Source organism: Pseudomonas fluorescens (assembly GCF_002022275.1).
GTDB classification, from domain to species: Bacteria; Pseudomonadota; Gammaproteobacteria; order Pseudomonadales; family Pseudomonadaceae; genus Aquipseudomonas; species Aquipseudomonas fluorescens_AJ.
The window spans coordinates 285,889-342,502 of record NZ_MSDF01000052.1; the positions used below are offsets into that span (position 1 = coordinate 285,889).

The 56,614-nt window shown below is 60.6% G+C and carries 54 protein-coding genes, 1 tRNA gene and 1 pseudogene (2 of these 56 running past the window's edge); 31 read left to right on the forward strand and 25 right to left on the reverse strand.

Annotated features, from left to right (window positions below; translation table 11 throughout):
* The 3 genes from BFW87_RS26395 to BFW87_RS26405 all read left to right on the forward strand — a co-directional run.
* On the forward strand, positions 1–368 hold the end of the coding sequence (locus tag BFW87_RS26395) for an SDR family oxidoreductase (protein WP_078742635.1). Its footprint begins 373 nt before the window's first position; only the last 368 of its 741 coding nucleotides appear in the window; its start codon lies off the left edge, out of view; its stop codon occupies positions 366–368.
* Positions 369–536: 168 nt separating this feature from the next.
* Positions 537–965 carry a glycine zipper domain-containing protein gene (locus BFW87_RS26400; protein WP_078742636.1) on the forward strand — a complete coding sequence of 143 codons (429 nt, stop codon included), beginning with the start codon at positions 537–539 and terminating at the stop codon, positions 963–965.
* Positions 966–1,238: 273 nt separating this feature from the next.
* Positions 1,239–1,844 (forward strand): cysteine hydrolase, encoded by a 606-nt coding sequence (locus tag BFW87_RS26405; protein ID WP_078742637.1) that lies wholly within the window; start codon positions 1,239–1,241, stop codon positions 1,842–1,844.
* A 48-nt stretch (positions 1,845–1,892) separates the two neighbouring features.
* On the opposite strand, the gene BFW87_RS26410 is transcribed toward BFW87_RS26405, so the two are convergent.
* Positions 1,893–2,285 (reverse strand): tautomerase family protein, encoded by a 393-nt coding sequence (locus BFW87_RS26410; protein ID WP_078742638.1) that lies wholly within the window; start codon positions 2,283–2,285, stop codon positions 1,893–1,895.
* 117 nt (positions 2,286–2,402) lie between these two features.
* Between BFW87_RS26410 and BFW87_RS26415 the strand changes: the two genes are divergently transcribed.
* A complete protein-coding gene (locus BFW87_RS26415) occupies positions 2,403–3,293 on the forward strand; it encodes a LysR family transcriptional regulator (RefSeq protein ID WP_254865953.1) in 891 nt (296 codons plus the stop codon).
* Here BFW87_RS26415 and BFW87_RS26420 read toward each other — a convergent pair whose 3' ends face one another.
* Entirely contained in the window at positions 3,294–3,788 is a 495-nt protein-coding gene (locus BFW87_RS26420) for a winged helix-turn-helix transcriptional regulator (protein WP_078742640.1), read from the reverse strand.
* A gap of 89 nt (positions 3,789–3,877) precedes the next feature.
* Between BFW87_RS26420 and BFW87_RS26425 the strand changes: the two genes are divergently transcribed.
* The gene (locus BFW87_RS26425; RefSeq protein WP_078742641.1) at positions 3,878–4,516 is read left to right on the forward strand and encodes an isochorismatase family cysteine hydrolase; all 639 of its coding nucleotides are present in this window, start codon (positions 3,878–3,880) and stop codon (positions 4,514–4,516) included.
* A complete protein-coding gene (locus BFW87_RS26430) occupies positions 4,506–4,964 on the forward strand; it encodes a LysR substrate-binding domain-containing protein (protein ID WP_254865954.1) in 459 nt (152 codons plus the stop codon). The genes BFW87_RS26425 and BFW87_RS26430 overlap by 11 nt, the downstream gene beginning before the upstream one ends.
* On the opposite strand, the gene BFW87_RS26435 is transcribed toward BFW87_RS26430, so the two are convergent.
* A complete protein-coding gene (locus tag BFW87_RS26435) occupies positions 4,937–5,797 on the reverse strand; it encodes an intradiol ring-cleavage dioxygenase (protein ID WP_078742642.1) in 861 nt (286 codons plus the stop codon). The two genes, BFW87_RS26430 and BFW87_RS26435, sit on opposite strands and share 28 nt — an antisense overlap.
* A 73-nt stretch (positions 5,798–5,870) precedes the next feature.
* Positions 5,871–6,548 (reverse strand): nitroreductase, encoded by a 678-nt coding sequence (locus BFW87_RS26440; protein ID WP_078742643.1) that lies wholly within the window; start codon positions 6,546–6,548, stop codon positions 5,871–5,873.
* Between the two features lie 95 nt (positions 6,549–6,643).
* Between BFW87_RS26440 and BFW87_RS26445 the strand changes: the two genes are divergently transcribed.
* Positions 6,644–7,543 carry a LysR family transcriptional regulator gene (locus BFW87_RS26445; protein WP_078742644.1) on the forward strand — a complete coding sequence of 300 codons (900 nt, stop codon included), beginning with the start codon at positions 6,644–6,646 and terminating at the stop codon, positions 7,541–7,543.
* Between the two features lie 107 nt (positions 7,544–7,650).
* Here the strand turns inward: BFW87_RS26445 and BFW87_RS26450 are convergent, their stop codons facing one another.
* The 4 genes from BFW87_RS26450 to BFW87_RS26465 form a co-directional block, all read right to left on the reverse strand.
* Positions 7,651–8,967 (reverse strand): McrC family protein, encoded by a 1,317-nt coding sequence (locus BFW87_RS26450; RefSeq protein WP_078742645.1) that lies wholly within the window; start codon positions 8,965–8,967, stop codon positions 7,651–7,653.
* Positions 8,964–10,775, reverse strand: a complete 1,812-nt coding sequence (locus BFW87_RS26455) for an AAA family ATPase (protein WP_078742646.1) — start codon at positions 10,773–10,775, stop codon at positions 8,964–8,966. Before BFW87_RS26455 ends, BFW87_RS26450 begins: the two co-directional genes overlap by 4 nt.
* 193 nt (positions 10,776–10,968) lie before the next feature.
* Positions 10,969–13,035 (reverse strand): maltose alpha-D-glucosyltransferase, encoded by a 2,067-nt coding sequence (treS, locus tag BFW87_RS26460; protein ID WP_078742647.1) that lies wholly within the window; start codon positions 13,033–13,035, stop codon positions 10,969–10,971.
* Positions 13,036–13,119: 84 nt separating this feature from the next.
* The gene (locus BFW87_RS26465) at positions 13,120–14,007 is read right to left on the reverse strand and encodes a LysR family transcriptional regulator (RefSeq protein ID WP_078742648.1); all 888 of its coding nucleotides are present in this window, start codon (positions 14,005–14,007) and stop codon (positions 13,120–13,122) included.
* Between the two features lie 174 nt (positions 14,008–14,181).
* Between BFW87_RS26465 and BFW87_RS26470 the strand changes: the two genes are divergently transcribed.
* Genes BFW87_RS26470 through BFW87_RS26480 form a run of 3 tightly spaced genes read left to right on the forward strand, consistent with a single transcriptional unit; the run spans position 14,182 to position 16,417 of the window.
* On the forward strand, positions 14,182–15,081 hold the full coding sequence (locus tag BFW87_RS26470) for an NAD-dependent epimerase/dehydratase family protein (protein ID WP_078742649.1): 900 nt from the start codon (positions 14,182–14,184) through the stop codon (positions 15,079–15,081).
* On the forward strand, positions 15,078–15,935 hold the full coding sequence (locus BFW87_RS26475; RefSeq protein ID WP_078742650.1) for an SDR family NAD(P)-dependent oxidoreductase: 858 nt from the start codon (positions 15,078–15,080) through the stop codon (positions 15,933–15,935). Before BFW87_RS26470 ends, BFW87_RS26475 begins: the two co-directional genes overlap by 4 nt.
* On the forward strand, positions 15,932–16,417 hold the full coding sequence (locus tag BFW87_RS26480) for a nuclear transport factor 2 family protein (protein ID WP_078742651.1): 486 nt from the start codon (positions 15,932–15,934) through the stop codon (positions 16,415–16,417). The genes BFW87_RS26475 and BFW87_RS26480 overlap by 4 nt, the downstream gene beginning before the upstream one ends.
* Here the strand turns inward: BFW87_RS26480 and BFW87_RS26485 are convergent.
* Positions 16,350–17,153 (reverse strand): annotated as a pseudogene (locus tag BFW87_RS26485) (helix-turn-helix domain-containing protein). The gene BFW87_RS26480 and the pseudogene BFW87_RS26485 sit on opposite strands and share 68 nt — an antisense overlap.
* 177 nt (positions 17,154–17,330) lie before the next feature.
* Between BFW87_RS26485 and BFW87_RS26490 the strand changes: the two are divergent.
* From BFW87_RS26490 to cydB, 7 genes are all read left to right on the forward strand, one after another.
* Entirely contained in the window at positions 17,331–18,956 is a 1,626-nt protein-coding gene (locus tag BFW87_RS26490) for an APC family permease (RefSeq protein WP_078742652.1), read from the forward strand.
* An 11-nt stretch (positions 18,957–18,967) separates the two neighbouring features.
* Positions 18,968–19,894, forward strand: coding sequence for a 4-hydroxyproline epimerase (locus tag BFW87_RS26495; protein ID WP_078742653.1), 927 nt, complete (start codon positions 18,968–18,970; stop codon positions 19,892–19,894).
* Between the two features lie 34 nt (positions 19,895–19,928).
* On the forward strand, positions 19,929–20,876 hold the full coding sequence (locus BFW87_RS26500) for a dihydrodipicolinate synthase family protein (RefSeq protein WP_078742654.1): 948 nt from the start codon (positions 19,929–19,931) through the stop codon (positions 20,874–20,876).
* A 56-nt stretch (positions 20,877–20,932) separates the two neighbouring features.
* A complete protein-coding gene (locus BFW87_RS26505; protein ID WP_078742655.1) occupies positions 20,933–22,504 on the forward strand; it encodes an aldehyde dehydrogenase (NADP(+)) in 1,572 nt (523 codons plus the stop codon).
* Positions 22,505–22,507: 3 nt separating this feature from the next.
* Positions 22,508–23,767, forward strand: a complete 1,260-nt coding sequence (locus BFW87_RS26510) for an NAD(P)/FAD-dependent oxidoreductase (RefSeq protein WP_078742656.1) — start codon at positions 22,508–22,510, stop codon at positions 23,765–23,767.
* A gap of 189 nt (positions 23,768–23,956) precedes the next feature.
* Positions 23,957–25,369 (forward strand): cytochrome ubiquinol oxidase subunit I, encoded by a 1,413-nt coding sequence (locus tag BFW87_RS26515; protein WP_078742657.1) that lies wholly within the window; start codon positions 23,957–23,959, stop codon positions 25,367–25,369.
* Positions 25,370–26,386 (forward strand): cytochrome d ubiquinol oxidase subunit II, encoded by a 1,017-nt coding sequence (gene cydB / locus BFW87_RS26520; RefSeq protein ID WP_078742658.1) that lies wholly within the window; start codon positions 25,370–25,372, stop codon positions 26,384–26,386.
* Positions 26,387–26,489: 103 nt separating this feature from the next.
* On the opposite strand, the gene BFW87_RS26525 is transcribed toward cydB, so the two are convergent.
* The 6 genes from BFW87_RS26525 to BFW87_RS26550 all read right to left on the reverse strand — a co-directional run bounded on the left by BFW87_RS26525 (position 26,490) and on the right by BFW87_RS26550 (position 32,200).
* Positions 26,490–27,473 carry a GlxA family transcriptional regulator gene (locus tag BFW87_RS26525; protein ID WP_078742732.1) on the reverse strand — a complete coding sequence of 328 codons (984 nt, stop codon included), beginning with the start codon at positions 27,471–27,473 and terminating at the stop codon, positions 26,490–26,492.
* 70 nt (positions 27,474–27,543) lie between these two features.
* A complete protein-coding gene (lepB, locus tag BFW87_RS26530) occupies positions 27,544–28,212 on the reverse strand; it encodes a signal peptidase I (protein ID WP_078742659.1) in 669 nt (222 codons plus the stop codon).
* 350 nt (positions 28,213–28,562) lie between these two features.
* Positions 28,563–29,570 carry a hypothetical protein gene (locus tag BFW87_RS26535; RefSeq protein WP_078742660.1) on the reverse strand — a complete coding sequence of 336 codons (1,008 nt, stop codon included), beginning with the start codon at positions 29,568–29,570 and terminating at the stop codon, positions 28,563–28,565.
* Between the two features lie 188 nt (positions 29,571–29,758).
* Entirely contained in the window at positions 29,759–30,703 is a 945-nt protein-coding gene (locus BFW87_RS26540) for an alpha/beta fold hydrolase (RefSeq protein WP_078742661.1), read from the reverse strand.
* 187 nt (positions 30,704–30,890) lie between these two features.
* Positions 30,891–31,355 (reverse strand): hypothetical protein, encoded by a 465-nt coding sequence (locus BFW87_RS26545; RefSeq protein ID WP_078742662.1) that lies wholly within the window; start codon positions 31,353–31,355, stop codon positions 30,891–30,893.
* A 143-nt stretch (positions 31,356–31,498) separates the two neighbouring features.
* The gene (locus BFW87_RS26550) at positions 31,499–32,200 is read right to left on the reverse strand and encodes a CerR family C-terminal domain-containing protein (RefSeq protein WP_078742663.1); all 702 of its coding nucleotides are present in this window, start codon (positions 32,198–32,200) and stop codon (positions 31,499–31,501) included.
* A 110-nt stretch (positions 32,201–32,310) separates the two neighbouring features.
* Between BFW87_RS26550 and BFW87_RS26555 the strand changes: the two genes are divergently transcribed.
* The 8 genes from BFW87_RS26555 (at position 32,311) to BFW87_RS26590 (ending at position 39,874) form a co-directional block, all read left to right on the forward strand.
* Positions 32,311–33,420: an HlyD family secretion protein gene (locus BFW87_RS26555; RefSeq protein ID WP_078742664.1), complete on the forward strand. Its 1,110-nt coding sequence runs from the start codon at positions 32,311–32,313 to the stop codon at positions 33,418–33,420.
* Entirely contained in the window at positions 33,413–34,975 is a 1,563-nt protein-coding gene (locus tag BFW87_RS26560; protein WP_078742665.1) for a DHA2 family efflux MFS transporter permease subunit, read from the forward strand. Before BFW87_RS26555 ends, BFW87_RS26560 begins: the two co-directional genes overlap by 8 nt.
* A 2-nt stretch (positions 34,976–34,977) precedes the next feature.
* Entirely contained in the window at positions 34,978–36,399 is a 1,422-nt protein-coding gene (locus BFW87_RS26565; protein WP_078742666.1) for an efflux transporter outer membrane subunit, read from the forward strand.
* A gap of 54 nt (positions 36,400–36,453) precedes the next feature.
* Entirely contained in the window at positions 36,454–37,359 is a 906-nt protein-coding gene (gene gcvA / locus BFW87_RS26570) for a transcriptional regulator GcvA (protein ID WP_078742667.1), read from the forward strand.
* 74 nt (positions 37,360–37,433) lie between these two features.
* The gene (locus tag BFW87_RS26575; protein ID WP_078742668.1) at positions 37,434–38,261 is read left to right on the forward strand and encodes a DMT family transporter; all 828 of its coding nucleotides are present in this window, start codon (positions 37,434–37,436) and stop codon (positions 38,259–38,261) included.
* A gap of 36 nt (positions 38,262–38,297) precedes the next feature.
* Positions 38,298–39,047, forward strand: coding sequence for a glucose 1-dehydrogenase (locus BFW87_RS26580; RefSeq protein WP_078742669.1), 750 nt, complete (start codon positions 38,298–38,300; stop codon positions 39,045–39,047).
* 49 nt (positions 39,048–39,096) lie between these two features.
* Entirely contained in the window at positions 39,097–39,372 is a 276-nt protein-coding gene (locus BFW87_RS26585; protein WP_078742670.1) for a hypothetical protein, read from the forward strand.
* Positions 39,373–39,625: 253 nt separating this feature from the next.
* On the forward strand, positions 39,626–39,874 hold the full coding sequence (locus BFW87_RS26590) for a DUF6124 family protein (RefSeq protein WP_078742671.1): 249 nt from the start codon (positions 39,626–39,628) through the stop codon (positions 39,872–39,874).
* 85 nt (positions 39,875–39,959) lie between these two features.
* Here the strand turns inward: BFW87_RS26590 and BFW87_RS26595 are convergent, their stop codons facing one another.
* The 3 genes from BFW87_RS26595 to pvdQ all read right to left on the reverse strand — a co-directional run bounded on the left by BFW87_RS26595 (position 39,960) and on the right by pvdQ (position 43,264).
* Positions 39,960–40,448 (reverse strand): hypothetical protein, encoded by a 489-nt coding sequence (locus BFW87_RS26595; RefSeq protein WP_078742672.1) that lies wholly within the window; start codon positions 40,446–40,448, stop codon positions 39,960–39,962.
* 250 nt (positions 40,449–40,698) lie between these two features.
* A tRNA-Cys gene (locus BFW87_RS26600) sits at positions 40,699–40,772 on the reverse strand.
* A 212-nt stretch (positions 40,773–40,984) separates the two neighbouring features.
* A complete protein-coding gene (pvdQ, locus tag BFW87_RS26605) occupies positions 40,985–43,264 on the reverse strand; it encodes a bifunctional acylase PvdQ (protein ID WP_078742673.1) in 2,280 nt (759 codons plus the stop codon).
* A 238-nt stretch (positions 43,265–43,502) separates the two neighbouring features.
* Here pvdQ and BFW87_RS26610 point away from each other — a divergent pair, with 238 nt between their 5' ends.
* Positions 43,503–43,883, forward strand: coding sequence for a fe2+ zn2+ uptake regulation protein (locus BFW87_RS26610; RefSeq protein ID WP_078742674.1), 381 nt, complete (start codon positions 43,503–43,505; stop codon positions 43,881–43,883).
* A gap of 14 nt (positions 43,884–43,897) precedes the next feature.
* Here BFW87_RS26610 and BFW87_RS26615 read toward each other — a convergent pair whose 3' ends face one another.
* Positions 43,898–44,092: a hypothetical protein gene (locus tag BFW87_RS26615; protein ID WP_078742675.1), complete on the reverse strand. Its 195-nt coding sequence runs from the start codon at positions 44,090–44,092 to the stop codon at positions 43,898–43,900.
* Between the two features lie 172 nt (positions 44,093–44,264).
* On the opposite strand from BFW87_RS26615, the gene BFW87_RS32075 reads away from it, so the two are divergent.
* The gene (locus BFW87_RS32075) at positions 44,265–44,402 is read left to right on the forward strand and encodes a hypothetical protein (RefSeq protein ID WP_176159829.1); all 138 of its coding nucleotides are present in this window, start codon (positions 44,265–44,267) and stop codon (positions 44,400–44,402) included.
* Positions 44,403–44,618: 216 nt separating this feature from the next.
* On the forward strand, positions 44,619–48,110 hold the full coding sequence (locus BFW87_RS26620) for a membrane-targeted effector domain-containing toxin (protein ID WP_078742676.1): 3,492 nt from the start codon (positions 44,619–44,621) through the stop codon (positions 48,108–48,110).
* A gap of 50 nt (positions 48,111–48,160) precedes the next feature.
* Here the strand turns inward: BFW87_RS26620 and BFW87_RS26625 are convergent, their stop codons facing one another.
* The 5 genes from BFW87_RS26625 to BFW87_RS26645 are packed head-to-tail and all read right to left on the reverse strand — an operon-like array spanning position 48,161 to position 52,576.
* Complete coding sequence (locus BFW87_RS26625) at positions 48,161–48,931, reverse strand: ABC transporter permease (protein WP_078742677.1); 771 nt, start codon at positions 48,929–48,931, stop codon at positions 48,161–48,163.
* A complete protein-coding gene (locus tag BFW87_RS26630; RefSeq protein ID WP_078742678.1) occupies positions 48,928–50,127 on the reverse strand; it encodes an ABC transporter substrate-binding protein in 1,200 nt (399 codons plus the stop codon). The genes BFW87_RS26625 and BFW87_RS26630 overlap by 4 nt, the downstream gene beginning before the upstream one ends.
* A complete protein-coding gene (locus tag BFW87_RS26635; protein WP_078742679.1) occupies positions 50,114–50,917 on the reverse strand; it encodes an ABC transporter ATP-binding protein in 804 nt (267 codons plus the stop codon). The genes BFW87_RS26630 and BFW87_RS26635 overlap by 14 nt, the downstream gene beginning before the upstream one ends.
* Positions 50,914–51,975, reverse strand: coding sequence for an acyl-CoA dehydrogenase family protein (locus BFW87_RS26640; RefSeq protein ID WP_078742680.1), 1,062 nt, complete (start codon positions 51,973–51,975; stop codon positions 50,914–50,916). The genes BFW87_RS26635 and BFW87_RS26640 overlap by 4 nt, the downstream gene beginning before the upstream one ends.
* Before the next feature lie 40 nt (positions 51,976–52,015).
* Positions 52,016–52,576, reverse strand: coding sequence for a carboxymuconolactone decarboxylase family protein (locus BFW87_RS26645; protein ID WP_078742681.1), 561 nt, complete (start codon positions 52,574–52,576; stop codon positions 52,016–52,018).
* Positions 52,577–52,678: 102 nt separating this feature from the next.
* On the opposite strand from BFW87_RS26645, the gene BFW87_RS26650 reads away from it, so the two are divergent.
* Positions 52,679–53,584, forward strand: a complete 906-nt coding sequence (locus BFW87_RS26650; protein WP_078742682.1) for an AraC family transcriptional regulator — start codon at positions 52,679–52,681, stop codon at positions 53,582–53,584.
* Here BFW87_RS26650 and BFW87_RS26655 read toward each other — a convergent pair.
* Positions 53,581–54,492, reverse strand: a complete 912-nt coding sequence (locus BFW87_RS26655) for a LysR family transcriptional regulator (RefSeq protein WP_078742683.1) — start codon at positions 54,490–54,492, stop codon at positions 53,581–53,583. The two genes, BFW87_RS26650 and BFW87_RS26655, sit on opposite strands and share 4 nt — an antisense overlap.
* A 119-nt stretch (positions 54,493–54,611) precedes the next feature.
* Between BFW87_RS26655 and BFW87_RS26660 the strand changes: the two genes are divergently transcribed.
* Together BFW87_RS26660 and BFW87_RS26665 are read left to right on the forward strand one after the other, a co-directional pair.
* A complete protein-coding gene (locus BFW87_RS26660) occupies positions 54,612–55,607 on the forward strand; it encodes an aldo/keto reductase (protein WP_078742684.1) in 996 nt (331 codons plus the stop codon).
* Between the two features lie 140 nt (positions 55,608–55,747).
* Positions 55,748–56,614, forward strand: the beginning of a protein-coding gene (locus tag BFW87_RS26665; RefSeq protein WP_078742685.1) for a methyl-accepting chemotaxis protein. The gene runs 1,128 nt beyond the window's last position; the window shows 867 of its 1,995 coding nt (coding positions 1–867); the start codon lies at positions 55,748–55,750; its stop codon lies beyond the right edge, outside the window.

Genomic DNA, 56,614 nt, shown 5'->3' on the forward strand with positions numbered 1-56,614 from the left:
CGGCCCTGCCGCGCTTCCTGGCACAGGAAAGCGGTCACATCATCAATTTGAGTTCGGTGGCCGGGGTTAAAGTGTTCGCGCCCGGTGGCACGGTGTATTCGGGCACCAAGTTCGCCGTCAGCGCCATCTCCGAAGGGTTGCGTCAGGAAGTCGGCGACAAGGTGCGCGTGACATCCATCGCCCCCGGCGCAGTGGACAGCGACCTCAAGCACAGCACGTCCGGCACCGCCAAAGACACGGTATTGGACTTCTACAAACAGGCCATTCCCGCCGCCTCGGTGGCCCGCGCCATCGCCTTTGCAATCGAGCAACCTGACGATGTGGACATCAATGAAATCGTGATCCGCCCCACCCAGCAAGCCTTTTGAAAAAGCGCCCGGTCTGCTGCTCAAAAAGCAGCAGGCCGCGCTTTTATCCCTCTTTCCCCCCCGAAAACATCAAACTCGAACTGTTTGCGCCTCGATCTGTTCTAATCTGAAAGATGGGCGTGCTTCAAACCGTGAGCGCCTGCTGGCAACCTTCAGAGGCACATAAAAATGAAAATGACACTCCCCACCCTGGCGATTAGCATCCTGATTTCGCAAGGCGCGATGGCGGCCGGCGATGGAACAGCGGCATTAGGCGGCGGCGTCGGTGGCGCATTGGGCAACATCGTCGGCCAGCAGCTGGGCGGATCTACCGGGGCGGCTGTAGGCGCAGGGCTAGGCGGCGCGGCTGGGGGTGCGGTTGGCGCGCAGAAAGGCAATAAGACTGAGGCCGCCATCGGTGGCGGGCTGGGCTCTGCGGGCGGCTCACTGGTGGGCGGCCGCCTCGGAGGCGCAACAGGGTCGACGATCGGCGCAGGTGTCGGTGGTGCAGCGGGCGGCGCGTTGGGCAATAACCTGGCGGATGACGAAAGCGATCACCGCTCCAACGGTGGCAAACATAAAGGCAACAAGCACAAACACAAAAACAAACACCATTGATGCGTTGCTAGCCGTATGCCACAAGGCCCACCCCGCGTGGGCCTTTTCATGCCGCAAAGGCTAGGCTTTCGAGAAAAACCACATGACGAACGCAACGGCGGTGACCCAGCCGAGCGTCAGCAGAAATGAAAGACCCGCAAGCCGCTTATCCATGTTTACCTGTCGACAGATTAATTGATCGCACTACGATCATTTGGGTGCAAGAGTAGTTCAGCCGCGTCAGTCTTTCTCGACCAGACGCCTGAAGTCACCCGCCCTCTCCGGAGCATTGACATGAATCCGCACCACACTGCGATTGTCCTGATCGAATTTCAAAACGACTTCACCACGCCCGGCGGTGTGTTTCATGACGCCGTCAAAGACGTAATGCAAAAGTCTAATATGCTCGCCAACACCGCCGCCACCCTTGAAAAAGCGCGCGTGCTCGGTGTGAAAATCATCCATATGCCCATCCAGTTTGCCGAGGGCTACCCTGAGCTGACCACGCGTTCGTACGGAATTCTCAAAGGTGTCGCTGACGGCAGCGCATTCCGCGCGGGCTCCTGGGGCGCCGAGATCACCGACGCCCTGCCCCGCGACCCCGCCGACATCGTGGTCGAAGGCAAGCGCGGGCTCGATGCGTTTGCCACCACCGGCCTGGACCTGGTTCTGCGCAACAACGGCATCCAGAACCTGGTAGTCGCGGGCTTCCTGACCAACTGCTGCGTCGAAGGCACGGTTCGTTCAGGCTACGAAAAAGGCTACGACGTGGTCACCTTGACCGATTGCACCGCCACCTTCAGCGATGAACAACAGCAGGCCGCGGAAAACTTTACGCTGCCCATGTTTTCCCAAACGCTGAAACACACGCAGTTTCTTGAAGCGCTGACAGCCAAATAAAAAAAGGGGCGACTCAGAGATGAGTCGCCCCTTTTTTTAGTGGTTATGTCACTCGGTGGGCGCGTACTGCATTTCACCATTGCCGAACGACCAGTCCTCGCGTTTCACGTCCACCAGGCCGATCCACACGTCTTCCTTGCGCAGCCCGGTTTTGGCGTGGATACCGTCGGCGATGAATTTGTAAAACGCCTTTTTTACCTCAACGGTGCGCCCGGCATTCCAGGTGACCTGGATAAACACGATTTTAGGCGTGTAGGAGATGCCAAGATAACCCGCTGCCGGGTATACCAACTCATCTTTGGCATGGCGGTTGATGATCTGGAATTTGTCGTGCTCAGGCACATTGGCCACGGCCGTCATGGCGTTGTACACCACGTCGCCGATGGCGGCAGCGGTTTCAACCGATGTGTCGGCAGCAAGGTCAATTCGAACTAAAGGCATGGTGAAATCCTTCAAGGGTCAGTGGCCAATCCACGTCGGCGGCCGGTGATGTAACGCTAGTCTCGACGTGAAGATTCATCAAGCGCATAATTTTCGAAAAGATGATGAGTATTGCGCATGCTATTTCAAGACTTGAAAGCTTTTGTCACCGTCATAGACAGCGCGTCGCTGACCAAAGCCGCGCACACGTTGTGCCTGACCCAGTCAGCCGTGTCGCGGCGCATTCAACATCTGGAAGACACCCTCGGTGAAGCGCTGTTCGACCGCACCACGCGCCCACCTTTGCCCACCGCCCTGGGCCATCGCATCTATGAGAAAGCCGTAGCGTTGCTGAGGGACGCCGAATACCTGCTGAACATCTCCAAAGAGAACGCCCTGCCCAGCGGACGATTCCGTGTGGGGCTGACCCAGATCGTCGCGGACGCCGTGGTGTTCGAAGTGGTGACGCGGATGCGCGACCAGCTTCCCGGTGTTGAAATGCAGATCGTCACCGACTGGAGCACTGAACTTGAGCGCCTGATGCTGCTGGGCGAACTCGACGCGGCCACGCTGATGCTGCCTGCCGCCAACAGCCCACCGGCCGCCCTCGCGGCTCAGTTGATCACCACGCTCGAGATTCTTGTGGTGCAAAGCAAGCGCAACCCGCGGGTCACTGCGCCCGTTGCAATCAACAGCCTGGCGGCCTCTGAGTGGGTCTTGAACCCCAAGGGTTGCGGCTATCGGGCAGCGCTGGAAGCCGCGATGGGTAGCCAGGGGCAAACCCTGAAACTGGCCGTGGATACGCACGGCGCCTCGGTACAGATGCGCATGGTGGCTGCGGGAATGGGCCTTGGGCTGATTCCGGCAACCTTGCTGCCCGGCATCGCCCACGCTGATGAGCTGGCCATCGTCAACATCAGCGACTTCCAACTGAACATGGGCGTGTGGCTGACGCACTCACGCCAACCGGGCAATTTGCGCCTGGCCAATGAGCTGTTGGCTGCAGGTATTGCCGACGGCTTGCGCTGATCAAGCCGCTCCATCACGCCGCTGCTGGCGCTCCAGAGCATAGCCCGCGCCAAGTTCGCCGATCAGTTCGCCACGGCGTAGCGTCTCGCCGCAGTGCTCGCATAAAGGCCCTAACCCCGCAGGCTGGCCGCAGGTCTTGTGGATGAAGTTCACCGCCCGTTCTTCACCTTCGGCTTTGCACCAGGTTTCGCCCCACGCCCGCAGCGCAAGCACGACCGAGTAAAACCCCTCGCCCTTGTCGGTCAAAAAATACTCGTAGCGCAGCGGTCGTTCACGGTAAGGCCGGCGCGCAACCATCCCATCAGCCTCCAGACTTTTGAGGCGTGCAGCAATCATCTGCGGCGTGCCACCGCTCTGGGTCTGGATTTCGTCGAACCGGTGGTTGCCCATAAACAGTTCGCGCAGCACCAGCACAGTCCAACTGCTGCCCACAATCTCCTCGGCCCGGGAAATCGGGCACAGGGTTTCAGGCGCAATTTTCTTCTTCAACGACATACGGACGTTGCCTCTGGAAATTTACTATGATTATCATAGCATAACGCAGCCGCAGCCCCACGCTGTTTTATGCCCTTGGAGAGTTCACCATGACGACCTTCACCTACCCACTCGATCGCACGGCTTATCTGCTGGTGGATCCCTACAACGACTTTCTCGCGGAAGGCGGCAAAGTCTTCCCGCACATCAAGCCCATCGCCGAACAGGTTCACCTGCTCGACAACCTGCGCACGCTCGACAAAACCGTGCGTGGCTTAGGGCTGCAGGTCGCGATTGTACCGCACCGTCGTTGGGAGCAAGGCGACTACGACAACTGGAACCACCCCAGCCCTACCCAATGCAAAGTCCAACACATGCACCACTTCGCCCGCGGCGAATGGGGCGGCGAATGGCACCCCGACTTTGCGCCACAACCGGGCGATATCGTCGCCCAGGAACATTGGGGCTCCAGCGGTTTTGCCAACACCGACCTTGATTTTCGCCTCAAGCAACAAGGCGTCACTCACGTGATCATCGTCGGTTTGCTGGCCAATACCTGCATCGAAGCCACCGCGCGGTATGCCGTGGAACTGGGCTACCACGTGACGCTGGTGCGCGACGCCACCGCAGCGCTTAACCCCGAGTTGATGCACGCGGCCCACGACCTTAACGGCCCGACCTTCGCCCATTCGATTGTGACCACCGCCGAGCTGGTGAGCCTTCTCGCCCCCAAAGCCCATGCCGATTGATCTCGACCTGGAGGTGTTGCTCAGCGGCAAAGTGGCGGTCGAGGCGCAAATACTGGCGACGTTACCGATGGCCTGGATCGGCCGCCCCGGCGACACACTCAAGGCAGACAAACCGGTGCAATTGGCGCTGCTGGAGGCACCGTGCTTTTTCCGCACCGCCGCCATCAATGCATTGGATGACGCCGGCATCCCCTGGGAAATCGCCTTTACCACACCCAACGTTTCCGGGCTGTGGGCGGCTGTCAATGCAGGGTTGGGCATCACTGTGCGCACACCCGTCAGTGCCCCGGCGGGCTTGGGCGCGGTTGCCCTGAGTGAGGGGCTGGCGCCGCTACCGCCTGTGCATGTCTTTCTCAGCAGCGCGGGCCGCACGCTGACGCCCGCCGCGCAGTGCCTTAAGGAAGTGCTGCTGCAAACCCGTCACTCACTTACCAGCACAAATGTGTAATACGCCTGCTTGAACGGCAGCTCCATACCCACCTTTGCAGACACCGTGTCGTGCACGGTCCGGGCTTCATAAGCCACCTGCAACGACTGCTTCACACCAAACACCGCATCGGACTCCAGGTAGGGGTCATCCTGCGTAAACAGATGCGTGACCAGCTTGCGATACCCCGGCAACTCAAGCATGAAATGCACATGCCCCGGGCGCCATGGATGACGCTCGGCGGCTTCCAGCATGCGCCCCACCGGCCCGTCAGTCGGAATCGGGTAGCACACCGGCAAGATCGTGCGAATCGCAAAGTCGCCATTGGCATCGGTGCGGTAACGCCCGCGCAAATTGCCCACCGGCTGGTCAACATCCTGCCCCGAATACATCCCGTTGCCGGCGGTTTGCCAGACGTCCAGCAGCACACCAGCCAACGGCTTGCCCTCGGTATCCAGCACCCGCCCGTGGATCAGCGCGACCTCCCCCGGCGTCAGCGCCATGTTTTCGCCGTAGGCCCGCTCCGGCATGCCATCAATGTAGAACGGCCCGAACACCGTGGTCTCCGTGGCGTTGGCGACGTGCCGGTGATTGATCGCATCCACCAGCATCGACAGCCCAAGCGTGTCCGAGAGCAGAATGAATTCCTGGCGTACAAACCCGTCACACATATGCCCGGTGTCGGTCAGAAAACGAATGCCCTCGAACCACTCCTGCTCGGTCAGTTCGACTTCGCTGGCAAACGCGTGAAGATGGCGCACTAGGCTTTGCATGATCTGTTTGAAGCGCGGGTCCGGCGTGGCAGCAAAGCTCTTGAGGGCTTGCTCGGTGATCAGTGATTCGACAGGGTTCATGGATGCGGCGCTCCGGGGCGGCTGAAAGGCTTACGGTAGGAACGTCCTCGCAGCCGCGTTTATTCCGTGACGATCAGCTGTGCCGCACCACACTCTCCTCCAGCGCAACGCGCCCGACGTCGACGAAATTCGATGCAGAATGTTGATCGGCATACCCGAAGGAGATACCGAACATCAGTTTCATCTCGACACTCACTCCCAGCACGTCGCGCACAGTGTCGGCGTACATCCCCAACAAAGTTTGGGGAATCGCGCCGAACCCGCGAGCGTGCAATGACAGCAGGAATGTTTGCGCATACATGCCGATGTCGCCTGCCGCGCGAACGTAGTCGCTGATCTGCGGCATAAACAAGAAAGCCACATGCGGCGCATCGAAGAACTTCAAGTTGTGACGCAGGCACGCTTGGCGGGCGGCGTGGTCATCCCGACCAATATCAATCGCCTCGTAGCGCGCGCGACCGCTGGCTTGGGCGCGCTCGGCAAACACGCCGGTGTAGGCCGCCATGTCAAATTCGAAATCCGGGGTGAAGTGGTGGCGGTCGTCAGCTGCCAGCAGCGCCGCCGACAATCGATCACGAGTGTCACCGCTCACCAGGTGCACGTGCCACGGCTGGGTATTGCAGTTGGACGGGCTGTGCTGGGCGTCGAGCAATACACGGTTGATTTGGCGCTCGCTCAGGGGCGTTGGCAAGAACTGGCGGGTGACCCGGCGACTGCGGGCGATGTCTTGGAAGAGTTCTGGCTGGCTCATCGGAAGTCTCCTGGAAAAGGTGGTAGCTTATTCACCACTTCCACTGCGATAAATACACCGCCAATGAAGGCATTAACAACTTTGAGTGATGATTGATGGACAAATTTCGCGCCATGCAGGTGTTCGTCAACGCCACCGACGCCGGCTCGTTCGCCGCTGCCGGGGCGGCGCTGGAACTGTCGCCCCAGATGGTCGCGCGCTACATCGAACATTTGGAGGAGCAATTGCAAGTGCGCCTGCTCAACCGCACCACGCGCCGCCAGCAGTTGACCGAATTCGGCCGCGCCTACTACGAACGTTGCGTGCGGGTACTGGCCGACGTCGAGGCCGCCGACGCGCTGGCACTGGAGACCCACGCTCAACCCATGGGCGCCCTGAAGATCAGCGCGCCACAGAACTTCGGCGCCCAAAGCCTGATGCCGGTGATCAATCAGTTCCTGGCTCAGCATCCTTTGGTGGAAATTGACCTCGACCTCACCGACCGCTATGTCGACTTGATCTCCGAAGGTATTGAGGCGGCATTCCGTATCGGTGAGCCCGGCATCGCCGACAGCACCAGCTTGGTTGTTCGGCCGTTGCGGCCGTACCAATTGCTGGTGTGCGCGGCACCCGCGTATTTGCAGGCACACGGCACTCCGGTGCAGCCAAGCGACCTGGCCAGCCATTCGTGCCTGGGCTATGTCTTCGCAGACCGGGTGATCAACAAGGAGTGGGTATTTACCCGTCAAGGCAAAAGCTACCCGGTACAGGTCGGCAGCCGGTTGCGCGTCAACAGCGCCGATGCGCAGCTGAAAGCCGCCATCGCCGGCTTCGGCATCGTGATGGCAGCCCTCGACCTGCTCGCTCCTGCGCTGGCGAGCGGGCAACTGGTGCGCGTGCTGCCAAACTACGAAGGGCCGTCCAAACCCATGAGTCTGATCTACCCCGCCGACCGCCAGCGCACCGCCAAGCTGCGCAGCTTTATCGACGAATCGATTGCCGCTTTCGGGCGTTGAAACCGTTGCAAACCGCCCAGGCAACCGGCGAAACAGATACATGCGCTGTCTCGGGAAAGCTCATCAAAAAAAGCCTTGCGAGGTACGCGAGCGATGACTCCAAAGTCTTAACGCGAAACGCTTTCCTCGGCGGAAAATGATCCAGTGAAATCATCCCTCCACAAAGGAAGCGGTTCAGGTTCCCTATCGACCAGCATGCCCGACTCCAAGTCGAAGGGCACCACCCATAACCGTAGCTGTGACGAGAAGCGGAATTCCGGAAGCGGTTGATTAAAGCTGGCTTTGCGTGGATAAATCAGCAGCATTTCGCCCTGCGACTGATCGTTCAAATAGCGCTGGCCATAGGCGAATAATTGGTAGAAGTCCGATTGACTCAAGCCGTACCTGTTGGTGCTTTTATCCAAGCGCTTCCACTTAGTGTCCAGCACCCAACGTCGATCATTCTGCGCGATAAGCATGTCGGGTTTTAGTTGGAACATGCGCTCTTCGTTGTGCAGGCACAGGAACTCTTCGTTAACTTGGCGCTGCAAAGTCGCCGACGCAGGAAGCGTCGCTCGCAAACAGGTTTCGACATAACGCTCGAACAGCTTCTCCATGGGAAACAACAGACTGATTCCATGCCAACCACCCGACACAGCCGTTGGCATACCCTCTCCTAAAACCAGTTCGCACCAAGGCTTCACGGGCTGGTAGTGGGCCATCAAGCGATCATTGCGCCACAGTTTGAGGTCGGCGTTTACATCGCGACTGGCAGGTAACTCATGCAGCAAGCCCCTTAGTTCATGAGCCAGGCGCCAGCTGTCAGGTTGCTGCGTGGTTTTGCAGACTTTCTGAAGCGCAAGTATCAGCAAACGGTTCTCCGGACGGTCCGGAAGAAACACATCATGGCGTAGCTGAAACTGATGCTGGCGTCCCGGAGGCTGGCGTATTTGCCTGGCTATATCCAGTTGGCCACGCAGATAACGCTGCTCCTCTTCAACACGCTGGTAGTCAAAGCGCAAACCTCGCTTGACCAGATAATCCAACTCCACCAGGAACTGGAGCATCACCCATTCGCTCAATGGCGCGTCGAACAGCATCAAGTCTGCGGGGCCTACTCGACGGGTTTTCAGATTGAATGCAGTCTGAATCATCTTGCACAGCAATTTACGACTCTGCTTAATGCAATCATCTTTCTCAAAATGCTTGGGCAGTATCTCCAACCGCGTGCCGCAAGGGCTCTCGAGCACACCGACAAAATTATCCAACCTCAACCAGCACTGGCCCGCTATCTGCGCCAACGGCGTTCCCGCCTTGGTGAAGGAGTCGTTCAAGTCACATAGCCACGTAAAGGCCGAGGGAGGAATCTGTGCACGGTCCAGACTCGACTCGATCTCATCGGTGGTCAGCCGAGCATACTCACGGACGGTGATGGAGCGACTCAACGGATATTCCCGCTGATCGCAAAGTAAGTCTGGATGCGATCAAATGCGTTTTCATTCAACTTCCAGCGTTGTGCATGCGAATCGACAGGACCCTTTGCACCGAACAATTGCATGAAGTCAATTTTCACTTCCTGAACAAACTGATCGGCGTATTCCTTATTGTGATCATTCAGCACCCAGTGAATACGCTGCCAGTCCTCGAAAAAATACTCTTGCAGCAGCGGCAGGATTTGTTGTCGGAAGATAGAAGCCAACAGCGCCAGACTGGGCTCGTCCCGCAGCGGCAAAAAGTACGCATGTCCCAGGCTATGATCACGATCGAGCAAAACCTCAATACGCTCATTCAGTGAGGTCAACAGTTGCTTAATGTCTACACCGGCCTCAGAAGTTGCCTCGTCGCCATCGTTGACGAAAATACCTTCGAGCAGATCAGGCTTGGGTGGCATTTCAATGAAGTTGAAACGACGGCGCAATGCAATGTCCATTGAAGCCAAGGAGCGATCGGCGGTATTCATAGTGCCGATGAGGTAAACATTGTCAGGGACACTGAATGGCAGTTTCGAGTAGGGAAGCCTGACACTCAACCCTTCGCTCGACGCCGCATCCAGACGCTCCCGCTTGCTCGGTTCGATCAAACTGATCAGTTCGCCGAAAATGCGGGAAATGTTCCCCCGGTTGATTTCGTCGATTACCAGAACATGAGGTTTGCGTACGCCGTCCGCTTGCTCAAATGGCTTGATCGGCTTGGCATCCGACTTATGCAGGTAACTGAGCAAATCACTCCAGTTGAAACGGTCCAGTGGGTATACGGTTTTTTGGGTGAATGACTTTTCTCCATTCAGAGGCAGTACAGATAAATTGAGATCGCGATAAAGCCAGTTCACTGGCAACACGTGCGGATAAAGGCGCACGGTGCTGGGTGGGCTTGCCTCATGTCGATATTCACCGGTAACCACACCGATCGCAGATATCAGTTCTGCTGAATGAATACACACCAGAATATCGCCACTCTGAATCTCCTTTGCAAAGGAGCTCAAGGTACTTTTGTCATTGCTGCCGAGTTGGTCGTAAAAATCCGTGGTTTTTTCGGCCTTCATATCGCCTGCGCCCACCCAACCAATGCGCGCTTCACCGTGGTCAAGGCAATAGGTCAACTCGGGGCTGGCCCCAGTGCCTTTGATGGAAATTTTCCAGATTCGCGGATTGCCAGCGACGCCCGCATCGGCAGAACTTGTCCGCGCCTGGTCACACAGAAGTTTAAAGATTCCTGGTTCAATCGGGTAACTGAGCAGCCCCTTTTCATCGCTGACTGCGCGTAAACCTTCAATGAAGTCTTCATAGCTAAAGCTCTGGTGAAAGGTCACAAATCGAATGCGGCCTTCTCTATCCAGCTCATCGACACGTGCCTTCAACGCAATCCGCAGCTCATCTTCCGAAGCGCTGTCCCGGAGTTGTTTAGCCAGAAAAACCGGGTCTAGCACTTCCAGCGCGGCCTCAATTGTCGAGTAGGTTTTACCCGTACCTGGCGGACCGAACAGAATCCGGTTCAGCGCGACTTTATCAGCAGTTACCGGATGGGAAGCCTGATGGCTCGCAGAATTCGCGGACTGCACGCCGCCCCAAAAGATGCGACGCGGGTTCTGCCCTGAAGATTGCAACTCTGGGTAATTGTCTTGCCAGCGACCGCGGGAGCCATAAATCTCACGAGCTATCTGCGATACCAATTCATCGTCAGTGGTGATGGCCTTACTGCGCGCTTTTTTTTCCTGGCACTCAACTGGATATAGCCGAAAGAGTTCTAACGCCAAATCACTAGGTGTCCATTGCTTTCCAGGCGTTTGCTGTAAAAGTTCGAACACCCGATTACGCAACTTCAATGTCATGCGGCACATCCCAACAGGAGTAAATGCCGACGAAGCTAGCTATTTGGCATCATCCTGTCCACCACAAAACGCAGCAGCTGGCACACCGCCAAACCGCTGCTTTATGGCTCTACTCGGCTCAGAGCATCGGCGAGTTACTCACGATCCTCAGCGCCAACCCCTCATACGCATCCAGCGTAATGGTGAACTCGCCCTCGGCGGTCAGGTCGCCCTCGACCCGCTCGTTGATGATGTCCACTACTGGCCCCGGTGCGATATTGGGCAAGTGCAGGGTCTCGGTGATCGGCGTGGCGCCGAAGTTCAGCGCGGTGATTTGCGTGCCCTTACCCGCCGGCAGTTCATGCACCATGATCAACAAGCCCGGGTGCTCGACATCCGGCACCAGAATCTGGCGGCTGGCGGCAATGCCGTAGGCGCTGCGCACCGCGAGGATTTTCTGCAACTGCGAGGCAAATGACTCCGGGTCCAGCAGCTGGCTGTTCAGGCTGCCGTACAAGGTTTTCGAGCGCGGCATCTGGCCAGCGGACAGCTCTGCGTCGGGGTTCAGGTCAACCAGGTCATACGCGCCGCGATGGATCCAGCGCGTGTCGCCGTCTTGCATCAGATGCGCGACCTCCTCTGCCGCCAACGGCAGCGCGCCCACCAGGTCCCAGCCCGACAAGGCAAATACGCCGGGTTGCATGGCGTTGTACATCACTAGCAGCAAATGAATCTGGCGAATCTGCTGGATATCCGCCGCCGTAATCGCGTCCAGATCACGAATGCCCAACGCCGCCGTGATGATGCTGGCGGTGGTGCAGGACACGCCATTGGTCACGAACTTGAGGTTATACGGCGCATGCTCACCGGCGAGGCGTTCGTACATCTGCTCGCGAATGTGCTCGCGCAGAATGTTGCCGGGGAACGTCTGGCCCTGGTAGAGGTAATTGTCATGGGCGTGCAGGGTCCAGAAGTGCACCAGTTCCAGGGTCAGCTCATCGTGGTTTTGCAACGCATGGATCAGCGAGCCGGGGTCGATGCCCTGGCTGTGCATCTCGCGCAGCATCAGGCGCAAAAACTCTGTGTCGCCGATCAACAGCGCGTGCTGGTAAGCCGGACGCGTGATGAAATCGTAGGAAAGATCGGCACCGCCGTGGGACATCGCAGCGATGTCGTCCACCGTGAGGTTCAACTCCTGAAAGCTGAAGCCGCCGGCCTTGCGAATCGCGCCGCCGAGCAGTTGGTTGCCGGTGATGGACAGCGGGTGGCTTTCCGACCACGCCGTGCCATCAAGCTTGCGCTCCACGCCCAGAAAGCCGTTGGCATCCAGACGCAGGATCTTGGCACCCATCACGTCGATGGCATGCAGGGCATCACCGATGATCATCTGTTGCGCGGCAAATGAAGGGTCCAGCCAGTTCAGCGACGGCTGGCCTTCCTTGAAATAGTGCAGGTACACCCAGCGCCGCGGCTTGCCGTCCACGCCCACCACCACCGGGGTGGTGCTCCAGTCGGTTTCTTTAACGCCGGGTTCAAAGAAGATTACCCGCTGCAACTGGCCGACGATGTAATGCTTGTCGCGCAGCGCGTCGACCTGCACGGGGCTGAGGTTCTGCGCATCACGCCCCTCGGCGACGTCAGGCAGCAGCTGCCAGTCTTCCTCGCGGATCTCCACCATGTGGTAAAGCCCGGGATAGTCCTCATACGCCATCTCGGCCAGGCGGAAGTCCGCGCCTTTGCCGGTATGGGACGGAATCACGTCGTCGATGATCACCGAATTGTGCGCCGCCGCCATCCGCGTCAGCGCCTGCAACTGCGCCTCGGTGCCCAGTTCCGGGTCGATTTCAAAGCTGATGCGGTCGAAATTGCCGTCGATAGTCGGCGTATGCCGAGTACCCGAAAGCCCTCCGGACTTTTTCAGCGGGCCGTTGTGAATGCCCTGAATGCCAATCTTCGACAACGCGTGCCACAGGCTTGCATCGCCCAACGCTTCGAGCACCGTGCCGCCTTCACGGGTCACGATGGACGCGGGATACGCGGTGAACCACACAGACGACAAGGCCGTGGCATCACGGGGCCGGGTATGCGCGTAAGGCTGCTGCCACAAACGCCCTTGCCCCGAATAGAGCCTGGCCCGCTGGCGCGCTGCGTGCAGCATCGATTGCTCAACCAGCCAGTTCACATGATCGTTGTTCGCCGCCGTCATAAGCCCACTACCTGTCTTGTGAAAAGGTTACTCGTAAGCATAGGAGGGGCAACGGCGGCGATTCGTTGCATCAGCGCACCTTCGTCAAGACAGAAACCCGATTCGGTCGCTGAGAAAATCAATCAGCGCGCGCAGCTTGAGCGGCACCTGTCGACCAGAAGGCCACAACAGGTTGAAGGTGCCATTTTCTTCACTGTATGCCTCCAGCACTGAACGCAGCTCACCCGAAGCCAGGTATTCCCTGACCATGAAATCTGCCGCATAGGTGATGCCCAAGCCTTTGAGGGCGAAACACACACGGCCCTCCACTGAATTGCAAATCAGGGTGCATGGCAGCTCCCGTTCGGTCTGGGCGTCTTCCTGGATCATCCAGCGTTGTAACTTGCCCGTGTCGGGAAAACGAAAGTGGATACAGCGGTGCTCAGCCAAGTCACGCGGCCGCGCAGGTTTGCCGTGCCTGGCAAAGTAGTCCGGCGACCCGACCGCGAGCATACGGTAGCGGCCCAGGCAACGGGCCGACAAGCCCGAATCCTTTGGCACGCCGCTGCGTATGACGGCATCAAAGCCTTCGGCAATGATGTCCACCAGGCGGTCGGAAAACTCCAGGTCAAGCTGGATATCCGGGTACAACAACTGAAACTCGGCAAATACCGGCAGGAACGGTTTGCCGATCATGGGCAGGCTCACCCGCAGCGGCCCCTGAGGGGACGAAGCGGTCTGGCGTAATTCTTCCCCCGCCGCTTCCAGCTCCTGAATGATCCGTCGACAACGTTGCAGAAAGCGCGTGCCCTCAGCGGTCAGCGTGAGGCTGCGTGTACTGCGATGAAACAGCCGCACTTCAAGTTTTTCTTCCAGTCGCGCGATGCTTTTGCTCACGGCTGAGGCCGAAATACCCAGATGTTTTCCCGCACCCACAAAACTGCCCATTTGCGCGGCCTGCACGAACACCGCCATCCCACTCAGACTGTCCATCAGCGTCCCGTCAGTGAAGTAAGGTCCACGTGTATGCGGAGTTGAAAATCCCCAATACTCAATCGATTCATGACAGTCAAGTCACTACTGATCTGACACCTATCCCACTTATTCAGCCCATCGGCAACCGTTAGATTGCACTCGCAACTTGACCCACACATCAGCGAGGCATTCATGAACTTATTTCTGACAGGCGCCAATGGGTATGTCGGGGGCACCGTCGCCCTGCGATTGATCGACGCCGGCTACAGCGTTCGCGGCCTGGTACGCGACGAAGCAAAAGCCGATCAGGTGCGCGCATTGGGCATCGACCCGGTCATCGGTACCCTTGATGACCTGACGTTGCTGGCCAACGAGGCGCGAGCCGCCGACGGCGTGATTCATACCGCCGACAGCGACCACCTCGGCGCCGTTGAAACCTTCATCCAGGCGTTGGCCGGCTCGGGCAAACCCTTCCTGCACACCAGCGGTTCCAGCGTGATTGGCGACGATGCGCAAGGTGTGCACGTCAACCCCGCTGTGTTTGATGAAGACAGCACCTTCGTGGTCGCCGCCTCCAAGCAGCCACGCCGCGACATCGAGCTGAAAGTGCTGGGCGCAGCCGCCAGGGGCATTCGGGCAGTGGTGATCTGCCCAAGCAACATCTACGGCACCGGTACCGGCGTACACAGACAAAGCGTACAGATTCCCTGGTTGGTGCTGCAGGCGAGCGAAAGCGGCGTGGTGCGCGTCGTCGGCAGCGGGGTCAATCGCTGGTCCAACGTGCATGTTCTCGATGTCGCCGAGCTTTACCTGCTCGCACTGCAAAAAGCCCCCGCTGGCGCGTTCTATTTCGTTGAAAACGGCGAGGCGTCTTTCCTGGAAATTGGCCAGTCAATCGCCCGTCGCCTCAAGCTTGAGCCAGTCGCTTTCTGGACGGTGGAGCAAGCCGCCACGCGCTGGGGCTATCTGCATGCGCACTACACGTTCGGCACCAACAGCCGGGTCCGAGCCAAACGCGCACGCGAAGAATTGGGCTGGGCGCCCACCTTCCATTCGGCCCTGGAATGGATTGAACAGGACATGCCGTTATGAGCAAAGTCTGGCTGATTACCGGGAGTGCCAGCGGCATCGGCAAAGGTATCGCGCAAGCGGCACTGGCAGCCGGCGATCGGGTCGTCGCGACCGACCTGGACCTTGCACGGTTGGACGACATTTTCGGCGCCTGCGGCGACCGGGTCCTCACCGTGCAGCTGGATATTCGTGACCAGGCCCAGGCACACGCCGCCATGAGCGCCTGCATGGCGCGCTTTGGGCGCCTGGACGTGCTGGTCAATAACGCCGGCTATGGCCAGTTCGGCCCCTTTGAGGAGGTCGATGCCGATGCCGCTCAGTGCCAGTTCGCGACCAATGTACTGGGCACATTCAACGTGACCCGCGCCGCGCTGCCTACCCTGCGGGCGCAACGTGGCGGTCACATCCTCAATATGTCATCCAATGGCGGCTTCAAAGGGGTTGCCGGCGCCTCGTTGTATTCCGCCAGCAAATTCGCCATTGAAGGGTTTTCCGAGTCACTGGCCGAGGAAATCGCCGACTTTGGCATCCGCCTCACCGTGGTCGAACCCGGTGCCTTTCGCACGGACTTCCTCGACCAGCGAGTGCTCAAGTTGGGCAGTGGCACTCTCTGCGATTACGACGACTACCGTGCCGCGGCGCTCGCGGTGTTCGCCGCGCGCAACCATCAACAGCCCGGCGACCCGGCGCGACTGGGGAATGCCCTGGTACGCCTGGTCAACGAGAAGCATCCACCGCTGCGATTTATCGCCGGCGCCGACGCCATCAAAGTAGTCAACGACAAGCTGGCAGCGGTCGCCGAGGAAACTGCGCAGTGGCTTGAACTTAGCCTGAGTACCGATTTTCTGACTGATGAGGAGCACCAAAAACCATGAGCCTGCAAGCCTTGAGCGCCCGCTTGGATACCTTGGAAAGCCACTTGGCGATTCAACGTCTGGTTGCCGAATACGCGCATGCCTTCGATAACCACGATGAAGCGCTGTTGCGCAGCCTCTGGCACGAAGGCGCGGTACTGACGCTGGGTGCAGCCTTCGGCGACTTCACCGGTGTCGACGCGATTGTCGAATCCGCTCACCGCAATTGGGCACAGATGCCCCATATGCATCACTGGATGGCCAACGCTCTGGTCGACCTTGACGGCGACAAAGCCACGGCTCGGGCCGCGGTCGATTGTATGGTGTCGCACCGCGAACTGGGCCAGGTACAAATCAGCGGCCTGTACCACGACCGGCTTGAACGCAGAGACGGACGCTGGGCTTTTGTCGAGCGCACGTTCGCACTGCACTACCTCACGCCGCTGCCCCACTGGCGCCCGGTGGGTGGAAGCGAGGTGCCTGCCGATACTGCCTCGGCGTAAACCCGGTCAACGCCTTGAACTGGCGGGTAAACGCACTGTGGTCGGTGTAGCCGCATTGCAGCGCCACCTCGGTGATCGGCAATTCGGTGTGCAGCAGCCGGTGGGCATGTTCCAGGCGGACTTTCTGGATCATCTGCCGGGGCGTGAGGTGAAACACGCGCTTGCAGTAGCGCTCCAGCTGCGCGACTGAAATGCCGGCGATTCGCGTCAGCTCACTGAGGGTGACGCGGCGGTTGAAATGCGTGCGGATGTAGTCGTCCACGGCCGCCAGACGCTGATACGCCGGGTGGGTTTCGCTGGCCGATTGCAGGTCCACCGAAATACCCGCCAGGCCGATGATCTGGCCTTCATGGTTATACAGCGGCCACTTGTGCGTCAGGCACCAACCGGGTTCGCGGGTGCCATAGAGGTGCAGTTCCAGCTGATCCTCCAACACCAACCCCTCCTCCAACACGCGCCGGTCCTGCTCGGTATACCCCGGCCCCAGTTGCGCCGGAAACACTTCGGCGCTGGTCTTGCCGAGCAGCGGTTGCAGCTGCTTGAGGCCGCAGCGCTACACCAGGGTGCGGTTGGCCAACAGGTAACGGGCGTCGATGTCCTTGATGAAGATCGCGGCATTGGGGATCACATCGAGCATCGGCAACAGCTGCGCCACGCCGGCCAACAGTTGCTCGATGCTGTGGGGGCGATTCGCCTCACTCCCTTGGCAAAGGCTTGCAAATGCGCTTTGCAACATGGCCTGAACTCCCGGTTTTTTTGAGCAGGTTGCCGCATGCCCGAGGCCCTGTCGAGCGCGGCGGATTGTGCTGAATTCGTCATCCACACAAACGTAAAACATCAATCGCGACGGGGTTCATGGGTTCAGGATATCGCAACTGCATGCCTATCCAATAACTCACAAGAAGGCGCCGCCATGTCTGCTCAAGGCAAGTTCAAGAAGCAACTTTCACTGATGGACCTGACCTTTATCGGGTTGGGCGCCATCTTCGGTTCGGGCTGGCTGTTTGCAGCCAGCCACGTGTCTGCAATCGCAGGCCCCGCAGGCATTATCTCGTGGCTGATCGGCGGTTTCGCCGTGTTGCTGCTGGGCATTGTTTACTGCGAACTCGGCGCCGCGTTACCCCGCGCCGGTGGCGTGGTGCGTTACCCGGTCTACTCCCACGGCCCGCTGCTGGGTTACCTGATGGGGTTTATCACGCTGATCGCGTTTTCCAGCCTGGTGGCGATTGAAGTGGTCGCCTCGCGCCAATACGCAGCCGCCTGGTTTCCCGAGCTGACCAAAGCCGGTTCCAGCGACCCGACCACCCTGGGCTGGCTGGTGCAATTCGCCCTGCTCTGCCTGTTTTTCATCCTTAACTACCGCAGCGTGAAGACCTTCGCCATCGCCAATAACCTGGTGAGCGTGTTCAAGTTCATCGTGCCGTTGCTGGTGATTGGTGTGCTGTTTACTTTCTTCAAACCGGCAAACTTTCAAGTGCAAGGCTTCGCCCCGTTCGGCCTGTCGGGCATCGAGATGGCCGTGTCGGCGGGCGGAGTGATTTTTGCCTATTTGGGGCTCACGCCGATCATCTCGGTGGCCAGTGAAGTGAAGAACCCGCAACGCACGATTCCGATTGCCTTGATCCTCTCGGTGCTGCTGTCCACGGCTATCTATGTGCTGCTGCAAACCGCATTTCTGGGCGGTGTGCCGACCGAAATGCTCGCCAATGGCTGGGCCGGGATCAGCAAGGAACTCGCCCTGCCGTATCGCGACATCGCCCTGGCACTGGGCGTGGGCTGGCTGGCGTATCTGGTGGTCGCCGACGCGGTGATCTCCCCAAGCGGCTGCGGCAACATCTATATGAATGCCACACCCCGGGTGGTGTATGGCTGGGCGCAGACCGGGACGTTTTTCAAGATATTCACGCGCATTGATGAGAAGTCCGGTATTCCGCGCCCCGCACTGTGGCTGACCTTTGGCCTGTCGGTGTTCTGGACGCTGCCGTTCCCGTCCTGGGAAGCGTTGATCAACGTGGTGTCTGCAGCGTTGATCCTGAGTTACGCCGTGGCCCCGGTGACCGTCGCCGCACTGCGCCGCAATGCACCCGACATGGCGCGCCCGTTCCGGGTCAAGGGCATGGCGGTGCTGGGTCCCCTGTCGTTCATCATCGCCGCGTTGATCGTGTACTGGTCCGGCTGGAGCACTGTTTCCTGGCTGCTCGGCCTGCAAATCCTGATGTTTGTGGTGTACCTGCTGTGTGCTCGCTGGGTGCCGACGGCGCACCTGAGTATCAAGCAACAAGTGCGCTCCTCGGCGTGGCTGATCGGCTTCTATGCAGTCACTATTCTGCTCTCCAAACTCGGCAGCTTTGGCGGCATCGGCGTGATCAGCCACCCGTTTGACACCCTGGTCGTCGCAGCCTGCGCATTGGGCATTTATTACTGGGGCGCCGCCACCGGCGTGCCGGCGCACCTGGTCCGCCTGGAAAGCGAGGACGACGAAAGCGAAGCCGTCAGCGACCTTCGGCACAGCGCCGCGCTGACCCCGGCTACCCACTGATGGAGCGTTTTATGAAACGACTGCACGTTATCGACTCCCACACCGGCGGCGAACCCACGCGGCTGGTCATGGACGGTTTCCCTCAGCTCACCGGCAACAGCATCGCCGACAAGCTGGAACAGCTACGCACCCACCACGACCAATGGCGCCGCGCCTGCCTGCTCGAACCGCGCGGCAATGACGTGCTGGTGGGCGCACTGTATTGCGAACCAGTCACGCCCGGCGCCACCTGCGGGGTGATCTTCTTCAACAACGCCGGTTACCTGGGCATGTGCGGCCACGGCACCATTGGGCTGGTCGCCTCCTTGCACCATCTGGGGCGCATCGCGCCCGGCGTGCACACCGTCGACACGCCGGTCGGCCCGGTCGCCGCCACCTTGCACGAAGACGGCGCCGTGACGCTGCGCAATGTGCCCGCTTACCGTCATCGCCAACACGTGCCGGTGGACGTGCCGGGCCATGGCGTGGTCTACGGCGATATCGCTTGGGGCGGCAACTGGTTTTTCCTGGTCTCGGACCACGGTCAGGCGCTGCAGATGGAGAACGTCGACGCTCTCACCGATTACACCTGGGCGATGCTCAAGGCCCTGGAAAACCAGGGCATTCACGGTGCAGACGGGGCGCTGATCGACCATATCGAACTGTTCGCCGACGACGCCGGCGCCGACAGCCGCAACTTCGTCATGTGCCCCGGCAAAGCCTACGACCGCTCGCCTTGCGGCACCGGCACCAGCGCCAAACTCGCGTGCCTGGCCGCCGACGGCACACTGAAGCCTGGCGAGCTGTGGGTGCAGGCCAGCATCACCGGCAGCCGGTTCGAAGGCCGCTTTGAATGGGACGGCGAGCGCGTCACCCCCTTCATTACAGGCCGCGCCTACATGACCGCCGACAGCACGCTGCTGATCGACGAGCAGGACCCTTTCGCCTGGGGCATCTGAGCCTCGCCTTATTTCACGCAATGGAGTTAAAACAATGAGCGACAACATCTTCACCGGTTGCATCCCGGCACTGATGACCCCATGCACCCCGGCGCGCAAGCCGGACTTTGACGCCCTGGTCGCCAAGGGCCGCGAATTGATCGATATCGGCATGAGCGCCGTGGTGTATTGCGGCTCCATGGGTGACTGGCCGCTGCTGACCGAAGCCGAACGCCAGGAAGGCGTGGCCCGCCTAGTCGCCGCGGGCGTACCGACCATCGTTGGCACCGGCGCGGTCAACAGCCGTGAGGCCGTGGCCCATGCGGCGCATGCCGCCAAGGTCGGCGCCCAGGGTTTGATGGTGATTCCGCGCGTGTTGTCCCGTGGCGCCTCGGCCACCGCGCAAAGGGCGCATTTTTCGGCGATCCTCAAGGCGGCGCCAAACTTGCCGGCGGTGATCTACAACAGCCCGTACTACGGCTTCGCCACGCGCGCCGACCTGTTCTTCGAACTGCGCCGCGAACACCCGAACCTTATCGGCTTCAAGGAGTTCGGTGGCGCGGCCGACCTGCGTTACGCGGCGGAAAACATCACCTCCCAGGACGATAACGTGACCCTCATGGTCGGCGTCGATACCCAAGTGGTGCACGGTTTCGTCAACTGCAACGCCACCGGCGCCATCACGGGGATCGGCAACGCCTTGCCGCGCGAAGTGCTGCAATTGGTGGCCCTGAGCAAAAAAGCCGCCAAGGGTGATGCCAAGGCCCGGCGCCTGGCGCGCGAGCTGGAAGCCGCGCTGGCGGTGCTGTCGTCCTTCGACGAAGGCTGCGACCTGGTGCTGTATTACAAATACTTGATGGTGCTCAACGGCGACGAAGGCTACAGCTTGCACTTCAACGACACCGACGTGCTCAGCGATGCGCAGCGCCGCTACGCGCAAAACCAGTACGCGTTGTTCCGCCAGTGGTACACCAACTGGTCGGCAGAACAGAACGTCGCCTGATACCTGCGCCGCTGTGGCGCTCACAGCGGCCAACCCTCTTTTTAAGGACGTTACCCATGACCCTGACGGGAAAAATGCTGATCGGTCAGCAGGCCGTTGCCGGCAATCGCGAGGCGATCCGGGCCATCAATCCCGCCACCAATGCGGCCTTGGAGCCCGCCTACCACGGAGGGAACGGCGATCACGTTGAACAGGCCTGCGCCTTGGCGTGGGAGGCGTTTGACGTGTATCGCGAAACCTCACTGGCGGATCGCGCGCGTTTTCTTGAAGCCATTGCCGACAACATTGAAGCGCTCGGCGATGAATTGATCGAGCGCGCCGTGGCCGAAACCGGCCTGCCGCGCCCACGCATTCAAGGCGAACGCGGCCGCACCTGCGGGCAGTTGCGCACCTTCGCCCGTACCGTGCGTGCCGGGGAATGGCTGGATGTGCGCGTGGACGCCGCACAACCCGAGCGTCAGCCGCTGCCGCGCCCGGACCTGCGTCAACGGCACATCGCGCTGGGCCCGGTTGCGGTGTTTGGGGCGAGCAATTTCCCCTTGGCATTTTCAGTGGCGGGCGGTGATACCGCATCGGCGCTGGCGGCGGGCTGCCCGGTGATCGTCAAGGCGCATGGCGCTCACCCGGGCACCAGTGAACTGGTGGGCCGCGCGGTGGCTCAGGCGGTCAAGGAATGTGGTCTGCCGCAAGGTGTGTTTTCGTTGTTGTATGGGTCAGGTCGCGAAGTCGGCATCGCGCTGGTCACTGACCCGCGCATCAAGGCCGTCGGTTTTACCGGCTCGCGCAGTGGCGGTATCGCGCTGACTCAAGCGGCGCAGGCACGGCCGGAGCCGATTCCGGTATATGCAGAAATGAGTTCGATCAACCCGGTGTATCTGTTTCCCGCCGCCCTTGAAGCCCGCGCTGAAGCATTGGCTCAGGGGTTCGTGACGTCGCTGACCCAGGGCGCCGGGCAGTTTTGCACCAACCCCGGGTTGGTGATTGCCGTCGCCGGCGCTGCGCTGGAGCGCTTTATCGACACGGCGGCCACGTTGCTCTCGGGCTGCGCGGCCCAGACCATGCTCACGCCCGGTATTTTCAGCGCTTACACATCAGGCGTGGGGGCTTTGGGTGAGCACGCCCACGTCGCCGCAACAGGCTTGGCGGCCGAAAGCCCCAACAGCGGCCAGGCGCACCTGTTCGTGACGCAGGCCAGCGCGTTTTTGAGCAACGACGCCCTGCAAGCCGAAGTGTTCGGCGCGGCTTCGCTGGTCGTGGTGTGCAGCAATGACGCGCAAGTCCGCCAGGTCACCGAACACCTGGAGGGCCAACTCACCGCCACCCTGCACCTGGATGAAGCGGACCTGGCCCGCGCCAGAGCTTTGCTGCCGGTGCTTGAACGCAAGGCCGGGCGCCTGCTGGTCAACGGCTGGCCAACCGGTGTGGAAGTCTGCGACGCGATGGTTCATGGCGGCCCCTTCCCCGCCACTTCGGACTCACGCAGCACCTCGGTCGGTACCGCGGCAATCCAGCGTTTCCTGCGCCCGGTGTGCTATCAGGACTTCCCGGACGCATTGCTCCCCGGTGCACTGCAACACGGCAACCCGCTGCTGTTGCGGCGTTTGCTCGACGGCCAGAGGGAGGCATAAACAATGCCCGACTCCAACGCAGCGGATATCGCCGTTGTCGGCGCTGGCATCATCGGCGTCGCCTGTGCCCTCCAGTTGGCGCGCCAAGGCAAGCGCGTAGTCGTTATCGACCCGCAGGCACCTGGCATGGGCGCGTCCTACGGCAACGCCGGGCACCTGGCCACCGAGCAAGTGTTTCCGATCGCCGACGTGTCCATTCTCAAACGTTTACCCGCCATGCTGATGGACCCCATGGGCCCGCTGCGGCTGGACTGGAAATACCTGCCCCGCGCCCTGCCCTGGTTTGTTCGGCTGTTGCTGAACCTGCGCCCGGCGCGCTATCGGCGCACGGTGGCGGGCATTCGCGCACTGAATGAAGCCAGCCTTGGCGCATGGCAACGCTTGCTGCACGCGATTGAACGGCCACATTTGTTACGCGAAGACGGTTCGCTGCTGGTGTTTGAGCGCGCCGAGTCCCGTGAAGCCATCGACGCGCTGCGCCAACGCATGCAACAGCAAAACGTGCCGGTGGATTTTTGGTCAGGCGAGGCCGTGCGCGAGGTAGCGCCGCAACTGAGCGACGCCATTCAAGGCGGGCTGTTCTTCCCGGCTACCGGGCACTTTCTCGACCCGTATCAGGTGGTGTGCGAGCTGGTCGAGGCCGCCAAGGGTCATGGCGTGAAGTTCCTCACACAACGCGTATTGGATGGGCGTGTCGAAGAAAACGGTGTCTCGCTGATGACCGATCAGGGCGTCTTGGCGGCGCACCAAGTGCTGGTCACCTGCGGCGCGCACTCGGCCAAACTCACCGCCGCACTGACCGGTAAAAAAGTCCCGCTCGACACCGAGCGCGGCTATCACCTGATGCTGCCCCACGAACACAATCGCCTGCCGTTTGCCATCACCTCACTGGAGCGCAAATTCATCATGACGCCCATGACCGGCGGCCTGCGCCTGGCTGGCACCGTCGAATTTGCCGGGCTGCAGCGCCCGGCGAACATGGCCCGCGCCTGGCAGTTGCACCGGCTGAGCCAAGGCTTGTTTCGTCAGGACTTGAACGCAGAAGGCGCCACGCCCTGGATGGGATTCAGGCCATCCTTACCGGACTCGTTGCCGATCATTGATCGGGTGTGCGACGGCAAGGTTTTGCTTGCCTTCGGGCATCAGCATTTGGGGCTGACGCACGCGGCAGTGACGGCGCAAATGGTTGGCCACCTGGCATCGATGCAACCGCCGGATCCGGATTTACCGGCATTGGCGCCGTACCGCCTGAGTCGCTTCTGATCCACTGTCTCCTCGCACAACGCGGCGTCACAGCCCGACCTTCCTGTCGGGTTGCTGACAAAAAGCGAAATACCTGAGGGCACTCATATCTTTGTAACAAACATGATATAACGTAACAACATGTTGCTACGGATGTAGTACCTGGACAGTGACGTCGCCTCCCCATGACCACTGAACAGGAACCCTTGCATGCTCGACCTTCACGCGTTGGATCTGGCTCGTCTTCAGTTTGCGTTCACCGTGTCCTTTCACATCCTCTTCCCCGCTATCACCATCGGCCTCGCCAGCTTTCTGCTGGTACTTGAAGCACTCTGGCTTAAAACCGACAACAACGTGTACCGCGACCTCTACCATTTCTGGTCGAAGGTCTTTGCCGTGAATTTCGGTATGGGCGTGGTTTCAGGCCTGGTCATGGCGTACGAATTCGGCACCAACTGGAGCGGCTTCTCGGCGTTTGCCGGCAGCGTCACCGGCCCGCTGCTGACCTATGAAGTGCTCACTGCGTTTTTCCTCGAGGCGGGCTTTCTGGGCGTCATGTTGTTTGGCTGGCACCGCGTGGGGCGCAGGTTGCACCTGTTTGCCACGGCGATGGTGGCTTGCGGCACCTTGATGTCGACGTTCTGGATTCTGGCATCCAACAGCTGGATGCAAACGCCTCAAGGTTTTGAAGTGGTTGATGGGCGTGTCGTGCCGCTGGATTGGCTGGCCATCATCTTCAACCCGTCTTTTCCCTTCCGCCTGGCGCATATGGCCATTGCTGCGTTTGTGGCCACCTCGTTCTTTGTCGGCGCCTCAGGGGCCTGGCACCTCTTGCGGGGCAACGACACGCCGGCTGTGCGCAAAATGTTTTCAATGGCGCTGTGGATGGCGCTGATCGTCGCACCGGTCCAGGCCTTCGTGGGCGACGCGCACGGCCTCAACACCCTCAAATATCAGCCGGCCAAGATCGCCGCCATCGAAGGCCACTGGGAAAACCTCGACGACAAACCGTCACCTCTGGTGCTGGTCGGGCTGCCTGATATGGACGCCGAGAAAACCCGGTATGCCGTGGAGATCCCCTACTTGGGCAGCCTGATCCTGACCCACAGCCTGACCCAACAGATTCCGGCACTGAAGAGTTTTCCCAAAGAAGACCGCCCCAATTCCACCATCATTTTCTGGAGCTTTCGCGTGATGGCGGGCCTGGGCATCCTGATGATTCTGGTAGGCCTGGCCGGCCTTGTGTTGCGCCGTAACGGCCGGGTCTACACCACGCGCTGGTTCCAGCGCCTGGTGCTGTGCATGGGGCCTTCGGGCCTGGTCGCGATGCTGGCGGGCTGGATCACCACCGAGGTGGGGCGCCAACCGTGGGTGGTGTATGGGCAAATGCGCACCGCCGACGCCGTCGCCCATCACTCCGTGATGCAAATGAGCATCTCCCTGGGGCTGTTTGTCGTCATCTACTTCACGGTATTTGGGGTAGGCATCCGCTACATGATGGCCCTGGTGCGCAAAGGCCCTCAAGCCGAGCTCGACCAGCCGGCCAGCGGAGGCCCCGGCCAGCAACAGACACCGAGCCGCCCACTGTCCGCCACCTTTAACTCTGCACCGGAGCAACCGTAAATGGAGCTGCAAGGCATTGATCTGTCAGTCGTGTGGGCGGTGATCATCGCGTTCGGTGTGATGATGTACGTGGTCATGGACGGCTTTGTACTGGGAATGGGCATCCTCTCGCCGCTGGTGCGCAGCGAACAGGAGCGCGACGTCATGATGCGCACGGTCGCACCGGTGTGGGACGGCAATGAAACCTGGCTGGTCCTCTGCGGCGCCGCGTTGTACGGCGCGTTCCCCCTGGCGTATTCGATCATCTTGCAGGCCTTGTACCTGCCTCTGATCCTGATGCTGTGCGGGCTGATCTTCCGGGGGGTGGCCTTTGAGTTCCGCTTTATCGCCAGCCCGCAAAAACGCCACCTGTGGGGCGCCGCCTTTGTTGCGGGCTCCTTGCTGGCCACCTTCTGCCAAGGCCTGGTCATCGGCACCTACGTCGCTGGCATTCACGTGTGCAATGGCGAGTTTGCCGGCGGGCCGCTGGATTGGCTGGCGCCTTTCCCGATCTTTTGCGGCTTCGGGCTGATCGTCGCTTACGCCCTGCTCGGCAGCACCTGGCTGGTGATCAAAAGTGAGGGCGCACTGGAAGGTCTCGCCCGCCAATTCTGCCCACCCCTGGCGGCGCTGCTGGTGGCCATAGTGGTGGTGATCTGCATCGCCACACCGATGCTGCACCCGGAAATCGCCAACCGCTGGTTTGATCATTCTCACCAGGTGATCTTCGCGTTGCTGGTACTGGTGGCGCTGGGCGCACTGACCGGTCTGATGCGCGGGCTACGCCGGCGGCACACTTATGCGCCGTTTTTTTGCACGTTATTGTTGATGCTGGTCGGGTTTGTGAGCCTGGCCTCGACCCTCTGGCCGGCCATCGTGCCACCGCACGTGACCCTGTGGGACGCCGCTTCGCCGCCGCAAAGCCAGCGTTTCATTCTGGTGGGGACACTGTTCATCCTGCCGCTGATCCTGCTGTACACCGGCTGGGGGTATTACGTCTTCCGGGGCAAGGTCAGTCATGAGGGTTATGAACAGTAACGCTGTGCCGAGCTGGCTTGTTGTGGCGAGCTCGCCACAGAAAGCCCGCTCGCCACAGAAAGCCCGCTCGGCACAACAAGCCCGCTCGCCACAAGGGTGCGTTCTATTTGACCAGGCGTTTTTCTTTGGACGGCCTGTAGCCGAAATACGCGCTGTAACACTTGCTGAAATGGCTCGGCGAGACAAACCCGCACGCCACCAGCACGTCCACCTGCGACAGCTCGGTGTGCTGCAACAAGCGCCGCGCCTCGGTCACGCGCAGTTCCATGTAATAGCGTTGCGGTGTGGTCCCCAGTTGCTCCTTGAACAGCCGCTCCAATTGACGCCGTGAGCGACCGGCGTAAACCGCCAGTTGGTCCAGCTCCAGAGGCTCTTCGAGGTTGGAGTCCATAAGTTTGACCACTTCGCGCAACGGCGCGCTGACACAGACGTTTTCTGTCGGTTTGATGCGCCGGTAGCGCGATTCCTCAAAAGACAGGATGTTTTCGATACCTTCGACCAGGGCCTTGCCGTGCAGGCTTTTAATCCAGTCGAGCGCCATATGGAACGCGCCCGAGGGGCTGGAGGCGGTGAGGCGGTCGCGGTCGATCACGTAGGGTTCGCTGGTCACTTGCGCGGCCTTGCAAACCTCCGCCAGCGCCGGGCGATGTTCCGGGTGGATGGCGCAACGGTAACCTTGCAACAACCCGGCGCGGCCCAAAAACCACGAGCCATTCCACAGGCCGCAGAGATTGACGCCATGCTCGGCAGCCGTGCGCAGCAGTTGGATAAGCTCGTCGCCCGCTTTCAGTTCGGTCCGAAAGCCACCACAGACCACCAGCAACTCCAGGTCCTGAAGCACTGCCAGCTCCAGACGCGCGTCAGGGCGAATCACCAGGCCCAGGTCGCTGATAACTTCGCCCTCGCCGCAGCCGAACGTGCGCGTGGCAAACAGGTCTGGGCGCAGCAGGTTGGCGGTGATCAGGGTATCGAGGGTCTGGGTGAAGGCCGGCAGAGAAAAGTGTTCGAGCAACAGGAAGCCGACACGGGTAGCCGGCTTCGACTGTGGGGGGGTGTCATTGAGGTAGCGCAGGTTCTTGCCTTGCATGCCACCGCTGAACTGGCGTCTTTCCATCGAGGGTCAGCCCACTCTTATTGTTTATGCAGTGGGCGCCATCTTAGAGGATTGGTGTACCAAAACGGTGAAAACGTGGCATCCAGTTATCCAGGATCTGTGCCGATGCCAGGACATGGTGGGCGCGCCCGATCAGCAGGCGGCGCGGCACGAAGCCGATGTAGCGAGAGTCGGCGCTGTTGTCGCGGTTGTCACCGAGCATGAAGTAGTTGTCGGCAGGCACCACCACAGGGCCGAAATTGCGCAGCGCGCGCACCCCCGGCATGAACTGGACGGTGCGTGTGCTGGTATTCGCCACTTCCGTCAGTTTGATGCCCGGGATGGTTTGCCCGGCAACGAAGGGCTCGCGGATGTCTTGCGCATCGGCGTAGGTCGCCGGCGTGCCGTTGATCCATAGCACCTCGTCCTTCATTTCCAGTGTGTCGCCAGGCACGCCGACAATACGCTTGATCAAACGCACCCCGTCCTGGGGCGAGGTAAACGTCACCACATCGCCGCGCTGCGGGTTATCCAGCTTGACCAGGGAGATATCGGTGAGTGGCACCTTGAGGTCGTAGGCCACGCGATTGACCAGCACCACATCGCCCTCCACCAGGGTCGGGCGCATGGAGCCTGAAGGGATAGGATTCCAGTCGGCCAACGAGGTGCGGAACACACCAAAACACAGCCAGAAAATGATGGCGTACCGGTATTTGCTTAACAGGCGCTGCATACGTCCCACTCCCGCCGTGCGTGCGTAATTTTCAGCAACATTCTTCGTTGCCCATGAAGGTTACATTAAGGCATAGCGCCAGCGGTTCAAAAACCTCGGATTGACCGCTGTTCTTCATAACCGGCGCTGCCCTGAACGCCCGCAGTCAAGCGCTGCAACTCCATCTGATACGGTTTTTTCTTTGCCATCTGCGTCTGTATCGAAATCTGTGATCGGCGGACAATGCGGCCATTCCCGACCCCCTTCCCTTCGGAGGCCTTATGACCAAGATGGCAATTTTCCTGTTCGGCTTTTTGGTGCTGACCATCGGCATCGGTCTGTTGGCTACCATCTCGCCGGTCTGACGCAACTCAGCGGAACGTGACCATTTCGAAATCCGCGCCGGTGCCGGCGGCCTGGGCTGCGAGGTCACTGATGGCAATGGTGCGCACCTGTTTGCCCTCATTCCACGGGTTGGTGTAGCTGAGCACGCCGGTTGCCGGGTCGATATGGATAATCGCAAAGGCATGCCCGTCGCCTTTGGACCAGTCGCCATTACGCGCCGGTTTGCCGCCAAACACGATGGCGGCGCGGTCACCGACGGCGCTGGCCTGGCTTAACAGAAACCGGGTGATGTCCTGAGGCGAGCTGTGCGAATCGGCCAGGCGCAGGTGGTCACCGAACTCACCGGCGAGTAATTCCATGACTTTGTTGGTCGGCAGCGAGCCTTTGGCCGGGTCGAGGTGGAAGTACTGGAACATCGCCCCCACCACCGCCGCAGCCGGTGCATCGCCCGTGCCGTATTGGTTGAGGTCGGCGGCCTGTAAATGGAACACCGCCCCGGCGGCGCCCGGCAGGCTGACGTTAAAGCTGCCATCGGCGTTCTGGGTCACGCCACGTTGCAGGATCTCGTTGCCTTTATGCGTGTTGGAGAACGCCCGGACCACGGAGATTCCCACGCAGTCGCCTTCACTGGTCTGGTTCAGGTGGGTGCCGAACGGCTCGCTGATGGGCTTGCCGGCCAGTACGGGCTTCCAGGGTCCGGCGTCAATCACGCTGCCCTTGGCGTCACGTTGCAGCGCGCGAATGCTGCCGTCGGCGCTGTAACTGCCGTCACTCAGAGACGCGACAATGTTTTTCACATCGGTATTGAGGTTGTCACGCGCGTTACCGTCGCGTTGCATCGCCCCCTGGAAGGCCTGGGCCGCCGTGGTGATGCGTTGACGGGTTTCGCCGTCCGGGCGCCCGCCACGGCTGTGGTCGAGTTCGGTGAGCAATTGGTGATAGGTGGTTTCGATGGCGCGGATGCCGACCAGGTTGTCGGCATAGGCGGCGACAGACGTCGCCATGAGCGCAGCAATAATGAGAGGACGCTTCACGCTTGGGTATCTCGAAGAAAGAGGGTGAAGCGACACTGCGAACCCGACGCCCGTTCAATCGCTTCGTGCCGCAACATCCCGTAGCAGGCCTGATACACAGCGGCGAGCATGCCGCAGCCCGCCAAATTGCGTCAATGGCGGCACGCGGCTATGTGCACGCTCGCCACAATGCAAGTCATCGTCTGCGGTTAAGGGCGGATCGAGGCATACACTTTGGCCCTGTCGAGCAGCTCGCGGCAGTGCGCGGCGGTTTGCTCGGTGCGCTCGACCATGGGCAGATGTCCCACGCCGTCGAGAATTTCCAGGCGCGCATGAGGAATGCCCTCAAGCCAGGTTTGCGCGCTGGCGACAGGCACCATGCGGTCCTCTCGCCCCCACAGGATCAGGCTCGGCACCCGTACCTGAGACAGCCAGGGTTCCATGCGCGGGCTGTCGGAAAAGTTGGCGAAAATCTCCGCCAACTCGTCGCGTCGCTTGATGTAGCTTTGCGCCTCAGCCGCCAACAGCACTTCAGGAATGTAGGGTGGCGCAGCCATGGTCATGGCGAAGAAACGGTCGAATTGCGCGCGGTTGCGAATCAAAAACGGGTTGTCGCCGCTATTGACCAACGCTTCCACTTCATTGGGTTGCGGCAGGTTCACGCCCGCCGCCCCGATCAACCCCAGAGACAGCACCCGTTCCGGGTAATGGGTGGCGATCCAGCTGGCGACATAAGCCCCCATGGAGCTGCCGATCACGTGCACTTTGTCCAGCTGGCAGGCGTCCAGCAACGCCACCATGCGCCGCGCCTGCGCGGCAACGCTGTAATCGCCGCCGGTCACAAAGGCATTTTTACCGTGACCGGCAAGGTCCGGAATGATCACGCGGTAGTCGCTGCTAAAGTGCCGGGCGAAACCCAGCCACACGCCTTTGTCGGCGCTGAAGCCATGTAACAGCAGCAACGCTGGCGCATGCACATTGCGGCCCTGATAGGTGGCCAGTGTCATGCCCTTGATCGGTACCGTGATCGCCTTGAGCCGCGAGCGCCGGGCTTCGATGTACGCGAGCACCTCGAATAGCACCGTGCCCACCCGGGGATAGGTCCACCAGACCCACAGTGCAAGCAGGGCAAATACCACAGCGGTCACAAGCATCAAGGCGTCTCCGGGCACGGGGCAGACGTGCATAGTTGCTCACTTCGCTTGAATCTGTGCTGAACGCATTGCGAAAGGACGCTTGGGCAGCGTGTTGCGAGGGGGTACTGAAAATAAAGGCCGCCGCCGACGAGCGATGCCCGTACCGGCGGCCGGAAATGACGTCTTTGAATGCCCTGCGGTCAACTCAGTTTTGTGGCCGTTGCTTGGTCGAATCCAGCTCGGCCTTTTTAGCGGTACTGATTTCAGTGATCTGAGCCGACTTGGCGATGGCCATGTCAAACGTGTCCTGCATTTTGGCGATGGCGTCAGTCGCGGTGCCTTTCAGCCCGCCATTGGCAGCCCAATCGAAGTTCCACACGCCGGACAGGTTATCGGCACCCGCCACGTCATGGGTTTCGATCGCGGTGAAAACATCAGGATGGCGCTCCATGTACTTGGCAGCGTCGGAAACATCTGTTGGCACCTTGCCCGAGGCGTTGTTGGCCAGTTGCGTCAATTCCTGCTTGTTAATGGCCGACTTGCCCGACTGGCGCATGTAATCGGCAATAACCTTGCTGGACTTGGCAATGTTCAACTTGTCGTCGAACGAAGACGGTGAGGACTTTGGAGTGTTCGGCCCGCCGGCCGCGGGCGTTACGGTAGTAGACATCGGCGCTGCTCCCTCATTGGAACGAATGAAATCGTCGTGCTGACGATACCCCGACGCGGACGTTAGCATGGGCAAAGGGCCATTCCATGGGCCTTCACAACATTTCACAACGGCAGGCGGATTTTCGCGGCCTTTTCGGGGTTTTATTCGGCACGCTGACTCACAAGCCCTTCCAGCGTAAACCGCGCCTGCATCAGCACGACATCGCGCACCAACTCCATTTCGGGCTGGTTGACCTCGGTCCACTTCAACGCCTCAAGCAACTTGGGCTTTTGCACACGAAAGGCCAGGCCCTGGGTGAACAGCGCCATCGAGTGGATCACCGTGCGCTCATCTTCCAACGCAAACCCCGACAACCTCGCAATCAGTTGGCGGATCACTCGGCCGATGCGTGCCTTGAAGCGTTCTTCGAAGGCTTTGGACGCGATCTCCGGGCATAGGCCTGCCTGGTGGCGGTCCATAAACGCACGCATGGCGCTGGTTTGCGGGCTGTCCTGAATGGTCGACACCACCGTGCCCAAGATGCCCAGCGATGCAACGATCATCGCCTCGTCGCTGGCCTCTGCGTCGGCCAGGGTGTTTTCCGCGACCTCGACCGGCGCGCCCATCTTGTGCCACAGCAGCGCGATCAAATGCTCGATGCACGCCAGGTAAACGCCTTCCTTGCCATCGAAGTAGTACTGGATCGCCGGGGCGTTAACCCCGGCCTCAGTGGCGATATCCCGGGTGGACGCGCCGTCGTAACCGCGCTCGCCAAACACCGCGATCGCGGCCTCGACGATGCGTGCGCGGGTTTCTTCGCCCCGCTGGTAACCCCCTTCGGCGGCCGGTTTATGTCGTGCCATGTGCAATTCCCTGTGAAGCGCATTTGAATATCGAACCAAAATATACCAGTTGACAAAAATTCGCGAAAAATGGAATTTATTCCATCTGATATAAATCTGGAGTGACCTCGATGTCCGCTGCACCTCCCTCCCCTCAGGTCATTCCTGAAGACACCGTCAACGGCCAGCGCGGCAAAGCGCGGCGGATACTCCTGACACTCGGCATCGTTGCACTCTTGATTGGCTTGGGCTGGGGCACCTGGTGGTGGCTCACCGGGCGCTTTTTCGAGAGCACCGACGACGCCTACCTGCAGGCCGACAGCATCAGCGTGGCGCCGAAGATCAGCGGCTACGTGGCCGACGTGCTCGTGAGCGACAACCAGAGCGTCAAGCGCGGCGACGTGCTGGCGCGTCTGGATGCGCGCAAATACCAGGCCGTCAGCGATGAGGCCACGGCGACAATCGCCGCACGCAACGCCGACTTCGCCAAAGCCGAGGCCGATCTGGTGCAGCAGGATTCGACCATCGCCGAGGCCCGCGCCCAGTTGCAAGGCGCCGAAGCCGACGCCCGCCACGCCCAAACGGAAGTCGCCCGCTACGCTCCGCTGGCACGTTCCGGCGCCGAGCCGGAAGAACGCCTGGCGCAGCTCAATAACCAGTTGGCACAAACCCGCAGCACGGTGGCGGCCAAGCAAGCCGCGCTGGCCTCCAGCCAGACCCGCTATGGCACGCTTCAAGCCCAGCTCAAACAGGCGCAGGCCCAACTCGGCGTCGCCAAGGCCAGCGAAGCCCAAAGCCAATTGGACGTGGATGACGCCGTCATCCGCAGCCCGCTGGACGGCCGCGTGGCTGATCGCGGCGTGCGCGTGGGCCAGTACGTGCAACCGGGGACCCGCCTGTTGACCGTGGTGCCGATCAGCGCGATCTACCTCACGGCCAACTACAAGGAAACCCAAATCGGCGAGATGCACCCCGGCCAAAGCGTCACCGTGCACGTGGACGCCCTGCCCGGTCGCAGCCTCAAAGGCCATATCGACAGCCTCGCCCCCGGCACCGGCGCGCAGTTCGCGCTGTTGCCGCCGTCGAATGCCACCGGCAACTTCACCAAAATCGTCCAGCGGGTGCCGGTGCGTATCGCGCTGGACGTGTCGGATGACGTACGCATGGCCTTGATGCCGGGCTTGTCGGCGACGGTTGAAGTCGACACCCGCACCGCCGGCGCAGACGCCAATCATGGCTGAAGCGCTGATGGCCGAAGTGGCCGCCGAGAAACCGCGCAATGCCTCATTGACCGACTGGATCGCCGTCGCCGCTGGTTCACTCGGCGCGCTGCTGGCGACGCTGGACGTGTCGATCACCAACTCGGCGCTGCCGCAGATCCAGGGCCAGATCGGCGCCACCGGCACTGAAGGCACCTGGATCGCCACCGGCTACCTGATGTCGGAAATCGTCATGATCCCCCTCGCCGCCTGGCTGACCCGGGTGTTCGGCCTGCGCCGGTTCCTGATCGGCACGGCGCTGATGTTCACGTTGTTTTCGATGTTTTGTGGCCTGTCCTCAACCCTCGGCGCGATGATCGCCGGGCGTATCGGCCAAGGGTTTGCCGGCGGCGCGATGATTCCGACTGCGCAAACCATCGTGCGTACGCGCCTGCCGCCACACCAGTTGGCGATCGGCACCACGATGTTCGGCATGACGGTGATCCTCGGCCCGCTGCTGGGCCCGGTGATTGGCGGCTGGCTCACGGAAAACATCAATTGGCGCTGGTGTTTCTTCCTCAACCTGCCCATCAGCGTCGCGCTGATCACGCTGCTGATCACCGGCCTGCCCACCGAGCGCATGAACCTGCAACGCTTTATCAGCGCCGACTGGCTGGGCATCCTCGGCCTGGCGATGGGTCTGAGTTCGCTGACCGTGGTGCTTGAAGAAGGCCAGCGTGAGCATTGGTTTGACTCCAGCCTGATCACGTGGCTGAGCATCACCTCGGTGATCGGCTTTTTCCTGATCGCCGTCGGGCAGTTCCGCTCCAGCACGCCGATCCTGCGCCTGCAATTGGTGCTCAACAAAAGCTTCGGCAGCGTGCTGCTGATAGGCACCGCAGCTGGCGCTGGCATCTACGGCACGGCCTACCTGGTGCCGCAGTTTCTCGGCGTGTTGTCCGGCTACAACGCGCAACAAGCGGGGTCGATCATGCTGTTGTCGGGGATCCCGGCGTTTCTGCTGATGCCGATTCTGCCGCGCATGCTCGGCCGCTATGACCTGCGCTGGATGGTCGGCACCGGCCTGCTGTTGTATTGGGCCAGTTGTTTTGTCGACACGCTGTTGACCACCGACAGCGTCGGGCATGACTTTATCGGGTCGCAGTTGTTGCGCGGCTTTGCGCAGATCCTGGTGATGATGCCCCTCAGCCAACTCTCGATGCGCTCGGTTGAAACCCAGCACGCCGGGGATGCTTCCGGGCTCTACAACATGTCGCGCAACCTGGGCGGCACCATCGGCCTGGCGCTGCTCGGCGTGCTGATGGACCGGCGCAGCCACTTCCACGACGACAGGCTGCGCGAAGGTATCCAGGCCAACAGCCAACTGGCGCAGGACCAGATGGCCAGCGACACCGCCAGTTACCTGGCACAAACCGGCGATGCTTCCACGGCGCCATTGCAAGCGCTTGCCCACCTCGCCAATGACATTGCGCAACAAGCCTCGGTCATGGCTTACAACGACTCGTTTTACCTCTTGGGACTCGCAATGCTGGCGTGCCTGCCCCTGATCTTCTTACTGAAAAAGCGCACGGTATAACCATGATTGCTCGCTCCTTCCCCCTGCTTCTGGCCGTCGGCGTGCTGTCGGCCTGCACCGTTGGCCCGGACTACCAGGGCGCGCCGGATGCCGCGCCCAAGACCCTCGCCGCCGGCCGCCTGCCCCATGCCGACAGTACCGCGCCCGCTGCACCCGCGGTCGCCCAATGGTGGCGAACCCTGGGCGATGCGCAGCTCAATGCGTTGGTTGAGCAAGCCCTGCACAACAGCCCCGACATCGCCACCGCTAAGGCGCGCTTGAACCAGTCTCGCGCCAGCCTCAGCGGTGCCCGCGCCGACGCCATGCCCAAAGTCACGGGGGACGCGGCGATGGTCAAACTGCGCTCGCCCGACACCTCCGCGCTGGGCGGCACCGGCGGCGGTGGCCGAGGCCCGTTGAGCCTGTATCTGGCAGGTTTCGATGCCAGCTGGGAGGCCGACCTGTTCGGCGGCACGCGGCGAGCGGTAGAGGCCGCCCAAGCCGAAGCCGACTCCTCACAAGCGCAGTTGGCGGATGCGCAAGTGCAATTGGCTGCCGAAATCGTTCAGGCCTACACCGACCTGCGCGACCAGCAAGCCCGGCTGGCCCTGGTGGACGCCAGCGTCGACATCGAGAACCAGGCGCTGGACCTCACGCAGCAACGGCGCAGTCGCGGCGTGGCCTCGCAACTGCAGCTTGAACAAGTGCTGACCCAGGCCGAAAACACCCGGGCCCAGCGCCTGCCGTTGCAGGCGGCGATTGTGGAGTCCCTCGACCAACTCGACCTGCTCAGCGGCCTGGAACCCGGCGAGCTGGATGCCCGGCTCGCCACCGCTCGCGCCCTGCCCGTCATCCCTGCCAACGTGCCGCTGGCCGACCCCGCCACCCTGCTCAAGGCGCGCCCGGACATTCGCATGGCCGAGCGCAAACTGGCGTCGGCGAATGCCCAGATCGGCGAAAAAACCGCCGACTGGTTCCCCAAACTCAGCCTGATGGGCGACCTGTCATTCTCCGCCGGCGACCCGGGCCACCTGGCGCGCAAAGACAGCGGCACATGGCTGATACTGCCGCGAATCAGCTGGAATGCACTGGATTTCGGCCGGGTGGCCGCCAGCGTCAAAGGCGCCGAGGCCGGACTTGACGAGGCCTTGGCACAGTACAAAAGCACGGTGTTGGGTGCCTTGCGCGACGCCGATGTGGCACTCGCGCGGTATGGGCACCAGCGCCAGAACGTGGTGCTGTTGCGAAATGTGGAATCGTCGGCAGTACGCGCGGCCGACCTCACCCGTCAGCGCTATCGCGCAGGCACGGCCAGCACGCTGGATTGGCTGGATGCCGAGCGCACGCGCTATCAGGCGCAGGAAAGCCGGATCTCCGGGGACGCAGAGTTGTTGAAGGATTTTGCTTCGCTGCACAAGGCATTGGGATTGGGCTGGACGCTATGACCCGCAATTGAACTACCATGAGCCTACACTCATGTCCCGCGCCGAGACCGCCCAATGCGAGATCTACCCCCTACCGCCACCTTGCGCGCTTTCGAAGTAGCCACCCGGCATGCAACCTTCACCTCGGCTTCTGAAGAGTTGCATGTCACCCAAAGCGCCGTCAGCCATCAGTTAAAGCACCTTGAAGACATCTGGGGGGTGCAGCTCTTCCAGCGCGGCAAGTCGCTAAGGCTGACGCCGGCGGGTGCGGCGCTTGCGCCCATTGTGCGTGAGTTTTTCATGAACCTTGAGGCCACGCTCTCGGACCTGCGCGAACAAAAAGGCAGGGTGCGGCTGAAGGTCAGCACCACCTATTCCTTTGCGCTGAAATGGCTGCTGCCCCGGCTGCCGAGCCTGTCGCAGCAACATCCGGAAATTCTGATCACGCTGGAAACCAGTGACAAGGCGATCCGCTTTTCCAGCAACGAGTCCGACGTCGCGATCCGCCTGGGCAACGGCAATTACCCGGGCCTGCATTCAGAATTCATGCTGCGCGAGCAGATCTTTCCCGTGGCCAGCCCCGAGCTTCTGCAGCGCTTTGGGACGCCACACGAGCCGGCCGAGTTATTGCGCTACCCGCTGCTGACCCGCGACGGCGCGGACCTGGTGCCGAAATGGGAAGCATGGTTCGAGCAGATCGGTGTCGGGATTTCCGCGCTGAAAGAAAGCGTCAGGTTTGCCGACACCAACATGACCATCGAAGCTGCACTGCTGGGCCACGGCATTGCATTGGCGCGCAGCGGGCACGTGGAGGCCGAAATCGGCGATGGCCGTTTGGTCAGGCTGTTTGACGCGCCGTTTGCTTCGCCGGTGGCCTATTACTTTGTCTGCCCCAAAGGCATCGAAACTCAGCCCCACGTCGTCAGCTTTCGTGAATGGCTATTGGCCGAGTCAAGTCAGGCCCAACTGCGCTACCGATAAAGCATGAGGATTTGTTCATGCCCTAATGAAAGGACTTCGCTTTAGTCGGGGGCCACCGCCTCTTACCATGGCGCATGCCTTTTCATATCGTTTTACTCATCCTGTTCGCCGCCTTTTTGCACGCCAGCTGGAACGCATTATTGCGCGCTGGCGCCGACCGGCTGTGGTCGATGACCATCATGTGCCTGGCGGTTGCCATCGCCAGCGCGTTCATCGCGGTGTTCCTCGCGCCACCTGCGCAGGCCAGCTGGTTTTACGTCGTGCTGTCGGCCGTACTGCACGTGTTCTACAATCTGTTTCTGGTGCGCAGCTACAAGGTTGGCGACCTCGGGCAGACCTATCCGATTGCCCGTGGGTCGTCGCCGATCCTGATCACCCTCGCCGCCTCGGTGTTTGCCGGGGAAACAGTCAGCACGCACGCGATGCTCGGCATTGCCCTGGTCTCGGGCGGGATCATTTCACTGGCATTTCACAAGCGCAGGCTCGCCGTGCCAGGCCTGCCCTACGCGCTGGGCACCGGTTTTTTCATCGCGGCGTACAGCGTGACAGACGGCATCGGTGCTCGGTTGTCCGGCGCGCCGATGGCCTATACGGCGTGGATGTGTGCACTGTGGGGCGTGTTGATGCCGCTGGTCTACATTGGCCTGCGCAGTTCGCGCAGCTTGTTCAGCCTGCGACCGGGTTTCGCCATCGCGTTCCTCGGCGGGCTGGTTTCACTGCTGGCATACGCGATCATCATCTACGCCATGGCGTATGCGCCCATGGGCGCGGTCTCGGCACTGCGTGAAACCGCCGTGTTGTTTGCGGCATTGATCGGCTACTTCTTCCTCGGCGAAGCACTGACCCCGCGCAAGCTGCTGGCCTGCGCGGTCATTGCACTGGGTACGTTCCTGATCGGCTGAGGCTGTTTCTTTCTGTCCTACATAGAGGTATGCACCATGAGCAGTCCCGTTATCCTGATCACCGGCGGCAGTCGCGGCGTAGGCGCCGCCACTGCACGACTGGCTGCCGCGCGCGGCTACGATGTCGCGATCAGCTTCGTGTCCGACGAGCCCGCTGCCCTTGGCGTCGTGGCCGATGTGCAAGCCTGCGGGCGCCGCGCCCTGGCGATACGCGCCGATAACGCCGACCCACAGCAAATCGCTGACTTGTTCGCCGCGATCGACCGCGAATTCGGCCGCCTCGACGTACTGGTCAACAACGCCGCGATGCTCGCGCCGCAATCACGCCTGGAAGACCTCGACTTCACGCGGATGCAGCGCATCTTCGCGGTCAACTCCATCGGGCCCATCCTCTGTGCACAACAGGCCATCAAACGCATGTCCCATCGGCATGGCAGGCCTGGCGGTGTGGTCATCAACATCTCCTCGGCGTCTGCCCGGCTCGGCAGCCCCAACGAATACGTTGACTATGCGTCCTCAAAAGGTGCGGTCGAGACCTTTACCACAGGCTTCGCCAAAGAAGTCGCGCGCGACGGCATCCGCGTCAACTGCATCCGCCCCGGCCACATCTACACCGACATGCACGCCAGCGGCGGCGAGCCCGGCCGCGTGGATCGAGTGAAAGAATCAATCCCCATGGGCCGCGGTGGCCAGCCGGAAGAAGTCGCGCGGGCCATCCTGTGGCTGGCGAGCGATGAAGCATCGTTTATTACCGGGACGTTTCTTGATGTGACTGGAGGGAAATGAGCGCGCATTATTTAGCCGTGCCCAACATTCACGACAAGTGAGCCACCCGATGAAAGCGTTGATACAAGGCCTCGACGGCCGGAGAACCGCGCAGCAAGCCCTGTTTTACGACCTGGAAGACGCGGCGGCGGTAATCGGCTGGTCAGTCGTTGAACTGACCGCCCTGGCCGCCAGCGGCAAAACGCCGGAGCAAGCAGTGTCGCTGATGAAGCTATGCGCGCTTCTGACTGCACAACAGGAGAAGATTGCCGAGTACGCCAGCGAAGTGAGGGCGCAACGCATCACCCGGTCAGAAGCGGATGGGGCTAGCGCTGTTAGTCGATGATCACATCGGTGCCCTGCGCCTTCATACGGGCGAGGTTGTCCTTCATCTGCTAAATGGCACCTGGCTAGTCTGCCGCGTAATTTTCTATATTTGAGACGCCCGTCGCCGTCCTGTCGGGCTTCGGATCTTTCCCACAAGCTGACGGGGTTGAGGCATAGGAAGGGACTTGGCTAGGATTCGCCGTCGCAGCCAATGCAGTGACCGGGTGTCGCAACCTGAAATTATCTGAGGATTGCCCCATGGAGCAGGACTCTTGAAAACAGAACTACCGGATAACGACGTTTCCACCAGTATTTTTATAGTAAGGCAAGATCTGAGTACGGAGGACGCATTGGTGAATGCAAGCGAGCTTTTGGCTTCGGCATTAGCTACTGCCAATGAGCAGGCGTTTTCGCTGAGCGGTTCAGAGCGCCTGCAAACGTTCGGATTGGCGCAGTTAATTGAAAACGCGGGGCTGCTGGTGGATGTTGCGCTGGAGAGGTTGAGTCCAACAGACATCTGATTGTTGAATCGTCAATTGGAATATTGAGGGGCAGATTACCGTTTCGCCGTCTAGAAATTGTAGTCTGACCCCGTTTATCCGATGCTCACCTCATAATCACATGAACCTCATAACCTTTCCCGGTCGGCCACTCCTCCCGGAGCACTTCCACGGACCCAGTTCCGACCGCTGCGACTTGCGGTTGCCCTAGCGCAATTGCCTTCTTGATTGACGCTGGCAACGCGGCTCCCAGCGCTTTCTGTGTGAGCTTTTCTGCCGCTTTTCCAAGCGCCTGGACCGAAGGTCCAGGTGTCTTGGGCTGATTAAAATTCAACACAAGCTTTACCTGATCGACAGTCGAACCACTTCCTAGCGCGTAATAAGCCAAATTGTTTGCAAGAGGCGAACCGGTACCAATGTCTTTGTAGTTGCTTGCGCAGCCGGATGTTCCATCACCGTAGTCCGTCCATTTTCTGCCCTTGAGGCCTGAATCGGACAGGAAGGCACACGCCGTTTCCGGAGACGTGAGCTTTAAATCAGCGAGACAATCGACCGAAAGGGCCAGCATTAAAGGCACAAGCGCAAATTTGAGCATTATCTAAACCTCGTCCTGATGTTTTTAAAGGCTGACGTCATATTCCCCGATCAAACCCTGCGTCAGGCAAGCCTGAAATACGCCGGGTTCACATCATCAGGCCGCCGGCTCAATGCCGCAGATCGCCAAGCAGGTATAGGTAGGAATGCGGGCTATTGCCAGCCCGACAAAACAGGAGAGTTTGAAGCGCCGGCATTTCCTACGCCCAATAAAAAACCCCGTAGACGTTAATCTACGGGGTTTTCAAGAGTGGAGGCCGAGGTCGGAATCGAACCGGCGTAGGCGGATTTGCAATCCGCTGCATAACCATTTTGCTACTCGGCCTCAAACGATCAATGCCCTTATCGCTGACATTCACCGCATATAAACTTGAGTGGGCTCTGTGGAGCTGCCTCTACTCTAACTCATTGAATACATTGAAGTTTTTAATGCTTCGTTGCGTTCGATGGGCGCCATTATGTACTCATTTGCTTATGCCTGCAACCCCTTGATTTCAAAAATATTTCGTATCGGCATCAAGGGGTTGCGTGCCTGCCCTACTCCTTGATTGTCTGCTGTTGGTACTGCGGATCCGCCTTGATTTGGGCGTCGGTAAACGGCAGTGAGCGCAGTTTTTTCTCGGAGAATGCCTGTGTCTGGTCTTTCGAATACTTCGACGCGGGGTCGCTGGATTCGGAAAATGCCAGCACGCCAATGGCTTGGGGGCCTTTGTCGTCGAAGGTGACGATTTGCAGGTAGCTGCTGCCGCTGACCACTTCGCGTTTGCCGTCGGCGCGGGGGACGGTTTGCATGGCGTTGTAGATGCCGAGTGCCTGCGGGCCGCCGTGAATCGGGATCTGGCCCGAGACCTGGATGTCGCCCCAGCGTGTGGCGCCAAGTTTGGCGACCTCCGCTGCAGAGGCCAGCATGGCTTCGCGCAAGGCGTTGACCACGGGTTCGCGGTCGATGGCCAGGCCGCGTGGCGTGGTCAGGGGGTGGGCCGGGTCGAAGGCCACGCGCCAGGCGTCGGGGATTTCCTGCAGGTGCTCCACCAGGTTGATGAAGTGCACCAGGCCGATGCCGCTGTCGAGGTTGGCGCGTTGGTCCCAGGTTTTCAGGCTGGCGCACAGGGGCTGCAAGGCAGCGGCGTCGGTGCCGAGCCTTTTGGCGCAAAACTCGAGCACATCCGGCAGGACTTGGCCGGCGAGGTACACCTCGTTGTCCATGACCATGTGTTGCAGGTCTGCAACGCTGATCGGCTGTTTTTCCAGGGATTGCAGGCGTTGTACCGCAAAGCGTGCGCGCGGGCCCAGGGCGATGTGATCCTGGCTGATCACCGGGGAGAACCCGGTCAGCGGTGCGTTGGGGTTGGCCATCCACGCTGAGTCATTGGAGTGCTGTACATAGTCGGTGCGTTGCAGTTGCGGCAGATGGTCAGCGGCGAAGATGCCGGGCTGGGCCGCACGCGGGTCGATGTCCCAGGCGCAGGCGCTGTGGGCGCCGTCGAGCATGATCATTTGCAGGCCCGCACGCGGGTCGCTGCATTGCGCCAGCTTGGCGGCACTGACGTTGGGCACCACCGACAGGTTCATGTACAGGCTCTGGCCCTGATCATCAGTGGCCACGGTGTTGACCCACGGAATGCCTTGCAGGGTGTGGACCGAGGTTTGCAGTTCCTTGAGGCTGGCGGCGCGGTTCATGGCGTACCACTGCTGCAACACGCGGTCATTACCCAGGTTGGCGTCGCGCAGGCTGAACGCGTAGTGGCTGTCCCAATCCAGTTTGCCGGGCCATTGCACCACGGGGCCGAACTGGGAGCTGTAGACGGTATGAGGGATTTCTTTGAGGCTGCCATCCGGCTGTTTAACCTGCACCTTCACCGGGGTTTGGTCCAGGGCGATGGACTTGCCATCCAGCAGGTAGCGCGTGGCGTCCTTGGGGTCGAGCGTCAGGCGATACAGGGTGAAATGCTTTGAGGTGTCGACGGTATGGGTCCAGGCCACGTGCTGGTTGAAACCGATATTGATCACCGGCAAGCCGGGCAACGCGGCGCCCATCACGTCCAGTTGGCCTGGAATCGTCAGGTGCATCTCGTAAAAACGCATGCCGCCCACCCACGGAAAATGCGGGTTGGCCAGCAACATGCCACGTCCATTGAACGAGCGGTCGCGGCCCACGGCGACGGCGTTGCTTCCACGGTCGAGGCTGAAGCGCTGCTGATTGGTGGCGGCCAGTTCAAAGGCTTTGGCGCCCGGCTGCACGCTGGCAGTGGCGTGAGGTGGCGTCGCTCCCACCAAGGCTTCAGCGAATTGGCCTACACCGCCCTCGACCAAAAGACGACGGGTCAGCTTGACCAGATCTTCGACCACCAGTGGCCGTACCCACGCCGCCTGGCATTGCTTCGGTGCGCCCTGCTCTTTCAGGTAACGGTTGTAGCCCGCCACATAGCCTTCGATGCGTTGCTGCATCTGAGGGGTCTGCGCGTTCCAGAATGCCGCGACCGACTCAGGGGTATTGAGCCAGGTAAAAAACACATCGCTGGCGAGGTTGTTGCGTTCCTCCAGGGTTGCCTCTTCGGGACCGAAGTACTTGGCGCGCTGGCCATTCACGGTGATCACTTCATTGGCCAGCAGGCACAGGTTGTCCTGGGCATAGGCGTAACCGATGCCAAAACCCAGCCCACGCTCATCGCTGGCACGAATATGCGGCACGCCAAACGTGGTTCGACGAATCTCGGCCGATGCCTGTGGCGCCGGTTCCCGCGCCGAGGCCGCAAGGCTCAAGCCCAGCATCACCGCAGCCACACCTACCCTGGACAACCCGTTGGAAATAATCACGCAAGCTCCACAGTCAAATTGAACACCCTCACAAGGTGCAGTTACCCCACCGTAAGGACGCAATCAACCGGGAATAATTTAGGCGCGGAACACGTTTAGTTCAGGCAGCCGGACGGTGACAAAACCGATACCGACAAAATTTCTACATCCGGCACTTCATGATTTTGCTCGCTCGTTCGTCTTATTCATTAAGAGCGCCATCATTTTCCTGATCAGGCTCTGATAAGGAGTTTTTTGCATGTACAACCCGCAAGTGCCCACGGATGGACATTCACCGGCTGCCGACACCCATTTCGGCGGCGGCGCACAAGCGTTCGGCAAAGCGCCCGAACAGCATGGCAACCAGCGCATTCGCCATTTGCTCAAGTGCTTTGGCCTGCGCACCAGCCTGATCCGGCTGAAGGTTATCGACGCCCTCCTCACTGCCGCCGACAATCGGCGCACCCTGGGCGTACGCGGTGTGCACAGCCATTTGCTGGAGCTGGGCATTCCGTTGTCGTTTCTCAGTGTGCGTGAAGTACTCAAGCGCTTGTGCAGCGAGGGCGTAATCACCCTCAATGCCGATAAAAGCTACAGCCTCCATGAAGAGGCTGCCCGAGTGCTCGACGGTCGCGCCTGACGCGCAGGTGTGAATCAGAAGTTAGGCTTGACCTTGCGGCGCATGATGCCGTTGATCACTACCACGGTGATCGCCACGGCAATGGCGATGTACTGGAACGTTTTCTCGCTGATGACCCCGGTGTTCTGCAGATAGGACAGGCCAAACATCGTCGCGAGTACGGCCAGGGCAATCAGAATCGAATATTTCAAACGCTGCTTTTGGGTCATGACGGGTTCCTGAACCTTGAGAATGTATCCACTTTGTATCGCCGACCATGCCAAGCGCATACCTGATGAGCGGGATGGATGGGGGGCGGCAGGGTCCTATGTTACAGGCGATGTAAAAGTTTGGCTTGTGCCACGCCTGATTGACCCTGTGAGTACCCTAGAGGATTTTGAAATGTTACGTCGAATCACACTGCTGATTCCCTTGCTGATCATGCTGAGCATGAGCGGCTGCTTCTTTTTCCCACACGGCGGCGGTGGCGGCTGGCACGACCATCGCTACGACGGCGGGCCTGGCTACGAACGCCGCTGATTGAACGCTCGTCTCGCTTTCCAGACCGGAAGGCGAGACGTTTGAGCTGCGCCTGCGCGGGGCATGACGTCACAATCCACCAGTGTTTTTTTTCCTTACGTTTGAATGCCTGTTAACCGGGAACGGTTGTCGCTGATTCGCACACCCAACAGTGCGCTTCAGGGCATCGCTGTGTTGCTTTGCCTGACCCACTTGATCACATCAAACAGGCAAATCATGACGACTTTAAACAGCCTTCAGCAGCCCTCTTCCTACGTCCCTGCTCTGCTTGCAGACAATGTTTCGCAGTCTTCAGAACGGGCGCGTACGATTCCAACAACGCCCATCACTGCACTGCCCGATGGCCGCCAGGCGCTGAAAGCAGCGCTCGGCGACCGACGCAACCTGCAAACCCTGGCGCAGGTGCTGACCGCCACGGTGGCCAAACTCCCTGAGAATGCCGATGCGCAAGCGGTCGCCAGCGCGCTGCAACAAACCCACATGCCGATCAATCCTGTGTCGACGTTTATGCACTCGCGCACCCTGAAACCGGCGACGGTCAGTCTGGAAGCGTTCATCAAAGATCAGGGCATTTGGATGCCCGAAGGCGTTGCAGACCTGAAAGCCCTGGCCCACGCACTCGCCGAGCAGGCCTTGACTCATCCGCTGGGGAATTTCGCAGGTGCCCTTTCATGGTCACTGCCCCTGAGCGTGAACGACCAGCGCGAAGTCTTCAACGCAGTGGCTTGCAACAGCGCTCAACTGGCAGGCCTGCCCCTGCAAAACGCCCGTTGGGGCGCATTGGACTACCTGGCAGAAGCACAATCACTCTCTACCGCCGAGTTGAGCGACCCGGTAAAGGCGCTGGAAAAACTGCTCGACTCACCCCGCGCGCAGGCACTCGGCGAAGCGATCCAGCTCAAGGTCAGAGGCATCGCTACAGACAAAAGCGTCAACGACTATGTGCTGGCCGCGATCCATCTGGGGCTTGACCCGCAATCCATCGATTCAGCCACCCGAAACAGCGTCGCGGGTTTCGACCTGGCAGCCAACGCTCATTTTGGCAAGTCACCGGCCGAGGTAATCAGTGCCTTGGCGGAGCACCTGAGCAGCACGGGCAAGACTGCCAGGCACACAGCAGAACTGGGCGCCCGGCTGTTGCTGGCACGCGTCGCCCCGCAATTTTTGATCACGGATATTCCGGCAGGTGTGAGCATCGCAAGCCAGGCGTGGGCGAACCTTTGCCTCGCCGTGGCAAGCATCGAAAGCCAAACACCCGGCAAGACCGCGCGGATGAGTTTCAGCGAAGTAATGCAAGCCGCCGAAGCACTGCCGACGGTCAGCGACGCGGCCCAAAAGGCCATTGTGATTGACTGGGCGGTAGCCAACCAAGTCGTTGATAAACGCCTGGACGACGCTTACCCCAGTGATGAAATCCAGACCGCCCTGGAAGCGTTCAACCAGCAGCAGACCGATTTGAAAGCCGCGTCCGACCGGCTTGAAACACCGATGCCCAATCGCAAAGCAATGGCTCTGGCGCTACTGAAGAAAAAGTTCGGTGACGGTGTCGACTTTGAGCAAAAAAACCTGCGCATTAACTACGGGACCGAGATCAAGGGCCTGCGCTTCAGCAATCCCTACTCCATGCTGGATATCACCATGCAGGGGCTGAAACTGGGTGACAGTTGGCAGGTGCACGGGGCCACCACCCTGGATTTGCCGAAGTTTGTCGCCTTTACCCGCAGCAGCGAATTCAACATCCCCGCAGCCTTTGACAAAGCCTTTGCAGACGTCATCCACAACTACAAAAGCATCAAGAAAGATCTTGTGATGAATGCCATCACCCACCTGCCTTTAGAGGACCGTACACAACTCAGCTACGGCAAACTCAGATTTTTCAAGGAGAACTCATACAAAACATCACCCATCCCCTTTGTCGGCGACCGCCTGTTCCATTCGAGCCCAACGATACTGGTGCAAACCGAACACGAAGGAAAAAAGCAGTCATATGCCTTCGACACCGTGAAGGGCACCATTCAAAAGGTCTTGAACCATCCCGCCAATCGCCAGCCGGACTATATTTCCAACGAAGTCACCAAAGTCGAGGAGTTTTTCCCGGACGCCAATGCTCACGCGTTGAAAGAGTTTCGAACGATTTATCGCAGGCCCAATCTCTTCCAGAACCCGCGAATTCAGGACGTCGCCGACACCGTCGTCAAAGGTTTGGAGATTGACAGCGCCGCCGTGAGACGCCAGGCCGAAGGCAGAACACCGGCAGAACAGCGCAGGGATACGGTCACCTCGATCGGCGAGCTGTTGCTTGATCTGATTCCCTTGCGCTCAGCCATCGTCAACCTGAGCACCGGCAATTACAAAGACGCCGTCACAGACTTGGCCTTTGATGTGTTTGGCCTGCTCACCGCTGGCGTGGGCACGGCAGCCAAGCTGGCCAAGGGTGCAAGCAAGACGACCTCCACCGTTGGCAAGGTGTTGCGCGCCACGCGGGTAATCGGAGCCAATACGTTGAGTGCCCTTAACCCGTTGAGCGGTCTGGGCGACCTCACCGTGGGTGCGGGTAAACTGACCCTGGCAGGTGTCGAAAAAGCCAGCGAGGGTATCCAAAGGGTCCGAGGCGCTTTCACAGGCAGCGACTTGATCAAAGCCGGCAGCGAGTTCGACGCCGCGGCCATCGGCGTGTTCCAGCAGGGTGGGCGACATCTGGAAGTCGGTGCGGTGCAACATGATGGCAAGTGGTATGCCATCGATCAGGCGACACTGCAGCCCTATGGTCCGCCGCTTGAGGGTTTTTCCACCCAGGACACGCTCATGCCCAAAGCACTCAACCCCGGGGGCACTCGACACCATCCTTATCATCAAGGCACATCATCACCGTCTACCCTGGAACCGTTGCCCGATGGCAACTACGTGGAGAGTACGAAGGGGAAATTGAAATGGTCGCACTTCGCTTATGAAGATACGAAAAAACAAACCGTCCAGAAATTCCAGGATGAAATGAACGGCTACTACGAAGCCGTTACCGCTGGCACAAAGAGCACGCCACCACGGCCGACACTGCCTGATTATCCAGGTACCGTGCCCGCAGAAAAACTGATCACCGACGCGCTAAAGTCCGCCCCTGGCATCGTTTTCGGTGAAAGCCATTCCGAAATGGCCAGCTTCAGGTTGCTCTTCGACAAGGCTGAGCAACTTAAACAGGAGGGTGTGAAAAAAGTCTATTTAGAGGGCGTGATCGACTTTCCCGGCCACGGCGCCATAGATGATGGCCTGGGTTTGCTTGGCAACAGCCAACTGCCGCGAACTAACCCGACGTACGCTGAGCTGGTCGCCCGATTGAAGGAAAACGGTATCGACGTCGTTCCGCTGGATCACTACTATTTGACTCGGCACAAAGATCAGAAAATACAGCGCGCCACAACGGGGAATGGATCTGAACGGCGACTAAAAGAGTTCAATTACTACGCCTCGAAAGTGATTCAGTCGGATGCAGGCACAGACAAATGGGTTGCGCTGGTCGGTCGAAGCCATATGAATACCTCTGAAGGCATTTTGGGGTTGGCCGAGCAGACAGGTGCAACCGGCGTGGCGATTTTCAATTTGATAAAGCCTGGAGTAGCCCCTTTTGGCCTGAAGTTCAAGACCAATCTGGCGGACCCGAACAAACCGATACTGCCAGGCCAAATCCCTGGCGACCTGCATATTCTCGCCTAGTAATGCGCGGGTATCCGAGCGAGGCCGCGGCAACGCTCGGGGCCCGGCATCTACCGTTCATGCACCCAGCGCTGGTGCAGCCATCGCGCCAGCGCATCCAATGCAAAGCCCAATAGCCCAATCAGCAACACCATCGCCATCAATTCCGAGTAGGCCAGCCGGTCACGCGTGTCGAGAATGTAATAGCCCAGCCCCGCGCTGACTCCGAGCATTTCGCACGGCACCAGCACGATCCATAAAATGCCGATGGCCAGGCGGACACCGGTCAGCACATGCCCCACTACGCCGGGGATGATTACCCGGCGCAAGGTCTCCCAGCGCGTGGCGCTCAGGCTTTTACTCAGCTGTAACCATCGCGGGTCCAGCTGGCGCACACCGGCGGCGGTGTTGAGCATGATCGGCCACACCGCGGCAAACGCCAGCAGAAAGTAGATCGGCTGGTCGCCAACGCCCATCAGCATCACCACGATGGGCATCCAGGACAGCGGCGAAATCATCCGCAAAAACTGAAAGGCCGGCGTGGTTGCCGCCTCCAGGTTGCGCGAGCTGCCCACCAGCAAGCCCAGCGGCACACCCACCAGCAGTGCCAGGAACAAGCCGACGAAAATGCGCTTGAGGCTCACGGCAATGTGCAGATACAGCTCGCCCCGGCCCATCAACTCCCACAGGCTGCTGAACGTGGCGGCCGGCGAAAAGCGCGCTGACAACTCGTCAGCGTCGCCAAACAGCTTCACGCCCAGCCACCACAGCACCAACAAGCCAGCCAGGCCGCTGATTCCGAGCAGCCAGCCCGGCCAGGCGACGGTTTTGCCGTTATTCAAACGCCAATCTCCTCATGCCGCTCATAACCGTCCGGCAAGCCAAATGTCTTCATGCCACCCACGGCCTCGATGGCGTTGCGCACAAAACGGTCGTCCACCAGGTCTTTGGCGACAAAGGCCGGGTCGAGGTCGGCGAGAAACTTTTTGTCGCCTTCGATCAGGGTGTCCTTCAGGCGGCGCACCAGTTCTTCGGTATAGCTGGGGAATGGATAAGGCTGGAAATCAATGCGGTGCTCATCCCACGTCGCGTGTTGAATCGCGCCGTCCGCCAGGTAAGCGTCGCGGTCGGCGGCGGCCGGGGCCAGCACCTTGCTCAACACCGGCTCGGCATGCGGTGTGTAACGGTTGGGGCCGTCCTTGGACAGCAGCTTCACCGCTGCTTCGCGGTTGTCGCGGGTCCACACCTGCGCCTTGACGATGGCATTCACCACCTTTTGCGACCACTCCGGGCGGTTGGTCAAGTCATGCTCGTGCATGAACACCACGCAGCACGCGTGATTTCGCCATACATCACCGGTAAAGCGTTGCACGCGACCGACCTTGAGGGTTTCGGCCAGGGCATTGAACGGCTCGGCGACGATATAGCCGTCGATGCGCTTGCTCGCCAGCGCCGGCGGCATGTCCGAAGGCGGCAGCACGATGAGGTTGACTTCATTGGCTGCGATGGCCGAACCGGCCGCGCGCGCCACTGGTGTCAGGCCGTTGTCGCGAAACAGCTGCTGCACCACCACGTTGTGGATCGAGTACCAGAACGGAATCGCCACCGATTTGCCGCCCAGTTGTTTCACGTCGTCAATGCCCGGCGCTACCGTCAGCCCCGAGCCGCCCACATGGTTCCAGGCCACCACTTTGGCCGGGACTTTGCTGCCATACCGCGCCCACACCGTCATCGGCGACAGCAGGTGAATCACATTGACCTGGCCCGAGATAAACGCCTCGATTACCTGCGCCCAACTGCGCAACAGCACCGGGCGTTCGGCCTTGATGCCTTCGGCTTCGAACAGGCCGTTGTTGTGCGCCACCAACAGTGGCGTGGCGTCTGTGATCGGCAAGTAGCCGATGCGCACGGGCGCATCCGGTTCGCTGGCGGCGCGGGCCTGCAGGCTGCTCAGCAGCGGTAAGGCACCGGCGGCGCTGAGCACTGCCGAGAGTTTCAGAAAATCACGGCGCGAGTGGGTCAAGTCATCCAGGCACATGGCTGGGCTCCAGCAATTGAAGGGGGTCGGATTGTGGGCGGCTCGCCTGCCGTAAGGTTTTCAGAATGTCGATACGCAATGCACCCATGGCTTCGACCTGTTCTTCGCGCGGTTGCGGCAAGTCGATATGCCATTCGCCCAACGTGCGCGCCGGGCGGTTACCCAGTAGCAGGATGCGGTCGGACAGCAGCAGTGCTTCATCGATGTCGTGGGTAATCAGCACCGCCGCCGAGCCGATCTTGCGATTGACCTCCAGCAACAGGCGCTGCATATCGGCGCGGGTCACTTCATCGAGCGCGCCAAACGGTTCATCCAGCAACAGCACCTGCGGCTGACGCGCCAGGCAGCGGGCCAACGCCGTGCGCTGGGCCATACCGCCGGACAACTGCGCCGGAAACTGTTGCCGGGCATGCTCCAGGCCTACCGCCGCGATCGCGCGATCGACGCGCTGGCGCCGCTCTGCGTGGCTCAAGTGAGGTTGGCGGGCGAAATCCAGGCCAAAAGCGACGTTCTTTTCCAGGCTCAACCAAGGCAACAGGCTGGGGTCCTGAAACGCGACCGCCACCCGTGGGTGTGGACCGCTCAGGGGGTCGCCCAACACCTGTACGCTACCTTCCTGGGGCGCCTGCAAACCGGCCAATACGCGCAACAGGCTGGACTTGCCGACGCCGCTAGGGCCGAGAATCGACACCACTTCACCGGGTTGCAGGTTGAGGTCAAACCCTTGCAACACCGGGCCACTGGCGTACCCCAGGCCAATCCCCCGGGCGCTCAATACCGCCTGGCTCATAGGCTGGCCTGGCGCTGCAGCTCGGTGCGCAATTGCACCAGGCTTGGCGTGACAATCGGCACAAACGCCGACTCGCGCCAGCGCCGGGCAAAGCCGCTGCCGTGGGCAGTGAGGTAAGCCTTGCCACCGCTGGCTTGCAGCTCAAGCTGCACCGCACTCGCGGCGGTTTCCGCCAGGGCAATGCGCAGCTTGAACAACGGCACCGGCTGCGCCGCAAAACGCCCAGCCAGCAGGCCGCTCTTCAACTCGGTGACCAAGTGATCAAGGGTCACACGCAGCGCTTCCAGCTCGTCGCGCAGGACGGTGCGGCTGGCGCCCAAATGGTTGGCCACTTCCGCCAGCGAGCGGCGCGCCAAGCCAATCGACATGCCGCACTGCAAACCCAGGAATGCAGGGCGTACCGCCGGTAAAAACAGGCGCGCATCCTCGTGCAGCAACCAGTCGCGGCTCAGTTCCACGCCCTCAAGCCCGAGTGCTGCGGTGTTGCTCGACTGAAGCCCCAATAACTCAAGGTCACGTGAGCGCTGCAAGCCCGCCACCGAATCGGGAATCGCCAAAATAAACGGCGCGCCGCCTGCGGCATGCTCGATGGCCGCCGCCGCCACAAAGCCGTTCTTGCGCAGGTTGGTGACCCAGTGCAGGCGACCGTTAAGGGTCCAGCCGTCATGCGTCGGTTCGGCGCTGATCTGCAGCGTCTCGATGCCCGACAAAAACTTCATCGCATTCGATAGCCCCGTCGCCCCGGCCAGTTTGCCGCTGAGCAAATCCGGCAGGAGTTGCTCACGCAGCCGCGCATTGGGGCTTTGCAGCAGGTATTCGATAAAGGAGCGCTGGCCCCAGCACACAAACGCCGCCGCCAGGGAATGGCTCGCCACATTCGCGATGGCTTCCACCGCGCCGGCCACATCGCCGCCCAAGCCGCCCAGATGCTTGGGCACGCCGATGCGTAATACGTTGGATTCTGCCAGCCTTGGCAGCACTTCCTGTGGATCGCAACTGCCCACATCCAGGGCCTGCGCTTGAACATCGAGCCAACGGCTCAAGATCGGGTCAAGCATTGATGTTTCTCCTTTTTACAGCAGGTAGGCAGACGCCCATTCAGCGTGCCGGTTTTTCCCAACGGTATTGCGCCAGCTCCGGGTTCAGCGGGGTACGGGCAAACACGTTAGCGAAGTTGCACAGGGTTGCCAGGCTCACGCCCAAAATAACTTCGAGTGCGTGGCCGTCGGTGTAGCCGGCGGCGCGGAACGCCTCGAAACCCGCGTCGCTGACGTCGCCACGGGTGGCAATGACTTCACGCGTGAACGCCGCGAGTGTCTCATAACGGGCATTCGGCACTTCGCCGCGCTGGCGCAGGGCGTCGATGACGTCTTCGGGCAGCTTGGCCTTGTTACGCGCCACGGCGGTGTGGCCCGCCACGCAAAAATCGCAGCCGTGGGTGGTGGCGGCGATCAGTTGCACCACTTCGCGGTCGGCCAGGCTCAAGTCGGATTTGGCATTGATGCCGGAGACGGTGATATAGGTTTCCAGCGCAGCTGGCGCATTCGCCAGCACGGCGAGCAGGTTGGGAATGAAGCCCGAGCCCTTCAGGGCGTTTTCCAGGAAGGGTTTGGACGCTTCCGGCGCGGTTTCAGGGGTGAGCAACGGTACACGGGACATGGAGGGGTCTCCTGGTGGGTTCGTGCATCCAGTCTGTTGGTTATAAAAAAACGCCTCAATAGGCTAAAGTAGCGATTACTTGCTCTTGAGTCTTTCCATTAGATGAATTCGTCCAGTGCACTTGTCGATTGGTTATTAGACAGCCTCGAACTCAACACCAGCCTGTTCCATGTGGGGCGCTATTGCGGCGACTGGCATGCGAGTACTCACGGTCTGGCCAGTGCGAGTTTTCACCTGATCGTGCAGGGCGAATGCTGGCTGCATATCGACGGCGAAGCGACCCCGCAGCACCTGAACAATGGTGACGCGGTGTTTCTGTTGCGTGACCTGGCGTATCGATTGTCCGGCGAAGCCACCGCCGTTGGCGCCCGCGACTGCCCACGCCGCCCGATGCTGCCACTGGACAACAGCGCCAGCGACGGTGTGGGCCTGGTCTGCGGGTTCTTTCATTTCCAGTCCGGCTTGTCGGCGATGATCGTCGACACCCTGCCCGCCTGGATCATCCTGCGTGCCGGCGACCCGTCACTGACGGCCGCGCGCAACCTGTTCGAATTGATTCTGCAGGAATGCGAGCGCGCCCCGGCGCCCTCTTCGGCCTTGCTTGAACGTCTTTGTCATCTGCTGTTTCTGTATGTGCTGCGCCAGCAAGTGCTCGACAACGCCGACCTCGGCGGCCTCGCGGCACTCGGCCGGCAACCGGCGTTCGCCGCTCTACTGGAACAACTGATCGCACGACCGGCGCAACCCTGGACGCTGGAAAGCATGGCGGCCTGCACCGGGCTGTCGCGCTCGGCGTTTTTCAAGCGTTTCAATGAGCTGTGCGGGCAATCGCCGGGGCAAGTGCTATTGATGATGCGCATCCGCCATGCCTGCCAGTTGTTCAAGCAGGACCAGACCGTGGCCGAGGTCGCACTGGCGGTGGGTTATCAGTCGGTGGCGGCATTTACCCGGGCGTTTCACAAGGTGACAGGGCAACAGCCAGGGGCTTATCGCAAGGCCCAGGTTTAACGCTGCAAGCCTGTGCCCGGGGTGGCGCACAGTTCCACCAGCCAATCGATGAAGACCCGCACCCGCTGGGACAATTGACGATGGGGCGGGTACAGCGCGGTCAATGCCATTGTCGGTGGCGGATACTCGGTGAGTACTTCCACCAGGGTTCCCTCGGCCAGTTGCCGCCGTGCGTGATAGTACGGCGCCTGGATCAGCCCATAGCCGGCCTCGCACGCTGCGAAATAGCCGTCGGCACTGTTAACCGCCACCCTTTTCGGCAGATTGATCTCGCGCAGCTGCGTGCCGACCTGGAACTCCAGGCCAAAGCGTTTGCCGCTGGCGCTGGAAACATATTCAACCATCTGATGCCCGGCCAAATCGTCCAATATGCCGGGCACGCCGAAGCGCTCCAGGTAGCCGGGGCTGGCCAGGGTCAGTTGATCCATCATCGCCAAAGGGCGCGCGACCAACGATTCGTCCAGTGCGAGGCCCCCACGCAGCACGCAATCCACGCCCTCGCGAATCAGGTCCACCGTGCGGTCATTGAGGCCGATTTCCAGCTCGATCTGCGGGTAACGCGCCGTAAACGCCGGCAATGCCGGAATAACGATCAACCGGCCGATGCCCGACGGCATGTCGATACTCAAGGTGCCGCGCGGGTTCTGGCGGCTGGCGGAAAACACTGCCTCGGTTTCTTCCAGGTCTGTGAGCAACTGGACGCAGCGTTGGTAGTACGCGGCGCCATCCAGTGTAGGGCTGACCTGACGCGTGGTGCGTTGCAACAACTGCACGCCCAGGTGAGCTTCCAGCTGCTTGATCAGAATGGTCACCGAGGCCCGTGGCAATTGCAGGCTGTCGGCCGCCTTGGCGAAACCGCCCAATTCAACAATCCGGGTAAACACGCGCATGGCGTTAAAACGGTCCAAGGGCGGGCCCTCATGGTGATTATTTAGATTTTACGAACAGTGATAGCACTTTTAGCCGGTTTATCGCGCTTTTGTCGAGGTTGACAATGGGGACCTACTCACCCACAGGAGCTGAACCCATGCACACCCGTCAACTCGGCAAAAACGGCCCCCTCGTCAGCGCCATCGGCCTCGGCTGCATGGGCATGACCGATTTCTACACCCCCGGCACCGACACCACCGAAGCCACCGCCACCCTGCACCGCGCGCTGGAATTGGGTGTCAACTTCCTCGACACCGCCGACATGTATGGCCCCCACACCAATGAAACGCTGATCGGCAAGGCCATCGTCGGCAAACGTGATCAAGTCTTTCTGGCGAGCAAATTCGGCATCGTGCGCGACCCGGCGAACCCTGCGTTGCGCGGTGTGAATGGCCGTCCTGAATACATTCGCGATGCCATCAACGGCACGCTGAAACGCCTCGGCGTGGAAACGCTCGACCTGTATTACCAGCATCGCATCGACCCGGACGTCGCCATCGAAGAAACCGTCGGCGCCATGGCCGAATTGGTCAAGCAAGGCAAAGTGCGTTACCTGGGCCTGAGCGAAGCCTCGGCCACCACCCTGGAACGCGCGCACAAGGTGCACCCCATCAGCGCCCTGCAAAGCGAATACTCGTTGTGGAGCCGCGACCAGGAAGACAACGGCTGCCTCGCTGCCTGCCAACGGCTGGGCATCGCATTCGTGCCCTACAGCCCGCTAGGCCGGGGTTTTTTGACCGGCGCCCTGAAAAGCCCCGACGACTTTGACGCCGATGACTACCGCCGGTTCAGCCCGCGCTTTCAGGGCGAGAACTTCGCCAAAAATCTGTTGCTGGTCAAACAAGTGCAGGCACTGGCGGCGGACAAAGGGGTGACAGCCGGGCAACTGGCGCTGGCGTGGGTGCTGGCCCAGGGCGATTACCTCATCCCGATTCCCGGGACCAAACAACGCAAATACCTGGAAGAAAATGTGGCGGCGGTTTCGCTCAGCCTCAGCGCCACAGAACGGGCGGCGCTGGAGTCGATTTTTCCGGCGGATGCCACGGCGGGTCTGCGCTATCCGGCAGAAGTGATGGGCATGCTCAATCAATAGCCACAGCATTCAGGGGTGCCCGCTGGGTGCCCCTGAATATCTTGCACCATGGTACCTAAAGCTCCTTCCTTCGAAGCCGATAGCCCGTCGAAGCTCTAACAAAGCCGCGTCGACAATAAACGCTTCGTAAGGACGGCCCCATGCCCCCACTGCGCTCTATCCAAGCCCGCTATACCCTGTTTCTGGTGCTGTTCGTCCTTGTGTTAATGGTGTTGACCGTCGTCGGCATCGGCCAGTTGGTCGCGCCCCAGCTGCGCCACACCGAAGAACAGGTGGTGCTCAACCGCGTCGCCGAGGTGGCCGAACAGATCAAGGGCGAACTGAACAAGGTTCAGGCCCAGCAACGCAGCATCACCCAAACCATTCCCCTGCTCGACAGCGATGCAATCGACAAGGTCCTGCCTGGCCTCGTCGACCAGTACGGCGAACTGAAAGTGTTCGGCGGCGGTATCTGGCCGCTTCCCAATCAGCGCGCCCAGGGGCGTAACAAATTCAGCACCTTCTGGCACCGCGATGCCTCGGGCAAGCTGGCCGTCAACACGTTCTGGAACAGCGACGCTGCCCCCAATTACTACGACCAGAGCTGGTACAAGGGCGGCCTCGCCTCGCCGCGCGGCCAATGCGCCTGGGCCGCGGCTTACAAGGACGATGCCAGCCAGGAGCCGCGCACTAACTGCGCCATGGCGATCCAGCGCGATGGCGCGGCCTACGGCGTCGCCACCATCGACGTGACCCTCGGCTTCTTCAACGACCTGGTGGCCAGCAAAGAAAAAGACATCGGCGGCCAGATGTTGATCGTCGAAGGCGACGGCAAGATCATCAGCAACAGCTCGCGCATCAACAGCCCGGTGGTGTTGAAGAACATCAGCGAACTGGCCGGCTCCTCGGCCTTTGCCGCCCAGGTCAGCAAAGCCCTGGCCCAGCGCGACAAAGGCCTGCAACGCAGCGAATTCGACAACGGCGGCGTGGCCAGCACGTTCTACCTGCGCCCGATCGAAGGTACGCCG

Excerpts from the sequence above, each read along its gene's own strand:
- BFW87_RS26400 (WP_078742636.1), top strand. The coding sequence starts at position 537 with ATGAAAATGACACTCCCCACCCTGGCGATTAGCATCCTGATTTCGCAA.
- BFW87_RS26405 (WP_078742637.1), top strand. The coding sequence starts at position 1,239 with ATGAATCCGCACCACACTGCGATTGTCCTGATCGAATTTCAAAACGAC.
- BFW87_RS26410 (WP_078742638.1), bottom strand. The coding sequence starts at position 2,285 with ATGCCTTTAGTTCGAATTGACCTTGCTGCCGACACATCGGTTGAAACC.
- BFW87_RS26415 (WP_254865953.1), top strand. The coding sequence starts at position 2,403 with ATGCTATTTCAAGACTTGAAAGCTTTTGTCACCGTCATAGACAGCGCG.
- BFW87_RS26420 (WP_078742640.1), bottom strand. The coding sequence starts at position 3,788 with ATGTCGTTGAAGAAGAAAATTGCGCCTGAAACCCTGTGCCCGATTTCC.
- BFW87_RS26425 (WP_078742641.1), top strand. The coding sequence starts at position 3,878 with ATGACGACCTTCACCTACCCACTCGATCGCACGGCTTATCTGCTGGTG.
- BFW87_RS26430 (WP_254865954.1), top strand. The coding sequence starts at position 4,506 with ATGCCGATTGATCTCGACCTGGAGGTGTTGCTCAGCGGCAAAGTGGCG.
- BFW87_RS26435 (WP_078742642.1), bottom strand. The coding sequence starts at position 5,797 with ATGAACCCTGTCGAATCACTGATCACCGAGCAAGCCCTCAAGAGCTTT.
- BFW87_RS26440 (WP_078742643.1), bottom strand. The coding sequence starts at position 6,548 with ATGAGCCAGCCAGAACTCTTCCAAGACATCGCCCGCAGTCGCCGGGTC.
- BFW87_RS26445 (WP_078742644.1), top strand. The coding sequence starts at position 6,644 with ATGGACAAATTTCGCGCCATGCAGGTGTTCGTCAACGCCACCGACGCC.
- treS (WP_078742647.1), bottom strand. The coding sequence starts at position 13,035 with ATGACGGCGGCGAACAACGATCATGTGAACTGGCTGGTTGAGCAATCG.
- BFW87_RS26465 (WP_078742648.1), bottom strand. The coding sequence starts at position 14,007 with ATGGACAGTCTGAGTGGGATGGCGGTGTTCGTGCAGGCCGCGCAAATG.
- BFW87_RS26470 (WP_078742649.1), top strand. The coding sequence starts at position 14,182 with ATGAACTTATTTCTGACAGGCGCCAATGGGTATGTCGGGGGCACCGTC.
- BFW87_RS26475 (WP_078742650.1), top strand. The coding sequence starts at position 15,078 with ATGAGCAAAGTCTGGCTGATTACCGGGAGTGCCAGCGGCATCGGCAAA.
- BFW87_RS26480 (WP_078742651.1), top strand. The coding sequence starts at position 15,932 with ATGAGCCTGCAAGCCTTGAGCGCCCGCTTGGATACCTTGGAAAGCCAC.
- BFW87_RS26490 (WP_078742652.1), top strand. The coding sequence starts at position 17,331 with ATGTCTGCTCAAGGCAAGTTCAAGAAGCAACTTTCACTGATGGACCTG.
- BFW87_RS26495 (WP_078742653.1), top strand. The coding sequence starts at position 18,968 with ATGAAACGACTGCACGTTATCGACTCCCACACCGGCGGCGAACCCACG.
- BFW87_RS26500 (WP_078742654.1), top strand. The coding sequence starts at position 19,929 with ATGAGCGACAACATCTTCACCGGTTGCATCCCGGCACTGATGACCCCA.
- BFW87_RS26505 (WP_078742655.1), top strand. The coding sequence starts at position 20,933 with ATGACCCTGACGGGAAAAATGCTGATCGGTCAGCAGGCCGTTGCCGGC.
- BFW87_RS26510 (WP_078742656.1), top strand. The coding sequence starts at position 22,508 with ATGCCCGACTCCAACGCAGCGGATATCGCCGTTGTCGGCGCTGGCATC.
- BFW87_RS26515 (WP_078742657.1), top strand. The coding sequence starts at position 23,957 with ATGCTCGACCTTCACGCGTTGGATCTGGCTCGTCTTCAGTTTGCGTTC.
- cydB (WP_078742658.1), top strand. The coding sequence starts at position 25,370 with ATGGAGCTGCAAGGCATTGATCTGTCAGTCGTGTGGGCGGTGATCATC.
- BFW87_RS26525 (WP_078742732.1), bottom strand. The coding sequence starts at position 27,473 with ATGCAAGGCAAGAACCTGCGCTACCTCAATGACACCCCCCCACAGTCG.
- lepB (WP_078742659.1), bottom strand. The coding sequence starts at position 28,212 with ATGCAGCGCCTGTTAAGCAAATACCGGTACGCCATCATTTTCTGGCTG.
- BFW87_RS26540 (WP_078742661.1), bottom strand. The coding sequence starts at position 30,703 with ATGCTTGTGACCGCTGTGGTATTTGCCCTGCTTGCACTGTGGGTCTGG.
- BFW87_RS26545 (WP_078742662.1), bottom strand. The coding sequence starts at position 31,355 with ATGTCTACTACCGTAACGCCCGCGGCCGGCGGGCCGAACACTCCAAAG.
- BFW87_RS26550 (WP_078742663.1), bottom strand. The coding sequence starts at position 32,200 with ATGGCACGACATAAACCGGCCGCCGAAGGGGGTTACCAGCGGGGCGAA.
- BFW87_RS26555 (WP_078742664.1), top strand. The coding sequence starts at position 32,311 with ATGTCCGCTGCACCTCCCTCCCCTCAGGTCATTCCTGAAGACACCGTC.
- BFW87_RS26560 (WP_078742665.1), top strand. The coding sequence starts at position 33,413 with ATGGCTGAAGCGCTGATGGCCGAAGTGGCCGCCGAGAAACCGCGCAAT.
- BFW87_RS26565 (WP_078742666.1), top strand. The coding sequence starts at position 34,978 with ATGATTGCTCGCTCCTTCCCCCTGCTTCTGGCCGTCGGCGTGCTGTCG.
- gcvA (WP_078742667.1), top strand. The coding sequence starts at position 36,454 with ATGCGAGATCTACCCCCTACCGCCACCTTGCGCGCTTTCGAAGTAGCC.
- BFW87_RS26575 (WP_078742668.1), top strand. The coding sequence starts at position 37,434 with ATGCCTTTTCATATCGTTTTACTCATCCTGTTCGCCGCCTTTTTGCAC.
- BFW87_RS26580 (WP_078742669.1), top strand. The coding sequence starts at position 38,298 with ATGAGCAGTCCCGTTATCCTGATCACCGGCGGCAGTCGCGGCGTAGGC.
- BFW87_RS26585 (WP_078742670.1), top strand. The coding sequence starts at position 39,097 with ATGAAAGCGTTGATACAAGGCCTCGACGGCCGGAGAACCGCGCAGCAA.
- BFW87_RS26595 (WP_078742672.1), bottom strand. The coding sequence starts at position 40,448 with ATGCTCAAATTTGCGCTTGTGCCTTTAATGCTGGCCCTTTCGGTCGAT.
- BFW87_RS26610 (WP_078742674.1), top strand. The coding sequence starts at position 43,503 with ATGTACAACCCGCAAGTGCCCACGGATGGACATTCACCGGCTGCCGAC.
- BFW87_RS26615 (WP_078742675.1), bottom strand. The coding sequence starts at position 44,092 with ATGACCCAAAAGCAGCGTTTGAAATATTCGATTCTGATTGCCCTGGCC.
- BFW87_RS32075 (WP_176159829.1), top strand. The coding sequence starts at position 44,265 with ATGTTACGTCGAATCACACTGCTGATTCCCTTGCTGATCATGCTGAGC.
- BFW87_RS26620 (WP_078742676.1), top strand. The coding sequence starts at position 44,619 with ATGACGACTTTAAACAGCCTTCAGCAGCCCTCTTCCTACGTCCCTGCT.
- BFW87_RS26630 (WP_078742678.1), bottom strand. The coding sequence starts at position 50,127 with ATGTGCCTGGATGACTTGACCCACTCGCGCCGTGATTTTCTGAAACTC.
- BFW87_RS26635 (WP_078742679.1), bottom strand. The coding sequence starts at position 50,917 with ATGAGCCAGGCGGTATTGAGCGCCCGGGGGATTGGCCTGGGGTACGCC.
- BFW87_RS26640 (WP_078742680.1), bottom strand. The coding sequence starts at position 51,975 with ATGCTTGACCCGATCTTGAGCCGTTGGCTCGATGTTCAAGCGCAGGCC.
- BFW87_RS26645 (WP_078742681.1), bottom strand. The coding sequence starts at position 52,576 with ATGTCCCGTGTACCGTTGCTCACCCCTGAAACCGCGCCGGAAGCGTCC.
- BFW87_RS26650 (WP_078742682.1), top strand. The coding sequence starts at position 52,679 with ATGAATTCGTCCAGTGCACTTGTCGATTGGTTATTAGACAGCCTCGAA.
- BFW87_RS26660 (WP_078742684.1), top strand. The coding sequence starts at position 54,612 with ATGCACACCCGTCAACTCGGCAAAAACGGCCCCCTCGTCAGCGCCATC.